The following is a 56,614-nucleotide window of genomic DNA, read 5'->3' on the forward strand; positions in this document are numbered from 1 at the left end:
GCGGCTTGGGGTAGAAATAGTCGAAGCCGTAGCGCCCGGGAATGCGCTTCGAGGCAAAGCCGCCGGTCGCGATGTTGACGCCGGTATAGCGCGGATGCGCCGGTTTGCGCGGCCCTGTCGCGGAGGGGGCGTCGGCGGCGGCATCGAGCGTGATCGGCAGACCGGTTCGCGCGGGCGCAATCATGACCGCAACGCCAGCCGTCGCGACCAGCGCAGCGCCTCCCAGCGCGATGAACAGGCCGTTATGTCGCATCGGCACGCCCATCACCCAAGCCGGTGACCCGTGCAAGCATCACACGACCAACGCCGGGGGAATCGCGACGGCTGGCCCGGGTAGCGGGGTGCGCCGGCGCTGGCGGCACGGGACATGGCGGGGCACTAGGGTATGAAAAAGGGCGCCCCGTTGCCGGAGCGCCCTCTTCTCAGGCCGTGGCCGCAGACGTCAGGCTGTTGCGAAACAGACCTGGCGACGACGAATGCGCAGGGCATCGCATGAAACGAGACATCCCGGCCACCGGAATCCGATCACTGATTCAGAGCCATTTTTCGTTGATGAAGACCGAGTCCTCGGCCTTGAGTTCGCCGTCGAGATCGACCTTCTTCAGCTTCTCGCCGTCGCGGAAGATCGTGACGTTCCGCGTCGATCCGGCGAGCGTCGGACCACCCGCGCGGGCCAGCGCCTGGCGAACCGTCATCCCGGTCTTCAACGGGAAGGATCCGGGCGAATTCACCTGGCCATAGACATAGATGACGGGCGCGACCGGAACGAAGAGCGTGTCCTTCGCCTCGAGCAGCGTCGCCGCGCTCCATTCGCCACTGAGGTCCGACAGGAGGATACGGTGTTCGACCGGATCGCCGACGCGCTTCAGGATCGCATAGTCCGCGCTGGTCCCACGCGTGCCGCCGGCGCGGGCGAGCGTCATGCCAACGGTCAGCTGCAGATCGAGCGGATAGATGCCGGGGGTTCCGACCTCGCCGAACACGGTCACCGAACTGCTGACGAACTGCGTGACCTCGACATTGACGACGGGCTTGACGAAATAGCCGCCGCTCCGCAGCCGGGCGGCGATGTCCGCGGCCAGTTCACGCGCGGTCTGGTTGCGCACCTGGACCGCGCCGAGGAACGGCAGGGTGATTGTGCCGTCGCTCTTGACGCGCGTCTTGACCACCTGGCCCGGGCCCTGGCCGAAAATCGTCACCTCGACCTCGTCATCGGGGGCCAGGCGATAGCCGTCGTTGGGTACGGCACCCGCCGGCGCGGGTGTCGGGCGTGCGGTTGGTACCTGCGCCCCGGCGGCCGCAGCGGCCATGAGCAACGGCAGAACAAGCGAATGCGCCATGCGGATCTTCATCATCATCCCCTTAGAAACGAGCCGTGACACCCGCCGATGCGGATGTGGCCGTATAATCGTAAATCGCATTGTCGGCCGTGCGGCGCTGATGCGTGACGCTCAGGCTGAGCCGCAGCGACCGGTGGAAATCGAATGCATAACTGCCACCGACCAGGTTCAGCCTGTCCTTGCCGCGTGGTGGCTGAAGCGTGAGCGCCAGATCCTCGCCGCGCGGATCGCGTCGCGCGCGCTGAGCGAACAGCGTGGCGGTGCTACGCGCCGAGAGCAGATAGGACACGTTGAGGTTGTAGCTGTCGGCGATGATATAGGTTGCGCCAAACGAGCTCTGATTCTGCACCGCACGGCGGCCGGAGCCGACGATCGTGAACCGGGGCACCGGGCGTATCGTCACCTGCGCGTCGAACGACGGGCCGCTGAAGGACGGCACGGCCGCGCGCTTGGGGTCGGCATGCGTGATGCCGCCGCCAAGCCGGAAGCTGACGCGCGGCGCGACCGAACGTTCGAAGACCAGCTGGACGTCGGTGATCATCGTCGAATCGTCGATCCCGGTCAGATCCTCGATACCCGGGCGCGCGATCTTCGCAACCGAGCCAATAAGCTGCAGCGTCCCGAGGCTGGGCCGCCCATAGCCGATCCCCGCGCGCAGCGCCGACTGGTTCGTGTCCAGAACCTTGCGGCTGCTGTTGGTGAGCGACACGCGGTTGACGCCCACCGCGGGAAAGAAGCCCGCCGCGGCGCGGCAGCTCGCGCCGACGTCATAGACCTGGCGCAGGAAGCTCTCGGTCACCACGGTGTTGGTGTCGCCGAGATCGAACTGCGCGCGTTCGAGCGCCGCGCTGCCGGTCACGCTGCAGGGCGCGCCGACCGGGGTCGTCACGCTCGAAGTCAGGTTGATCCGCTCGCGATCGAGGCCGCTGAACCGGGTGTTGAAATCATAGCCGACCGTGCCGCCGGCGGTGACGCGGGTGCGTCCGAAGATGCGATTCAGGTCGACGGCCAGCGCCGGCGAAACGCGGATATTGTCGCGCGGCCCGCTCCCGCGCGCGTCGTTGAGACGCAGCACGTTGCTGTCATAGACGCTGGTGATCACCGGCACGACACGAAACCGGTCGACATTGCCCGCGACGGGCACGCTGACGGGTGTGTTGACGTTGACCGTCTGTGCCTGCGCACCGCTCACCAAACCGCCGGTCATGGCCGCCGCGAGCGCGACCTTGCCGATCCGTGCAGTTCGCTCGTCTCGAGCCCTTCGCATTGTTTCCCGTCATGTTTTCAATTGCTACCCGCATGATGCGCGGTCGCATTTCGTCCTTCGAGCTATTCCGGCGCTTGTCAAATCTCGACTCGCGGCACCGGGCCCAAGGGCACCGCGTCTCGATAAGTGAAAAGCGCGATCAGGTCGAGTGACGGCGTCGCACGGTGCTGTCCCTTGATCGTACACCGGGTCGCGACGGTTCGGGTGTCAGGCCTCGGCGATCAGGCTGAGAACGTCGCCGATCAGGCGTCGCATCGCGTCGCGCGCACCATCGGCATCGCGCGCGGCGATCGCGACGGCGACCGCGGCATGGTCGGCGATGTTCGCGCTGCGCCCCTTGATCCGGTTGGTGAAGCGGATCGAGGTGCGAAGCGCGGTTTCGACCACCGACTGGAACTGTGCGTAGAAGGGGTTGCGCGACGCGCGCAGGACGGCGACGTGGAACGCGATGTCCGCGTCGAGCGGATCGTCATAGCTGCGCTCCGCAGCGGCCATCCGCGCCAGCCCCGCCTCGATCGCGACCATGTCCTGTTCGGTGTGGTACAGCGCCGCGAGCGCCGCCGCTTCGGGTTCGATCCCGATCCGCAGCTGGTTGAACTGCTGGAGCAGTTCAACCGAGAATTTGCGGTCCAGCAACCAGCGCAGCACATCGGTGTCGAACAGGTTCCAGCTGCTCGATGGCTGGACGATCGTGCCCTGTCGCGGGCGCGCGCTGACCAGTCCCTTGGCGGTCAGCATCTTGACCGCCTCGCGGGTCACCGATCGGCTGACGCCATGCGCCACCGCGATCTCCGCCTCGGTGGGGAAGGGCCGATCCGTATATTGGCCGGTCACGATGGCCTTGCCGAGCAGGTCGAGCATGCCATGCGTAAGGTTCCGTCCCAGATCCCGATTCTCCAGGGCAACGACGTCGGTCAGCACACGCTCCATAAAGCCTGTGTGGCGCAAACCGGTCCGGCTGTCACCCACTGCAAGCGTCTGGGTGGCGTGGATTGTCATATAATTCTGCCGCGCGTGTGCCGGGAAGGCGCTGCGGACGGGCAAACGGGCAATAACGCTATCGCCGGAGGGCCGAACCGCCTAGACGGCGCGCTCCCCGGGGGGCCGCTGACGCGCGGCTGAGAGGTGGGCTGCAGCCCATGACCCGCTGAACCTGATCCGGTTGATACCGGCGTAGGGAGGGCTGGCGGCGCGTCCGTCGTCCCTCCGTGTGGAGTGGACCCAAGACCGTGATGATCCTTCGATTTGACCTGATGGCGGGCCGGCCGCCCCGTATTGCATGCAGTGCGCTGGCAGTGGCACTTGCTGCTGTGGTGGCCTTCGCCCCCGCCGGCGCGCAGACGCAGGCGGATGCGCGAAACGGCGCCGACCCGGTCGATATCCGCGTCGTCGGCCTTCTCGATCCCGAGGGGCTGCTCCCCGACCAGACGGTGCCCAAGTCCGAGAGCGCGATCGCCGCGGCGTTCATCACCAAGCAGGCGCCGACGCTCAACGCGTTCCAGCTGGTCAACCTCCTGCCCGGCGCGACCGTCGCGTCGAGCGATCCCTACGGCCTGTCGACCAGTTCGAGCCTGACGTTGCGCGGGCTGGGGCAGGACGAGATCGGTGTGACGATGGAGGGCGCGCCGCAGAACGACATCGGCTATTATTATGCCTATCCCTCGCAGTTCGCCGATACCGAGAATCTGCAGCGCATCGCGCTGGCGCAGGGCGCGGTCGATATCGCGTCGCCGACGCTGGGCGGTGCGGGCGGGTCGCTGTCGCTCTGGCTCGACGATCCGAGTGCGGCGCCGCGCGGGCTCGTCGACCTGTCGATCGGATCCTATGCGGCGCGGCGCGGCTTCGTCCGGCTCGATAGCGGGCGGATCGGCCAGACGGGGTTGCGGGCCTTCGTCTCCTATTCGAACACGCGCGCGAACAACTGGCGCGGTGCCGGCCATGACACGCGCCAGCATGTCGATGCCAAACTGCTCGGCGAATGGGGCAACGGCAACCGCGCGAGCCTGGCGCTGTCGTTCAACGACGCGAACTCGTCGACCTATCGCAGCCCGACGCTCGCCGAATGGCGCGCACAGGGACGCGATTTCAACTTCGATGCGCGGTACAGCGCGGGCAACACCAATTACTGGCGGCTCTATCGCGCGCCGTTCAGCAACCTCTATGCATCGGCGCCGGTGCATCTGGCGCTGGGCACGGGGGTGACGCTCGACAGCACCAGCTATCTGCAGTTCGGTTACGGCAATTCGCCCTATGGGACGCAGCTTGCCACGACCGGCAATTTCCTCGGCATCGAGCCGCTCGCCGATCCGATCGCGCTGCCGGGCGCGGTCGACGGGGTTGCGACGGTGCTGGGCAATTATACCGGCGACCAGCGCCGCGTGGGCACGGTCAACACGCTGACGATCGAGCGCGGCATCCACCGGCTGACCGCGGGGCTGTGGTTCGATCACGGCACCGACCGCGTCGTCCAGTCCTATACCGCGGTCGGTGCCGATGGCGCGCCGGCCGATCGCTGGGGGTATCGCGCAAAGGCGATCCGGACCGCGGACGGCCGGTTGCTCGCCTATGAGAACCAGCGGACCGTGACCGTCACCAAGGCGGCGTTCCTGGCCGACCATATTACGCTGACCCCGCGTCTTGCGGTCGATATCGGGTTCAAGGGCGTCAATGTGCTGCGCAGCGGGCGCAACTACCTGCCCGGCCCGCAGGACCGCGTCCGCCTCGACAGCTTCGCCGCGCTGCCGCGGGCGGCGGTGCATTACGAGATCGACGACCGGCAGCAGCTGTTCGCCAACATCACGACGAACTTCCGCACGCCGAACGAGTTCACGCTCTACGACAGCTATGCGGGCGGTGCGCTGGTCAGCGCGGGGACGACCGCGCTGAAGAACGAATATGCGGTCTCGCAGGAGCTGGGCTATCGCTATATCGGTACAGCGCTGTCCGCATCGGTGACGGGGTTCCATTATGATTTCCGAAACCGCCAGCTGGCGACGGTCATCAATAGCGGCGGCGCGCTGGTCAATTCGACGCTGAATGCCGGGGGGCAGAGCTCCTACGGGATCGATGCCGAGATCGACTATCGCCCGGCGCGCGGTGTCAGCGTCTATGTCTCGGGCGAATATCTGCGCGCGCGGATCAGCGACGACCTGCCGGTCGGCGACGACTATCTGCCGACCCGCGGCCGGCATGCGGTCTCGAGCCCGACCGTGCAGATCGGTGGCGGCGGGACCTATGACGACAGACGGCTGTTCGGCAGTGTCGCGGTGAAATATGTCGGGCGGCAATATGCGACCTTCGTCAACGACGAGAGCATCAAGGGCTATGCGACGCTCGACCTGTCGGTCGGCGTGCATCTGGCGTCGATGCTCGACGGCAAGCGGACCGACCTGCGGCTGAACGCGATCAACGTGACCGATCCGCGCGTGCTGGCGGGCGTGCAGTCGGTCTCGACCAATGCGCGTGACGTGATCGGGCGCGGCGGGACGCTGATCGCGGGATCTGCGCCGACCTATTATGTCGGGAGTGGTGCGGCCGTCATGGCGACCATCTCGCGCGGCCTGTGACCGGTGCGGGCGCGATGATCGGCGCGGGCTCGCCGGCGGCGCATCTGGTCCACGGGATGGGCACCGACATGGCCGCGCCAAGCTGGCCGGCGATCACCGCCGAGGAAGCCGCGACCGTGGCCGCGCAGTTTCCGGCCGCCGGTCCGTTCGAGCGCGTGCACTGGCATTCGCCGCGTCCTTTCTCCGCGGCGGCGCTGATCGAGACCGGGCAGGGCATGCTCCTGCTCAAGCGGCATCACCGCCGGATGCGGACGCCCGATCAGCTGGGCGCGGAACACCGGTTCATCGCGCACCTGCGCCCGCACATTGCGGTGCCCGAGTTCATGACGCTCGCCGCCAGCGATAGCGGCGCGCTGGCCCGCGGCGACTGGACCTATGAATTGCATCGCAAGGCCGCCGGCGTCGACCTGTATCGCGACCGGCCCTCCTGGACGCCGTTCCTGTCGCTGGCGCAGGCGCGTGCGGCAGGTGTGGCGCTGGCGCAGCTGCACCGCGCGTCGCAGGGGTTCAATGCGCCGGCGCGACCGCCGCAACCGCTGGTCGCCAGCTTCACCATCCTGCCCGATCCCGACCCGATCGCGGCGGCGGAACGCTATGTCGCGGAGCGGCCGGCGCTCGCCGTCTTCCTCGCCGCGCGGCCGTGGCAGCGCGAGCTCGCATCGCTGTTCAGCGCGCTCGGCGACGGGTTGCAGCCACGGCTCGCCGCGCAGCCGCCCTTGTGGACGCATAATGACTGGCATCCCTCCAACCTGCTCTGGGCGGAGGAGGACGTGCGGACCGTCATCGATTTCGGGCTGGCGGACCGGACCTGCGCGCTGCACGACCTGGCGATCGCGATCGAACGCAGCGGTGTCGCCTGGCTGGCGCTCGGGCAGGGCGAGGACGCCGCGATCGGCCAGCCCGAGGCGGCGTGTGCGCTGCTGGCGGGCTATGCGGCGACGACCGCGTTCGGTGCGGAGGACCGGGCGACGCTCGTCCGGCTGCTGCCGCTGGTGCATCTCGAATTCGCCTTGTCGGAGGTCGCGTATTTCGCAGGGGTGCTCGGCGACATGAGCGCGGCGGCATTGGCCTGGGACGGCTATCTGATCGGCCATGCGGCGTGGTTCCTGTCCGAACCGGGGCAGGCGTTCCTCCGCCGGATCGCCGTTGCGGAGAACGGCTCATGACGATGCTCGAGATCGCCGCGGTCGCGGTCAGTTTCCTCGGCATCTGGCTGACCGCGGTGCGGCGGCTGTGGTGCTGGCCGGTCAATTTGCTGGCCTGTGCGCTGTACTTCAAGCTGTTCCTCGACGTGCGGCTCTATGCGGACATGATGCTGCAGGCGGTGTTCGCGGGCGCGCTGGTCTATGGGTGGCGCAATTGGGCGCGCGGGCGGCAGGATGCGGGCGACGTCGCCGTCCTACCGCTACGGCCGATCCACGCGCTGGCGGGGCTTTGCGCCGGTGCGGGTGCCGCGATGGCGATCGGGTTCGTCATGAGCCGCTATACCGACGCGGCGCTGCCCTGGATCGATGCGACGCTGAGCAGCTTCAGCCTGGTCGCGCAATATTGGACCGCGCGGCGGCACAGTGCGAGCTGGCTGCTCTGGATCGTCGTCGACATCGTCTATGTCGGGATGTTCGTCGTGAAGGGCCTGATGCTGACCGCGGGGCTCTATGCGGCGATGATCCTGCTCGCGCTGCTGGGCTATCGACAGTGGCAGGCGGCGCGTCAGAACCAGGCGCGCACACCGAGCGCGAGCGAAACCCTGCCGGTCCTATCGCCATCGCTGCGCGCATAACGGGCAGTGGCGCCGTAGCGCCGTTCCCAGGACAGCCCGACATAGGGCGCGAGTTCGCGGCGGATCTCGTAGCGTAGCCGCAGGCCGAGTTCGGCGGTGGACAGCCCCGCGCCGATCCGGCTGCCGGGCATGTCCTGCGCGGCGAGGTTCAGCTCGACACGCGGCTGGAGGATCGCGCGCTGGGTGATGCGCTGGTCGTACCAGGCCTCCGCACGCGCCAGCACGTCGCCCTTGTCGGACAGGAACAGCGTGCCCTCGACGTCGAACCAATAGGGCGCCAGACCCTCGACCCCGAGCGCGGCATAGGTCCGCTTGTCGCCTGCGCCGAGATCCTGGCGGACGCCGGCTTGCAGGTTCCAGTACGGATCGAGCGCGCGCGAATAGAGCGCCTGCACTTCGGCGGCCTCGACCCGGTCGCCGAAACCGCCTTCGCCTTCGGTCTTGACGACCAGCCGGTCGATATCGCCGCCGAACCAGCCCGCGCCGTCCCAGCGATAGCCGTCGCGACCGCTGCGCACCTGCACCTCGGCGAGGTTGAAGAGGATCTGGCTGAAGCGCATGCCGCCATGCTCGTCGCGCATCATCCGATTGGCCTTCGTCATCGTCGTGGAATCGTAGAAGCGCGCCGCCGCGAGCGTGGTCGGCGGGGCGGGGGGTGGTGCGGTGCCGGCGGGCTGGTCCGTGCCCGCCGGGGCGGCGGGACCGTCTGATGAGGCCGGGGTGCAATGGCCCATCGCGGCGTGTTCGGGCGGGCAGGCCGCGGCGGCTGGCAAGGCTGGGGGTGGCGGGGCCGCGCCAGTGGCGGCGGGTTTGCAATGGCCCATTGCGGCATGCTCGGCCGAACAGGCGGCTGTCGGGGACATGTCCATCGCCGGCATCGCCGATGCAGCGGGCTTCGCGGTGTGCGCGCGCACCGACGCCGCCTTGCGTGCTGCGGGTTTTGCCGGGGCGGTCTTTTTGGGTGCCGGCCTTTTTGGTGCGGGCTTTTTGGGCGCGGGTTTGGCGGGCATCGTCATGCCGGGCATCTTCATTCCGTGCATCTCGTGCATCTGCGCCGCGGCGGGCGTGGCGGTGACGGTCGCGAGGAAGAGAGCGAGCGTCTTCATGCCGCTGCTCCCGCTTCGCTGTCGGGGCGGACGGTGACGACCTGCATCATGCCCGCGTGCATGTGGTAGAGCATGTGGCAATGGAACGCCCAGTCGCCGACCGCATCGGCGGTGAGGTCGAAGGTCGCGGTGCCGCCGGGGGCGACGTTGATCGTGTGCTTGCGCGGCGCATGATCGCCGTGACCCGTCACCAGCTCGAAGAAATGGCCGTGCAGGTGAATCGGGTGCGCCATCATCGTGTCGTTGACCAGAGTGACGCGGACGCGTTCGCCCTGGCGGAACGGGATCGGCGCCTTGACCTCGTTCAGCTTCACGCCGTCGAACGCCCACATATAGCGTTCCATGTTGCCGGTCAGGTGGATCTGCAGCTGTCGCGTCGGCCCGCGCAGGTCGGGATTGCGGTCGAGCGCGACGAGATCGCGGTACACCAGTACGGTGTGACCGGTGTCGCTCAGGCCCTGCGGCGGCTCGCCGGTGCGATCCATCGGCATCGGCGCGACGGTCTGCACGGTCGGCGTCTTCGGCAGGCCCGGCGCGTTGGCAAAGTCGCGCATGCTGTGGCTCATGGCGGGCATCGGTGCATCGCCGGCGGGAGCCTGCGCGGGCTTGTCCATGCCCGGCATCGCGCCGTGGTCCATCCCCGCCATGCCGCCCATCGCGCCATGATCCATCGCGGCCATGTCGCCCATGCCCATGTCCTTCATGGTCGCGAGCGGGCGTCTGCGCAGCGCAGGAACCGCAGCGACCATCCCGATGCGCGGCGTCAGCGTGGCACGCGCCATGCCGGATCGGTCCCAGGCCTCGGCGACCAGCGTGTGGGCGACGGGCGCGGCGGGTTCGAAGATCACGTCATAGGTCTCGGCGACCGCGATCTGGAACTCGTCGACCGCGACCGGGCGCACGTTCTGGCCGTCGGCCTGCACGACCGTCATCTTCAGCCCCGGAATACGGACGTTGAAATTGGTCATCGCCGAGGCGTTGATGATGCGCAGGCGGACGCGCTCGCCGGGCGTGAACAGCGCGGTCCAGTTGTCCGCGGGGCCATGCCCGTTGACGAGATAGGTATAGGTCGCGCCCGTGACGTCGGACACGTCGGTCGGGTCCATCCGCATCCCGCCCCACATCCGCCGTTCGCCCGCCGGCTGGTCCCGGCCCGCGAGCAGGCCGCCGAGCGTCTGCTTCTGATAGTTGAAATAGCCGCCCTGGAGCTTCAGCTTGCGGAAGATGGCATGCGGGTGAAGCGGGCTGTGATCCGACAGGACGATCACATGTTCGCGGTCCGACACGATCGGATCGGGACCTTCGGGGTCGATCACGATCGGGCCGTAATGCCCCATCTGCTCCTGCAGCCCCGAATGGCTGTGATACCAATAGGTCCCTGCCTGCACGACGGGGAAGTCGTAGGTGAAGGTCGATCGCGCCGGGATGCCGGGAAAGCTGATCCCGGGCACGCCGTCCATCTGGAACGGTACGAGCAGCCCGTGCCAGTGGATCGACGTCTCCTCGTCGAGGCTGTTGGTCACCGACAGCCGGACCTGCTGCCCCTGTTTCAGCCGGATCAGCGGCGCGGGGCTGGTGCCGTTGATGCCGATCGCGTGGCTGCGCGTGCCGTCGATCGTCCGCGTCAGATGCGCCACGGTCAGCGCGATATCGGTGCCGGACAGGATCGGCAGCGGGGTCGCGATCCCCGTGGACACGGGCTGGGCCCAGGCGGGGAACCCGGGCAGCGCGAGCGCGCCGCCGCCAAGCGTGGCGTTGCGCAGGAATTGGCGGCGGGTCGGTCGGGTCATGCGGATCCTCGGGCCGGGAGCGGCCACGTCTGTCAGGTCATACGCCGCCGATCGGCTTGCCCCTCATGACGTTAGACAAATCAGGCCGCGGCGGCGAGTGCTGCGCGGGCGCGACGGATCCGGGTCTCGACCGCCTTAACGCTGATCCCCAGCGCCTGCGCGGCCTCTGCCTGGCTGAGCTCGTGGATTGTGCACAGCAGCAGCGGCTCGCGCAGCGTGGCGGGGAGCCGCGCGATATCGGCCAGCGTACGCGCGAGGTCGTCGCGATCGATAGCGTTCGTCTCCGTATCCGCCGCCCCATCCGCGACCCGCTCGCCCGCCTCGATCGGCAACACGCGGGCGAGGACATGGCGGACTCGGCGGCGACGGTGCCAGTCGCGGCATTTGTTGATCGCGATCCGCGCGAGCCATGCGCGCAGCGACCGGTCGCGGTCATAGCGGGACAGCGCGGCGTGCGCCGCGACGAAGCTCTCCTGCAACAAATCGAGCGCCTCGTCGGGATCGCCGATCTGCGCGAGGATCAGGCGGTAGAGCGGCTGTTTGTGCCGTCGCATCAGCGCCGCGAACGCCGCCTGCCGGTCCGCTGTGGGCCCGGCGAGATGCGCGGCGACCAGCGCGGCGTCGTCATAGGCATCGAGATCGATGCTCGTGCGGCGCGCGGTCCTGTCGGGGCGGGGCGGGATCAATGCGCGGGGGTCAGCGCCTGCACGACGACCCGGTCGAACGCCGCGGTCTGGTCGGCGCGCATCACCCCGCGCATCGCAAAGACATGCGCGAGCGTCGCCTTTTGCAGCGCGCCCATCGTCCGGTGCGACCGGTCGACCGCGGCGGCGACCGCGGGGCCATTGGCATGCTCGCGCTCGATCGCGGCGGCGAGACGGACATTGTCGGCGCGCAGCTCCGCTTCCAGGGCCGCGCGGCGGACCGCGAACTCGGCCTCGAGCCGGTCGAGCGCCGCCTCCTGCGGGGCGTCGAGCACCACGTCGCGGTGGAGCAGCGTGTGGAGTTCGGTGCCGTGCGCTGTACCCGGCGTCCGGATCCAGCCGCCGATAAACACCCCGGCGATCGCCGCGAGGAAGGCGAGGACGATCGTCGGTGCCGCACGCCGGACCACGGACGTCACTGCCCGAGCAGCAAGGTCGAGGGAGCAAGCGCGCCGTCGATTCCGATCGGGATCGACGCCTGCGCCGGCGCGCCATGGCCGATTGGTGTCGCCCCGCCGATCAAGCCCAGCACCAGCGCGGTACCGACCGACCACCGCCCGACCAGGAGGCTGGTGTGCCGACTGCGCGCATTCTCCGCGATGCTCTCGAACACCGACGCCTCGACGCCATCGAGCGCGCGCGGCACCGGCATCGCCGCCAGCCGGGTCAGTCCTTCATCGACAGGATCCTGCATCGTCCGCTCCCTCTGCATCCAGACATACGCACCGCCGCGCGCGATCCCGCATGATTTTTGCCCGCTGGCGAGAATGGGTTGCCGCCGCCGTGTCGTCGTTACTGCTTGAAGCAGTGTGCACGGTGCCATTGCAGGAAATGGGGGTGCGGCCGATCGGCGGCGCGGGCCGGCGCGGTGGCATAGCCGCTCGCGTTGACGACCCCGCGGATCGTGTCGGGATCATTGGCCTGGCGCGATACGAGGATGGCGAGATCATCGGCGAGCGACAACAGCCCGCGATCGAACATCCAGTGCGCGGTGCCCGACAGCGCGAGCCCGTTGCTGACGATATCGGGGCCGTTCGCCTCGACCGGGCGGATATGCGCCGCCTCGACCTCGGCGCGGCCGCCGCCGTTGATCAGCTTCAGCCCGGTGATCGCGCAGCGTTCGTCATAGGCGCGCAGGACGGTGCGGCGGAATATCCGGTCGCGGACGATGCGGGAGGTGAGGCTGGCGATGCGCGGACGATCGCCCTCGATCAGGAACGGGCTGCGCTCCTCGTGCCAATGGCCGTCGTCCACCGTGTCGGCCACGGCATCGCCGGTGCGCGGCAGCAGCGGGGCATCGTCGTCGAGGCCGAGCGTGACGATGCGGTTGAAGTCGGCAGCGGAGATCGGGCGCACCGCCGACTGGGCACGGCCGGATATCCGCCCCTGATCGTTGAGAACGCCGCGTTCGACTGGACCGTCAACGCCGGCAAAGGGCACGGGGGTTGCGAAGTCGAGATAGGAGCCGGGCTCGATCAGCGCGAGATACATCGCCGGCGTCGACGGATCGGGGATGATCCGCTCGACCTTGGCGACCGCGAAATAGCCGCGCGTGGCGGCGACCTTGCGCGGTTCGTAATAGAGGATCCAGTCGCCGATACTGGGCTGCGCACGGCTCAGATACTGGGCGGGAAACTGGTATCGTTCGGCCGGGCTGTCGTCGTAGATCGAGTCCGAGCGGTGAATGAATACGCCAAAGGCCATTGCTGACCTTAGCGTATCGCCCCCGATCCACCAGCCGTCACCGTATGTGCCCCGACCGGGGTCTCAGGCGAACATTTCCATCTGGCGTGGCTTCGGCGCGACGATCGGGCGGAGTTCGGCGCGGTCGGACAGTGCGACTGGGCGCCAGTCCTCGGCGATGATGAACGGGCGGATCTTGGCGACCGACACGGTCAGCCGCGCGATATCGGCAAGGTGGAGGCGGCGCCAGCGGCGGCTGGTCAGGATGCCGTTGACCGCCTTCACGCCGAGCCCGGGGACGCGGAGCAGCATCTCGCGTGGGGCACGGTTGACGTCGACCGGGAACGACCCGCGGAACTTCAGCGCCCAGGCCAGTTTCGGATCGATGTCGAGCGGCAGCATGCCGGTCGCGTCGTCGGCCGCGGCGACGACCTCGTGCGGCTGGAATTCGTAGAAGCGCATCAGCCAGTCGGACTGATAGAGCCGGTGTTCGCGCATCAGCGGCGGGCGCTGCAGCGGTAAAACGGCGCTGGCGTCGGGGATCGGGCTGAACGCCGAATAATAGACGCGGCGAAGACCGAACCGGTCGTACAGCGTCGAGGCCTTGCGGACGATGTCGCCATCGGTCGCGGCATCGGCGCCGACGATCATCTGCGTCGACTGGCCCGCGGGGGCGAAGCGGGGCGCGGACTTGTACTTGGCTTTGGCATCCTTGCCGTCGACGATCGAGGCCTTGACCTCGCGCATTGCGGTCTCGATCCGGACGCCGTCCTTTTCGGGGGCAAGCCGCTTGAGCCCGCCTGCGGTCGGCAACTCGACGTTGATCGACAGGCGATCGGCATAGAGCCCCGCCTGGTGGACGAGCTCGGGATCCGCGTCGGGAATCGTCTTGAGGTGGATATAGCCGCGGAAATGATGATCCTCGCGCAAGCTGCGCGCGACCTCGACCATCTGCTCCATCGTGTAATTGGACGAGGCGATGATCCCCGAGGAGAGGAACAGCCCCTCGATATAGTTGCGCTTGTAGAAGGCGATCGTCAGGTCGACGACCTCTTTGGCGGTGAAGCGCGCGCGGCGGACGTTCGAGCTCTTGCGGTTGATGCAGTAATGGCAGTCAAAGATGCAGCTGTTGGTCAGCAGGATCTTGAGCAGCGAGATGCAGCGGCCGTCGGGCGCATAGGCGTGGCAGATGCCCATGCCCTCGGTCGAGCCGAGCCCCTTGCCGTCCTTCGAATTGCGCTTGGCGGTGCCCGACGACGCGCAGGATGCGTCATACTTCGCGGCATCGGCCAGGATCTCGAGTTTCTCACGGGTGTCGAGCTGGGCCATGCGTTCATCTTACGTTCCGCGTAAGGGCCTGTCGATTGATGCGGATCAACTGTCTGGGGGATTATCCAAACAGGCCAGCGACGTAGCGGATGATGTCGACGAAGCTGCCAAGGCTGATCGGGAGGAGCATCAACGCGAGCGCATAGACGAGGAGCATGCGGCTGAGCGCCTTCTCATGGCGGAAGGCGGGTTTGCGCGGCGGAAGATCGTCCTTGCGCGGCCAGATCGTCGAGTCGTCGAGGAACATCCGACCATTATAGCGCGATTGCTCGCGTTTCGCAGCGGGTGACGCCTTTATGCCGCGACGAGGATGGCGGCGGCCTGAAGATCGACCGAGACGAGACGGCTGACCCCCGGTTCGATCATCGTCACGCCGAACAGCCGGTGCATGCGGCTCATCGTGACCGCATTGTGCGTGACGACGAGGTAGCGCGTGGCGGTGTCGCGCGCCATCCGGTCGAGCAGGTCGCAGAAGCGGTCGATATTGGCGTCGTCGAGCGGCGCGTCGACCTCGTCGAGCACGCAGATCGGCGCGGGATTGGTCAGGAACAGCGCGAAGATGAGTGCGACCGCGGTCAGCGCCTGCTCGCCGCCCGACAACAGCGTCAGCGACTGGAGCCGCTTGCCGGGGGGCTGGGCGAGGATCTCGAGCCCCGCCTCGAGCGGATCGTCCGAATCGACGAGCTCGAGATGCGCGCTGCCGCCATTGAACAGCGTTGCGAACAGCCGCTGGAAATGGCCGTTCACCGTCTCGAACGCCGCGAGCAACCGCTGTCGCCCCTCGCGGTTGAGCGTGCCGATCGAGCCGCGCAGCCGGTGGACCGCCTGACCCAGCTCGTCGCGGTCGGCCGCATTGCCGACCGCCTCCGTTTCGAGTGCGGCGAGCTCTTGGTCGGCGACGAGGTTGACCGCGCCGATCCGCTCGCGCTCGGCGGTCAGGCAGTCCTGTGCGCGGCTCTCTTCCGCAGGGGTGCGGACATCGGCGGCCGCGAAGTCGAGGCGTTCGGGCAGGACGGGGGCGGGGCAGGCGAAACGCTCGCCCGACAGCCGCCCTAGTTCGCGGCGCTGCTGCTCCTGTGTGTCGACACGGACGAGCGCGCCGGCGCGGTGCTCGCGTGCCTCGGCGAGCGCTTCGGCCGCGCGGCGATGCGCGTCGTCGGCGGTGCGAAGCGCGGCTTCGGCGGCGCGTTCGGCGGTCTGGAGCGTGTCGGCGTGCGCGCGCGCGGCGGCGTGCTCGGTATCGAGCGTGGCGATCGCGGCATCGAGGGTGGCGGGGCGGTCCGCGAGTGCCTCTGCATCGGCGGCGACGTCGCGGGCGCGGCGGTCCAAGGCGGTGATGCGGGTTGCGGCTTCGCCCGCGCGCGCACGCCAGCTGCGGATATCGGCCTGTGCGGCGGCGAGGCGTTCGCGCGTTTCGGCGCGCAGCCGGTCCTGCGCGGCGCGGTCGCTGCGCGCCTGTGCGACCGCGCCGCGGCGGCCCTCGGCGTCGCGGTGGAGCGTCGCGACCGCGTCGGCGCTGGCGCGGCCGTCGGGCAGTGCCGCGGCCGCGGCCTCGGCGGCGGCGAGCTCCGCGGCGGCATCGGCCTGTTCGGCATGGACGCGGTGCGCGCGCTGGTCGAGATCGGCACGCTGTCCGGCGCGGCGCTCGAGCGCGGCGGCGGCGCGATCCTCGCTGCGCTGCGAGTCACGGATGCGGGTCTCGGCGGCGGAAAGGTGGGCTCGGGCGTCCTGGGCGGCTTGGCGGTGCGTGGCGATCCGCTGGTCGATCGCGGTGCGCGCCGCGTCATGCACGGCGAGCGTGGCGGCGGCGGCGGGGCGCGCGGCCTCCAGCGCGTGCAGGCGATTGCGACGTTCGAGCCGTTCGGCGGCCGCGGCGCCGCTGCCCTGTGCGACGAAGCCGTCCCAGCGGCGCAACACGCCGTCGCGGGTGACGAGGCGCTGGCCGACCGCGAGCGGCTGGCCGTCGTCACGGTCGGTGACGAAGACCTGCGCGAGCCGGCGCGCGAGGGAGGCGGGTGCGTCGACGTCGGCGGCAAGCGCAGTGGTGCCGGGCGGGGGCGCGGGATCGCCGGGCGCGGGCGCCGCGCCTGCCCAGGCGGCGGGGTCGGTATCCAGATCGTCGCCGAGTGCGGCGGCGAGCGCGCGCTCCAGCCCCGGCGTGGCGGTGACATGGTCGAGCAGCCGGTCGCGGCCGCCGCGCTGGGTCGCGCGGGTGAGCGCGGCGGCCTCACTGTCGAGCGCGGCGAGTTCGGCGCGGGCGGTGGCGCGCGCGGTCTCGGCGGCATCGCGCAAACCACTTGCGGCGCGTTCGTCGCTATCGGCCTGCGCGAGCGCGTGGCGGGCGGCGGCGGCGTCCTCCAGCGCGGCGAGACGCGCCTCGGCGGCTGTGGCGCGATCGGCCTCGAGCGGGGCGGAATCGCCAAGTGCGCGGTGCGCCGCCTCGATCTGCGCCGCGTCGCGTGCGGCGCGATCGGCGCGGGCGCGCGCGGCGGCGAGCGCGGCGGCGGCGACGCGCGCCTCTGCGACGTCGCTCGCATGGCGGGTCATCGCCTGCGCCAGCGCGACCTCGACGTCGCGCGCGGCGCGTTCGGCCTCGGCCTGCGCGGCGTCGAGCGCGGGAAGCGCGGCGGTGGCGGCGGCGATCGCGGCATCGAGCGCGGCGATCTCGGTCGCGAGGCGGGCGAGCGCGTCGGCGGCGTCGCTGGCGAGGCTACCCTCGCGCAGCCGGTCCTCGGCGATACGGCGGCGCGAGTCGGCGAGATCGGCGAGGCGGCGGTCGAGCGCGGTGCGTTCGGTCCGCAGGCCGGACAGCCTGTGGCTGTTTTCGGCGGCATGGTCGCGCGCGGCGAGCGCGGCGGCGCGAGCGGTGGCGACCGCAGCGGCGGCGTCGTGCTGCGCTTTCGCGGTAAGGGACTCGGCGGCGGCGGCAGCGGCCACTCGTGCCTCGGCCAGCGCGGCGTCGGCGGTCGCCGACTCGGCGGCGGCGGCGGCGTCCCGCCAGCGCGCGAAGATCGTCCGTGCCTCCGCGACGCGGATCTGGTTCGACAGCAGGCGATAGCGTTCGGCGGCGCGCGCCTGGCGTCTGAGCGCGGCGGCGCGTGCGTCCTGGTCGGCGATGACCGCATCGAGCCGTGCAAGATTGGCCTCGGTCGCACGCAGCCTCGCCTCGGCATCCTTGCGGCGGACGTGGAGTCCGGCGATCCCGGCGGCATCCTCGAGCATCGCGCGGCGGTCGGCGGGCTTGGCGGCGATGACCGCGCCGATCCGGCCCTGGCTGACCAGCGCGGGGCTATGCGCCCCGGTCGCGGCGTCGGCGAAGAGCAGCCCGACATCCTTCGCGCGGACGTCGCGGCCGTCGATCCGGTAGGCGGACCCTGCGCCGCGTTCGATCCGGCGGACGATCTCACGTTCGTCGGCGCCGTCGGGGCCGGCGATCTCGGCGAGGATCGACACTTCGGCGAAATCGCGCGCGGGGCGGGTCGCGGTGCCTGCGAAGATCACGTCGTCCATGCCCGCACCGCGCAGCGACTTGGCGCTGGCCTCGCCCATCGTCCAGCGCAGCGCCTCGAGCAGGTTAGACTTGCCGCAGCCATTGGGGCCGACCACGCCGGTCAGCCCGGGTTCGATCGCCAGGTCGGCGGGTTCGACGAAGCTCTTGAACCCGGTGATGCGGAGGCGTTTGATCTGCATGGCGCGCGCTCTCCCTTCACGATTGGCGAGCGTAGCGCGCTCCTGCTCTCCCGCGAAGGCGGCAGCCCGGACTGGATCCCCGCCTGTGCGAGGAAACAGTCCGGGCTGCCGAATGCCCGCCGGACGGGATGCGGCTTACGCGCCGGCGGCCTTCAGCGCCTTTTCCATCTCGCTCCACGACAGCACGTTTTCCATCTTCTTGCCGTTCAGCAGGAAGGTCGGCGTGCCGGTGACGGTGCCCGACTGCATCGCATTCTCGGTCGGCTTGGCCATGATCTCGAGCTGCTTCTGATCGGCGAGGCAGGCGCGCGCCTTGGCCTCGGGAATGCCGCGCTGTTTGACGAAGTCGATCGCGCCCATGTGCTCGGCGAGCTTAGTCGCGACCGCGGTTGGGGCGAGATTGGCAAGGCTCTGCTGCATCGCCGGGGGCATCGTCTGGAGCTTGTCGAGGAAGGCGTTCTGGTTCTGGTACATCTGCTCGAGGATCGGGAAGAACGGCGCGGTCCCGCCGCACTGGCCGAGCAGCGTCAGCGCGACGTCGGGCGCGCCGTGGACGAGGAAGTCGCGGAATTCGAAGCTGACCTTGCCGGTCGAGACGTAATTGTCGGTCAGCGGCTTGAACGCCTCGCGGCCGAACGCGCCGCAGGTCGGGCAGGAGCGCGCGCCATATTCGACCAGCTTGATCGGGGCATTGGGGTTGCCCATCAGATAGCCCTCGTCGGTCTTGACGACGGTCTCGGTCCAGTTCTGACCGGCGGGGGCGGTCGCCGCGGCGACGGGGGCTGCGGCCTGGGTGGTGTTCGACGAATCGCCCCCCGAACAGGCAGCGAGCGCGAGCGGCAGGACGGCGATGGCAGTGACGAACTTCATGCGGGATACTCCAACGAAATTAGCGGGCGCCGGCAGTGCGCAGCGCGGGTTCGAGCTGGGCCCAGCCGCCATGCGGCATGACCTTGCCGTTGATGAAGAAGGACGGCGTCGAATCGACCTCGGGCGGTGCCGCCGCGGTGATGGCGAGGATCCGGTCGATCTCCGCCGTATCCGCGAAGCACGCGTCGATCGCGGCGGCGGACAGCCCGCGTGCCTTGACCAGATCGGTCAGCCCCGCGCCATCGGCATAGGCCTTGAGCTGCGCCGGTCGCGGATAGAGGTTGATGCGCGCGGCGTTGACCTGCTGGAACTCGATCCCCTTTTCGAGCCAGGCGGGCTGCGCCGCGAAGATCGCCGCCGATGTCGGGAAGAAGCCGCGCGGCCCGGTGCAGCGTGCGAGAACCGCCGCGGCGAGATCGAGCCGGTCGCGGATCATGTGGCGGAATTCGAGGCTGGTCGATCCCGACGCGATCATCTTGCCCTTCAGCACCGCCTGCGACTGGGTCGAGAAATCGGCACAGTGCGAACAGGTGTAGCTGGCATATTCGACGAGCTTGACCCGGGCTGCGGGGCTGCCGAGCACATAGGTGCCGCTTGCCGTGCGGGTGACTGGCACGGGCTTCGGGGCGGGCGCGGCCGCGGTGAGCAGCGCGAAACCGAACAACGCAAAGAACAGACGCATTCAGCTGATCCTGGGAAGGCCGCTCGTCGAGGCGACGCCGGCGGCGAGGGATTCGAGGACCGCACGCAGTTCGGGATCGGCGATGCCCTTCAGGCTGAGACCGAGATCGGCGGGAACGGTGCGGAGCGGGGGCGGCGCCGCCTTGACGCGCGGCTTCGCAACCTCGCCCTGGCGGATGGTGATGCGCGCGACCGCGGCATAGCCGAAGAAGCGGTTCACGCGCTCGGTGATCTCGGGAATGACGTGCTGCATCATCGGCGCATGCGCGCCGCGCACGGTCAGCGTCAGGACGCCATCCTGTTTCTGTCCCATCGGGAAGCGGATCGATTCGGGCGTGCTGACGCCGGAAAACCGCTCGCCGACGATCTCGGGCCAGCGGCTGACGACCGACGACTGGATGAAGCCGAAGCGCCGGAACGCCGCGCCGCCGATCGCGGGGAGCAGTTCGGCGACCGCGCGCGACCGGTTGGCGCGCGGCGCATCGGCGTCGACTTTGGGCTTGCGGGCAGCAGTTTTGCGGACGGCGGTCTTGCGCGCGGGCGGAACGTCCGTCGCGCTGGCCGCGGTCGCGGACTTTTGTTCGGTGGTGATACCGGGCGGGTTGCTCATCGCGCCACCCATGCCATAGGCGGCGCGTGAACGCCAAGCGCTCTTCGGTCCCCGTCGCCCTGCTCGACTGGTATGACGCGCATCGTCGCGTGCTGCCGTGGCGTGCCCGGCCGGGCGAGACGGTTGATCCCTATCGCGTCTGGCTGTCGGAGGTGATGCTGCAGCAGACCACGGTCGCCGCGGTCACCCCGCGCTTCCTCGCCTGGACCGCGCGCTGGCCCGATTTCGAAAGCCTCGCCGCGGCGGACGATGCCGATGTGATGGCCGCCTGGGCGGGGCTCGGCTATTATGCCCGCGCGCGCAACCTGGTGAAGGCGGCGAAGGTCGTGGTCGCGGAGCATGATGGCGTGTTTCCGCGGACCGAGGCCGCGCTGCGGACGCTCCCCGGGCTCGGCGCCTATACCGCGGCGGCGGTCGCGGCGATCGCGTTCGGCGAGCGCGCGGTGGTGGTCGATGCCAATGTCGAGCGCGTCGTCGCGCGGCTGTTCGCGATTGCGACGCCGCTCCCCGCCGCGCGCCCAGCGATCCGGGCCGCCGCGGACACGATCACGCCCGACATGCGAGCCGGCGATTTCGCGCAGGCGATGATGGATCTGGGATCGTCGATCTGCACGACGCGCAGTCCCAAATGCCTGCTGTGCCCGCTCCGCCCCGACTGCGACGGCTTTGTGCAAGGGGAGCCCGAACGGCTGCCGGTCAAGGCAAAGAAAGCCGCCAAGCCGCAGCGTCACGGGACGATCTTCTGGCTCGAGCGCGACGGACAGGTCTTGCTGGTGCGCCGGCCCGACACCGGGCTGCTCGGCGGCATGCGCGCGCTCCCGACCGGGCCCTGGACCGACCAGCCGCCGGGGTTCGAGGCCGCACCGGCACAGGCCGACTGGCAGATGCTCGACGACCGCGTCACGCATGGCTTCACGCATTTCGACCTCGAACTCGGTCTTGCGGTGGCGCGGGTGGAGGCGCATCAACCCGGCGAATGGTGGCCCGTCGAGACCCTGGATACCGCCGGGCTGCCGACTGTTTTCGCCAAGGCCGTCCAGGCTATACGGGCGCGATAGGGAGGCCTGCATGACGCGTGCACACTGGATTTCGACCGGCGTGATTGCCGCACTGGCGGCGACCGCAGCCCTGGGGCAGGCGCAGCGACAGGCCGACCCCGGCCCCATCGCCGTCACCGAACGCGCGGGCGATCCCGCACGCGCCGCCTTGCCGATCCTCGAACGGCTGTTCGACGGCTATGTCCGCGACAACAAGATGCCCGGCATCGTCGGCGCGTTCGGGCTGGGCGACCGGCCGACCCTGTTCCTGGCGAGCGGAAAAATCGGCGACGAGCCGGGGCGGCCGTTCGCCGACGCCGATTCGCTGTGGCGGGTCTATTCGATGACCAAGCCGATCACCGGTATGGCGGCGATGATACTGGTCGAGGACGGTCGGCTGAACCTCGACGATCCGCTGAGCAAATACATCCCCGCGTTCAAGACGATGACGGTCGCGACCAACCCCGACACGTCGCTGGCGACGCGGCCCGCGACGACGCCGATCACGATCCGCATGCTGCTGACGCACACCGCGGGGCTCGGCTACAGCATCAATGTGAAGGGGCCGCTGCTCAAGGAATATGAGCAGCGCGGTGTGCTGCCGATGTCGGTCAATGCGCAGATGGAAACGCAGATGGCCAAGGTGCGCCCGACCTCGCTCGAGGACTTCGCGAACCGCGCAGCGACGCTGCCGCTGGTCGCCGAGCCGGGCACCAAATGGAGCTATTCGATCGGGCTCGACGTGATGGGCCGGGTGATCGAGGTGGCGAGCGGAATGTCGTTCGAGCGGTTCCTGCAGACGCGGATGTTCGCGCCGCTCAAGATGAGTTCGACCTTCTTCATGGTGCCACAGGACCGATTGAAGCGGCTGGCGACCAACTATGCGTTCGTCGGCGACAACCGCGCCCCGCTCGACCCTGCGGCGACGTCGGTGTTCGCCGAGCGGCCGAGCTTTCCCTATGGCGGCGCGGGGCTGGTGATGTCGGCGCGCGATTATGACCGGTTCCTGCACATGCTGCAGGATGGCGGGACGCTGGGCGGCGTGCGGGTGATGAAGCCCGAGACGGTCGCGCTCGGCATGTCGAACCTGATGCCCAAGGGCGTGTCGTTCGGCGGGATCGGCACCGGGACCGGTGCGGCGACCGTGGGTAACGCAATGGGGTTCGGCGCGGGCGGGTCGGTCTATCTGGCCGACGTGCCGGGCGGCGCGTCGAAGGGCACCTATGGCTGGGGCGGCGCGGCGGGGACGTTCGCCTGGGTCGACCCGGTCCGTCATGTCCGGAGCACGGTGATGGTCAATTATTTCCCCGGTGAGAAATGGCCGCTGCGGAAAGAGGTGGTCGGCGCGCTGGTCGCCGATGTCGCGCGAAGCGGATCCGCGGGGGGCGTGCGCCGATGAGCTTGACCGCGGATCTCATGCCCGATGTCGCACCGGGCTTTACCGGGGGGATGCTCGATCGTGCCGATGCTCTGCGCCACGATGCAGACGCTCTGGCGGCGGCGCAGGGCGACTGGCGGGCGCGGCTGCTCGCGCTCGACGGTCTGTTGCCCGCCGTGACGGGCGAGGGGCGGCTCGAATGGACGTCGATGGCGGACCTGCCCGACGATGCCGAGCCGATCCTGCTCGGGCTCGATGAGAGCGGGCGGCCGCATTTCACGGCGCTGCTCGCGGGCATGGGGGTCGACAACGCCCCGGCGATGCGCTCGCCCGCGCTGATGGCGGTGCTGGGCAGCCTCGCGCCGGGCGAGGCGGCGACCTATGCCGCGGCGCGCAGCGTGCTCGACTGGCATGTCCGGCATCGCTTCTGCGCGAAGTGCGGGACCGCGACGGCGATGTTCCGCGCAGGCTGGGCGCGCAAATGCCCCAATTGCGCGACCGAGCATTTCCCGCGCGTCGATCCCGTCGTCATCATGATCGCCGAGCATGACGGGCGCGCGCTGCTCGGCCGCGGCAAGGGCTGGCCGCCGGGGCGCTATTCGGCGCTGGCGGGGTTTCTCGAGCCCGGCGAATCGATCGAGGAGGCGGTCGCGCGCGAGATCGCCGAGGAATCGGGCGTGCGCGTCGGCCGCGTCCGCTATGTCGCTAGCCAACCCTGGCCCTTCCCCTCGTCGCTGATGATCGCGTGCGTCGCGGAGGCCGTGGACGACGCGATCACGCTCGACGTGAACGAGCTGGAGGATGCGATGTGGGTGCCGCGCGAGATGGTGCGCGCGGTGCTGCGCGGCGAGGAGGGACCGTTCCTGCCGCCGCCGCCCTATGCGATCGCGCACACGCTGCTGACCGTCTGGGCGAAGGGGTGACTCAGCCGCGTGTGCGCGCCTGGCGGTAGGTGCCGAGAACGCGAAGCCATTTCGAATGGAAGCCCAGCTCCTCTAGCGCGTGGTCGAGGTTCGCGTCGCCCGGCTTGCCGACCACATCGGCGTAGAATTCGGTCGCGGCAAAGCTGCCGTTGCGCTGGTAGCTTTCCAGCTTGGTCATGTTGACGCCGTTGGTCGCGAAGCCGCCCATCGCCTTGTAGAGCGCGGCGGGGACGTTGCGGACCTCGAAGATCAGCGTCGTCATCCAGTCGCCGCCCGCCGGATCCTGCGCCGCCGGTGGCTTGCCGCCGCGCGCGAGCGTGACGAAGCGGGTTGTGTTGTGATCGGCATCGGCAATGTCGGTCGCTAGCAGATCGAGCCCGTAGAGCGCGGCGGCGGCGGGTGGCGCGAGCGCGGCGATCGTCGGGTTGGCAAGCTCGGCGACCTTGGCCGCGGCGCCCGCGGTATCGGGGTAGCTTACCGGCTCGATACCGTGCGCCTTGAGCCAGTGGCGACACTGGCCGAGCGCCTGCGGATGGCTCATCGCCTGGCGGATACCATCGCGCGGTCCGATCCCCATCAACGCGTGGCGGATCGGCAGGAAATGCTCGCCGGTGATCACCAGCCCCGATTCCGGCAGCAGGAAATGGATATCGGCGACGCGGCCGTGGAGCGAATTCTCGATCGGAATGATCGCGCAGTCGGCGCGGCCGTCCTTCACCGCGTCGATCGCATCGGCGAAGTCGAAACAGGGCAGCGGCAGGCCGTCCGGAAATGCCTCGGTCGCGGCGACATGGCTGTTGGCGCCGGGCGCGCCCTGAAACGCGACCGCGCGCGCGGGCTCCGCCATCGCGGCTTGGGTCATCCGCGCGACGATCGGACGGGCGGGGGCGGCGAAGTTTTCCATCGCCACGGCGCGTAGCCAGCGGGCCGGATGCAATCAAGGGCGCGCGGCGCCCGCGCAAGACGGGGCGCAGCGTTTGCTTGCGGTGTCGGTCAGGCTTTTCTATGGCTGTCCTAAATCAAATAGGGGTGGGTGCGCTTTATGGACGACAGGACCAATACGATCGCCGGCTGGGTGCTCGCAGGTTGTGGTGCGGCGCTTGGGCTGTCGATCGTGGGGGGCATGTTGTTCCACGGCGAGCGCCCCGAGAAGATGGGCTATGCGATCGAGGGCGTCGTCGAGGAGGGTGCCGGCGGTGGCGCTGCCGAGGTGGCGATCGCGTCGCTGCTGCCGACCGCCGACGCCGCCAAGGGTGCCGAGGTCTTCAAGAAGTGCGCCGCGTGCCATACGATCAACCAGGGCGGCGCGAACGGGATCGGTCCGAACCTGTATGCGACGCTGGGCGAAGGGATCGCGCAGGGCAAGGGCGGCTATGCCTTCACCGACGCGCTGAAGGGCGTCGGCGGCAAGTGGGACTTCGACAAGATGAACGCGTGGCTGACCAGCCCGCGCAAGTTCGCGCCGGGCACCAAGATGACCTTTGCCGGATTGGGCAGTGCCGAGGACCGCGCGAACGTGATCCTGTATCTCAACCAGCAGGGGTCGAACCTGCCCTTGCCGGCAGCGCCTGCCGCCGGTGCAGAACCCGCTGCCGCTGGAGATCAGCCTGCGACCGCCAACGCCGCCGAGGCTGCGGTCGAGAACGGCGGCGATACCGCGGATATCGCGAACACCGGCACGGCCGCCTCAGGTGCGCCATCGGTCGATCCGGAAGCTGCACGCAAGGGTGCGCGGACGGAGCAGTAATCGCGGCTCCCTCTCCTCGGTGAGGAGAGGGGCTGTTGCGGGGTATGCGCTGTTTGGCAGCCCCTCACCCGGCCCTCTCCCCCGAGGGGAGAGGGGGCAGAAGGTCAGGCTTCTGCGGCTTCGGCCGCGGCACGCTCGCGATAGAAGGACTGAACCGCGGCCCAGGCTTCGTTAGCGGTTTCGACATAGCGGAAGATCGACAGGTCCTTCTCGCTGACCACGCCTTCCTCGACCAGCGCGTCGAAATTCACCACGCGCTCCCAGAACTGACGACCGAACAGCAGCACGGGGATCGGCTGGATCTTGCCCGTCTGGATCAGCGTCAGCAGCTCGAACAGCTCGTCGAACGTGCCGAACCCGCCCGGGAACGCCGCCAGCGCGCGGGCGTGGAGCAGGAAGTGCATCTTGCGCAGCGCGAAATAGTGGAACTGCACCGATAGCGACGGGGTGACGTACGGGTTGGGGGCCTGCTCATGCGGCAGGACGATGTTCAGCCCGATCGACTCGGCCCCGACATCGTCGGCACCGCGATTGGCGGCTTCCATGATCGACGGACCGCCGCCCGAGCACACCACGAACTGACGCCAGCCGCGCTCGTCACGGGGCAGGACGCTGACCTTGGCGGCGAGCTCGCGCGCGACGTCGTAATATTTCGACTTCTCGACCAGCCGCTCGGCGATCTTCTTCGACTTTTCGTCGCTGGCGAGTTCGAGCAGTGCCTGTGCCTTGGCGGGCTCGGGGATGCGCGCCGAGCCGTAGAAGACGAAGGTCGAGGCGATCTTCGCTTCCTCGAGCACCAGCTCGGTCTTGAGCAGCTCGAGCTGGAACCGCACCGGGCGGAGATCTTCGCGGAGCAGGAAGTCCATGTCCTGGAAGGCGAGCCGGTAATGCGGATGCTGGGTCTGCGGCGTGGAAACGATCTCGCGGGCGGTTTCAGCGTCCTGGCTGGCGTTCGCGAAAACGCGTGAGGGAATGCGGGTATCTGTCATTTCGGCGGATTTAGTCGAAAGCCGGGCGCAGGGCTAGACCGGTGTACTAGCGGCAGAAATTCGCGCGATCGTCCTCCAGATGGAGGTGGTTGCGGTGCGCGGCGTTATAGTAGGGGCTGAGCACCGTCCCGAACCGCTTGCAGGCCGAGGCGCGGATCGTCTGGAGGAATTGGCGAACCTGCGGGTCGGGCGATGACCAGTCGTTCAGGATGCTGATCCGTCGTCCGTCCTTCAGCACGAAACCGCCGATGTCGACCGCGTTGGCGACCGCATGGCCCGAGCGGCGGCTCGCGTTGCGGGCCGAGCCGACGACGTTGCGGCATGCATAGCTGCCCATGCTGTCGATCCGCGCGAGTTCGCTGCCGAGCATCTGATAGGCGGCGGGGGCGACCGCGTTGCGCGTCCAGCCGATCAGCGCGCGCGCCGCGCCGCAGCGGACCGCGGTGAGGTTGGCGACGGGGACGCCGATATCGACCAGCTTGACGGTGCCCGCGAGCCCGCAGCCGGGACCGGTCTCGCGGTCGGGCAGGAGCTGGAACGAGACGTGGAGCTGGCGCAGGTCGGCGAGGCATTGCGCGGTCTCGCGGTTGCTCGGGACCGAGAGGTTGGGGCGGGTCTGTTGCGGCGCGGCGGGGCGATCGGCGCGGCCGCAGGCGGCGAGCGCGAGAATGGGCGCGAGCGCGAGCAGGAGAGGGTAAAGGACGCGGTACATGGGGCCATCATCCCCGCGTGGCACCGGCTTGTCACGCGTTGCGGGGCGGCGTTGCGGCGAGTCGAGGCGTGGGCGTGTGCGGCGCTGCCCTTCGACTTCGCTCGGGGCGAACGGGGAGCGTGGCGACGGAAGCGCATGCGCGGACATGGTTGACTCGCCGCGCCACGTCGTTAGGGCCGGCGACGGGCCACGCGGTCCCAACGCCGCGCGTGCTCTCTGTGAGGAGAGATACATGACTGATACGACCTACGCCACCGCCACAGGTGCGCCTGTGCTGCCTGCAACCAAGCCGGCACGCCCCTTTTTCTCCAGCGGTCCCTGCGCGAAGCCTCCGGGCTGGTCCGCGGACAAGCTCGCCACCGATTCGCTCGGCCGCTCGCACCGCTCGAAGATCGGCAAGACCCGCCTCCAGTACAGCATCGACCTGATGCGTGAGCTGCTGAAGCTTCCCGACACGCACCGCATCGGCATCGTCCCCGGCTCCGACACCGGCGCGTACGAGATGGCGATGTGGACGATGCTGGGCGCCAAGCCCGTCACCGCGCTCGCCTGGGAAAGCTTCGGCGAGGGCTGGGTGACCGATGCGGTCAAGCAGCTCAAGATCGACCCGACCGTGGTGCGCGCCGATTACGGCCACCTGCCCGATCTGGACTCGGTCGACTGGTCGAACGACGTGCTGTTCACCTGGAACGGCACCACCAGCGGCGTGCGCGTGCCGAACGCGGACTGGATCCCCGACGACCGCGAAGGCCTGTCGTTCGCCGACGCGACGTCGGGCGTGTTCGCCTATGACATCGACTGGACCAAGATCGATGTCGCGACCTTCTCATGGCAGAAAGTGCTCGGAGGCGAGGGCGCACACGGCGTGCTGATCCTCGGCCCGCGCGCGGTCGAGCGGCTCGAGAGCTACACGCCTGCGTGGCCGCTCCCAAAGGTGTTCCGCCTCGTGTCGAAGGGCAAGCTCGCCGAGGGCGTGTTCAAGGGCGAGACGATCAACACGCCGTCGATGCTGGCCGTCGAAGACGCGATCTTCAGCCTCGAATGGGCGAAGTCGCTGGGTGAGGACGGGCTGATCGCGCGGTCCGACGCCAATGCCGCGGCTCTGGACAAGATCGTCGCGGAGCGCGACTGGCTCGGCCACCTCGCGGCCGATCCGGCGACGCGCTCGAAGACGAGCGTCTGCCTGACGGTCGAGGGTGCCGACGAGGCGATGATCAAGGCGATGGCCGCCGCGCTCGAAAAGGCCGGCGCGGCGTACGACGTCGCGGGCTACCGCGACGCGCCGCCGGGCCTGCGCATCTGGTGCGGCGCGACCGTCGACACCGCCGATATCGTCGCGCTCGGGCCGTGGCTCGACTGGGCCTACGCGACCGCCAAGGCTGCCTAAAACCCGCTACTGCCGCCCGTTTTTCCCACCGCCCTTTTCCGTCATCCCGGCGAACGCCGGGACCCATGGACACGGAGCATCCGCTCACTAAGCGGACCGCAACCATGGGCCCCGGCGTCCGCCGGGGTGACGGGACAGGGTGAGGACGGACTTTCAAAACCGAGCGCGCACCTCCGTTCCCCCGACATTCCCAGGAGCAATCCCATGCCAAAAGTCCTCATTTCCGACAAAATGGATCCCCGCGCCGCCCAGATCTTCCGCGAGCGCGGCGTCGAGGTCGACGAGATCACCGGCAAGACGCCGCAAGAACTCATGGCGATGATCGGCGACTATGACGGCCTCGCGATCCGCAGCTCGACCAAGGTGACCAAGGAGATCCTCGAGCACGCGACCAACCTGAAGGTCGTCGGCCGCGCGGGTATCGGCGTCGATAACGTCGACATCCCCGCCGCCTCGGCGAAGGGCGTCGTCGTGATGAACACGCCGTTCGGCAACTCGATCACCACCGCCGAGCACGCGATCGCGCTGATGTTCGCGCTCGCCCGCCAGCTGCCCGAGGCCGATGCCTCGACGCAGGCCGGCAAGTGGGAGAAGAACCGCTTCATGGGTGTCGAGCTGACGTCGAAGACGCTCGGCCTGATCGGCGCGGGCAATATCGGCTCGATCGTCGCCGACCGTGCGCGCGGGCTCAAGATGAAGGTCGTCGCGTTCGATCCGTTCCTGACGCCCGAGCGTGCGATCGAGATCGGTGTCGAGAAGGTCACGCTCGACGAGCTGCTCGCACGTGCCGACTTCATCACGCTGCACACGCCGCTGACCGACCAGACGCGCAACATCCTCTCGGCCGAGGCGCTCGCCAAGACCAAGAAGGGCGTGCGGATCATCAACTGCGCGCGTGGCGGGCTGATCGACGAGGTCGCGCTGAAGGCGGCGCTCGATTCGGGCCAGGTCGGCGGTGCCGCGCTCGACGTGTTCGTCGAGGAGCCCGCCAAGGCGTCGCCGCTGTTCAACACGCCGAACTTCATCAGCACGCCGCATCTCGGCGCGTCGACGACCGAGGCGCAGGTCAATGTCGCGATCCAGGTCGCCGAGCAGATGGCCGATTTCCTGATGTCGGGCGGCGTCACCAACGCGCTCAACATGCCGTCGCTGTCGGCGGAGGAAGCGCCCAAGTTGAAGCCGTACATGGCGCTGGCGGAAAAGCTCGGTGCGCTGGTCGGGCAGCTGACGCATGGCGCGGTGACGCGGATCTCGGTGCATACCGAGGGCGCGGCGGCCGAACTGAACCCCAAGCCGATCACCAGCGCGGTGCTGGCGGGCTATCTCCAGACGCAGACCGCCACCGTCAACATGGTCAACGCCCCCGTGCTGGCGCGCGAACGCGGGCTCGAGGTGCGTGAGGTGCGGACCGAGCGCGAGGCGGATTACCACACGCTGCTTCGCGTCTCGGTCAGGACCGAGGATGGCGAGCGCTCGGTCGCGGGCACGCTGTTCGGCGATTCGGCGCCGCGTCTGGTCGAGCTGCTCGGGATCAAGATCGAGGCGGATCTGGCGGGGCCGATGCTCTATGTCGTGAACGAGGATGCGCCGGGGTTCATCGGGCGGCTCGGGACGGCGCTGGGCGAGGCGGGGGTCAATATCGGCACCTTCCATCTCGGCCGCCGCCAGGCGGGCGGCGAGGCCGTGCTGCTGCTGTCGGTCGACGAGGCGGTGACGCCGGAGCTGCTGACCAAGGTGCGCGCGCTGCCGGGGGTTAAGACCGCGATGGGTCTCAACTTCTAAGGCTCGCGAACGGGGGGCGAAGTGGTTAGAGGCACGCGCATGACTGCTTTGCTCCCCGAAGGTTTTCGAGACCGCCTGCCCCCCTTCGCCGATTCGGCAGCCGCGCTCGAAGCGCGTGTGCTCGAGGCTGCACGCCTGCACGGCTATGAGCGCGTCGATCCGCCGCTGGCCGAATTTGCTGATGGGCTCGAGATGCGGTTGAAGGCGGGCGGGCTGCACGATGCGGTGCGGTTCGTCGATCCGGTGTCGCAGCGTACGCTCGCGATCCGTCCCGACATCACCGCGCAGGTCGCGCGGATCGCGGCCACGCGGATGGGGCATCACCCGCGGCCGGTGCGGCTGAGCTATGCCGGCTCGGTGCTCAAGCTGCGCGCGTCGCAGCTCGCGCCCGCGCGCGAGACGCGGCAGATCGGTTGCGAGCTGATCGGGCTTGATTCGGTCGCTGCCGCTCAGGAGGTCGTCGCGGTCGCGGTCGACATGCTCGGCGCGGCCGAGGTCCGCGGTGCGTCGATCGACTTCACGCTGCCCGATCTGGTGTCGACGCTTGCGGCGGGCCCGCTGCCGGTCGCGCCCGATCAGGTCGCGACGCTGCGCGACCGGCTCGATGCCAAGGATGCCGGCGCGGTCGCCGCGCTCGCGCCCGCCTATCTGCCGCTGATCGAGGCGGCGGGGCCGTTCGCGCCGGCGATGGAACGGCTGCGGATGTTCGATACGACAGGTGCCCTCGCGTCGCGGCTCGACGCGCTCACACGGATCGCCGCGGCGCTCGACGGCCGCGTCGCGCTGACGCTCGACCCGACCGAGCGGCACGGGTTCGAATATCAGACCTGGCTCGGCTTCTCGCTGTTCGCGGATGGCAGCGCGCGCGAGGTCGGGCGTGGCGGCACCTATACCGTGGTGCATGAGAGCGGGGCCGAGGAAGCGGCAACGGGCTTCTCGCTGTTCGCCGACCCGCTGGTCGACCGGGTCGTCAGCGTCGATCGTCGCCGCCTGTTCCTGCCGCTGGGTACGCCGGCGGCGGACGGTGCGGCGATGCGGGCTCAGGGCTGGGTCACGGTCGCCGCGCTCGACGCGGGCGATACCCCCGAAGCGCAGGTCTGCACGCATCTTTGGGTGGCGGATGCGCCCCGCGCGCTGTAGGCGCTGCGGGTAATTCTCAGGAGATAGAGTTTGGCCAACGTAGCAGTCATCGGCGCGCAATGGGGCGACGAAGGCAAGGGCAAGATCGTCGACTGGCTCGCCGAGCGTGCCGACATGGTCGTGCGGTTCCAGGGCGGCCACAATGCCGGCCACACACTCGTCGTCGGCGAGAATGTGTACAAGCTGTCGCTGCTGCCGTCGGGCATCGTCCGCGGCACGCCGTCGTTCATCGGCAACGGCGTGGTGCTCGATCCCTGGGCGCTCAAGGACGAGATCGCCCGGCTCGGCGCACAGGGTGTCGTCGCGACGCCCGAGACGCTGCGCATCGCCGATACCTGCGCGCTGATCCTGCCGTTCCACCGCGATCTCGATGGTCTGCGCGAGGATGCGAGCGGCGCGGGCAAGATCGGCACGACGCGCCGCGGCATCGGCCCGGCCTATGAGGACAAGGTCGGTCGCCGTGCGATCCGCGTGTGCGATCTGGCGCATCTCGACGACCTGGGGCCGCAGCTCGATCGTCTGACCGCGCATCACGACGCGCTGCGCGCCGGGTTCGGCGAGCCGCCGATCGACCGTGCGGCGCTGATCGCCGAGCTGCGCGAGATTGCCGGCTTCGTCCTGCCGTTCGCCAAGCCCGTGTGGCGCGACCTGAACGCGGCGCGCTCGGCCGGCAAGCGGATCCTGTTCGAGGGTGCGCAGGGCGTGCTGCTCGACGTCGATCACGGCACCTATCCGTTCGTCACCTCGTCGAACACGATTGCAGGCGCTGCGGCGGGCGGTTCGGGTCTCGGACCAAGTGCAGTCGGGTTCGTGCTCGGGATCGCGAAGGCCTATACGACGCGGGTCGGGTCGGGGCCGTTCCCGACTGAGCTCGAGAACGAGACCGGCGAGCGGCTGGGCGTGCGCGGGCACGAGTTCGGGACGGTGACGGGGCGCAAGCGTCGCTGTGGCTGGTTCGACGCGGTGCTGGTGCGCCAGTCGGCGGCGGTCGGCGGCATCACGGGGATCGCGCTGACCAAGATCGACGTGCTCGACGGGTTCGAGACGGTGTCGATCTGCACCGGCTATCGTCTGCGCGGCGAGACGCTTGATTATTTCCCGGCGCATGCCGCCGACCAGGCGCTGGTCGAGCCGATCTACGAGACGATGGAAGGCTGGCAGGAAACGACCGCCGGTGCGCGCAGCTGGGCGGATCTGCCGGCGCAGGCGATCAAGTATATCCGGCGTATCGAGGAGCTGATCCGCTGCCCGGTGGCGCTGGTCTCGACCAGCCCGGAGCGGGCGGACACGATCCTGGTGCGGGATCCGTTCTCGGACTGATGCGACGATCGCTGACATGAAAAAGGCCGGGCGATTGCCCGGCCTTTTTTTTGGATCAGCCCGTGTGGCTCAGCGTGGCGGCGTGCCGCCGACGGTGCCGCCGGTCGTTGCCGAACCGCCAATGGTGCCGCCCATGGTACCACCTGCGGCCGTGCCGCCCATCGTTCCACCCATGGTGCCCGGGCCGGTGCTGCCAGTCGACATCGAACCCGAGGTCGTGCCGGTCGTGGTGCCGGTGCCGGTCACCGTATCGGGACCCGTGGTCGTACCGGTCGTCGTACCCGTCGTCCCGCGCGTGCGGCTACGGGCGCGGGTGCCGCGCTGCGTGCGGGTCTGGGTCGCGGAATCGGTGGCCGTGGTGCCCGACTGCGCCGTCGAACCCGTGGACATGCCGCCCATCGCGCCGCCGGTGGTGCCGCCACCCATGGTACCGCCCATGGTGCCACCAGTCGTGCCGCCGCCCATCGTACCGCCCATCGTGCCACCTGCGGTACCGCCGGTGGTCTGGGCCATGGCGGCGGCCGGAAGGATCAGGGCTGCCGCTGCAATCGAGGTCAGAATACGCATGTTTCTCTCCTATCGTGTTGGAGACACAGCGTTTCGGTTCGACTTATGTTCCCCGGTCAGCCGCATTGGCCGCGGTGAAGCAGCGCCTGATCGGCAAGGACGAGTGCGACCATCGCCTCGACGACGGGCACGCCGCGGATGCCCACGCAGGGGTCGTGGCGGCCCTTGGTGGCGATCGTCGCGGCCTCGCCGGTCGGGCTGATCGTCTCGACGGGGGTGAGGATCGAGCTGGTCGGTTTGAACGCGACGCGCAGCCGGATCGGCTGGCCGGTGGCGATCCCGCCGGCAATCCCGCCTGCATGGTTGGCCAGGAATTCGGGGCCTTCTGGGCCCGGTCGCATGGGGTCGGCATTGGCCTCACCCGAGAGCGCGGCGGCGGCGAACCCGTCGCCGATCTCGATCCCCTTGACCGCGTTGATGCTCATGCAGGCCGAGGCGAGTTCGGCATCGAGCTTGGCATAGAGCGGCGCGCCCCAGCCCGCGGGGACGCCGGTCGCCTCGCACGCGATGACCGCGCCGAGCGACGATCCCGCCTTGCGCGCGGCGTCGACCAGCGCTTCCCAGCGCAAGGCCGCTTCGGCATCGGGGCAGAAGAACGGGTTCTCGTCGATCTGCGCGTCGTCGAAGTTCGCAGGGTCGATCGCGTCGCCGCCAATCGCCTCGACCCAGGCACGGACGCGGACCTGCGGCACGACGAGCCGGGCGACCGCGCCGGCAGCGACGCGCGCCGCGGTTTCGCGCGCGGATGAGCGGCCGCCGCCGCGATAATCACGAAACCCGTATTTGGCGTCATAGGCATAATCGGCGTGGCCGGGGCGATAGGCCTTGGCGACGTCCGAATAGTCCTTCGAGCGCTGGTCGACATTCTCGATCATCAGGCTGATCGGCGTGCCCGTGGTGCGGCCGTCGAACACGCCCGAGAGGATGCGCACGGCATCGGGCTCGCGCCGCTGCGTGGTGAAGCGCGAGGTGCCGGGACGGCGCTTGTCGAGCCAGGGCTGGATATCCGCTTCAGTGAGGGGGATGCCGGGGGGGCAGCCGTCGACCACCGCGCCGAGCGCGGGACCGTGGGACTCGCCCCAGGTGGTGAAGCGGAACATCCGTCCGAAGCTGTTGACGCTCACTTGGCCCTCTCCCCGACGGGGAGAGGGAGGGGCCCATGCGGAGCATGGGAGGGTGAGGGCACGTCTGTAAGCGCGGACAGGATCGCGGCAAGCACGTCGTCCATCCGCTGCATCACGTCGTTGTTCCAGACACGGATCACACGGTATCCCTTGTTCGCGAGGTAGGCACTTCTGTCGGCATCATAGGCCGCATCGCCGATATGCTGGCTGCCGTCTACCTCGACGACGAGCATGGCGTCCATGCACAGAAAGTCGGCGATGAACGGGCCGATCCGCACCTGGCGGCGGAACTTGAAGTCGGCGAGGCGGCGGCTGCGGAGGTTCTGCCATAAACGGGTTTCCGCCTCGGTGGCGTCGCGACGCAGCTTCCGCGCGCGGTTGAGTGCTTCGGTGCCGTCCTTCTGCCTCACCGTGCCCTCATCCTCCCATGCTGCGCATGGGCCCCTCCCTCTCCCCGCAGGGGAGAGGGTATTTACACCAGCGCGATGTCGGGGGCGTCTTCGGCCTTCATGCCGATCACATTGTAGCCGGCGTCGACATGGTGGGTTTCGCCAGTGACGCCCGATGCCAGGTCGCTGAGCAGGTACAGCCCCGCGCCGCCGACATCGTCGATCGTCACGTTGCGCTTGAGCGGCGAGTTCAGCTCGTTCCACTTCAGGATCAGGCGGAAGTCGCCGATCCCGCTCGCGGCCAGCGTCTTGATCGGGCCGGCCGAGATCGCGTTGACGCGGATATTGTCGCGGCCGAGATCGACTGCGAGATACTGCACGCTCGTCTCGAGCGCGGCCTTGGCGACGCCCATGACGTTGTAGTGCGGGATGACCTTCTCGGCGCCGTAATAGCTGAGCGTCAGCATCGATCCGCCCGGGTTCATCATCTTCGCCGCCCGCTGCGCGACCGCGACGAACGAATAGACGCTGATGTTCATCGTCATCAGGAAATTGTCGAGGCTGGTATCGACGAACCGTCCGCGCAGCTCGTTCTTGTCCGAAAAGCCGATCGCGTGGACGACGAAGTCGATCGTCGGCCATTCCTCGGCCAGCTTGGCGAAGGTCGCGTCGAGCGCACCCATGTCGGAGACGTCGCAGTCGAACAGCCGCGCGACGCCCAGCTGCTCGGCGAGCGGGCGGACCCGCTTCTCCATCGTCTCGCCCTGATAGCTGAACGCGAGTTCGGCGCCCGCCTCGGACAGCTTCTTGGCGATCCCCCAGGCCAGCGACTTGTCGTTCGCCAGACCCATGATCAACCCACGCTTGCCCGCCATCAAACCGTTCACGCCGTTCTCGCCTTCGCCTCTACCTCGTCAGCCGGTTGCTCTAGCGCTGTTTCGAGGGGTTCCGCCAGTGCCGCGTTCAAATGCGCCCCGAATACCAGCCCCAATCCGATGACGTAGAAGAACAGCAGCATGATGACGACGCCCGCCAGGCTGCCATAGGTCAGGTCATAGCCACCCAGGCTCGACAGGACGATCGGCAGCAATGCGGTCGCGCTGATCCACCAGACGGCAGTGAAGAGCGCGCCGGGCCATTTGCGGCATTTCGAATAGCGATAGCGCGACGGCGTCACCGAGTAGAAGAGCAAATACAGCGCGCCGAACATCAGCAGACCGGGGATCAGGCGGGACAGGCCGACCCAGCCCGCGGCGTCCTGCGCGAACGGGACGAGGCGGTAGATGAACTGTTCGGCCGCGGTCAGGATGCCCTGTACCAGGAAGGAGAGCAGCGCCATGATCACCGAGCCGACGATCACCGCGGACGATCCGAGCCGCGATTTCCAGAAGGGTGCGGTCGCCTTGATCCCATAGGCGCGGTGGAAGATGTCGCGGATCGTCTCGACGAAGCTGCCGACGGTCCACAGCCCGACGAGTGCGCCGAGCCACAGCAGCGAGCCCGTGCGTGCGGCGAGCACGTCGGCGATCGGCTTGCGCAACAGGTCGGCGACGTTGGGGGGTAGAACATGGAGGAAGGATTCGACCGCACGGATCGTCTCGGTGCTCTGCCCGAACAGCGACAGGATCGCCGCGGCCACGATGAAGAACGGGAACACCGTCATCAGCGCGAGATAGGCGAGGTTGCCCGCGTGGATGAAGCCGTCGTTGAACACGCCGACCGCGGCACGCTTGACGACCTCGAACGCATGGCTGCCCGGCTTGACCTTCGCCATGCCGCGATTGAGGCGCCTGCGCGTGCCGCCATGATCATGGGCGCGCGCCTCGGGCGTAAGATTGCTGTCGTTCACAAGGCGTTCAGACGCCCATGGCCCCCCGCGGGTTCCCGGTATTGCTCTTCGCCCAGCCCTCGACGAAGTCGGCAAGAGCCTTGTTGTCGGCCGGAATGTCGATCATCAGCGTGACGAGCTGATCGCCGCGGCCACCGGTTTTCTTGTGGAAGCCCTTGCCCTTGAGGCGCAGCGTCTTGCCCGAGGTCGTGCCCTTGGGGATCGTCAGCATGACCGGCTTTTCGACGGTCGGCGCCTTGATCGATCCGCCGAGCACCGCCTCGGCAAGGCTGATCGGCAGGTCGATGCGGACGTCATCGCCGTCGCGCGTGAAGAAGCGGTGGGGCTGGACATCGATGGTCAGGATCGCATCGCCCGCGCCGCCCGGGCCCTGCTCGCCCTTGCCGCTGAGCTTCATCTGCGTGCCACTCTCGACGCCTGCGGGCAGTTTCAGATCGAGCGTCTTGCCATCGGAGAGCGTGACGCGCTGGGGCTCGAGCGTCGCCGCGTCGACGAACGGGACCTGCAGGCGATAGGCGACGTTTTCGCCCTTGGGCTGCGGACGCCGACCGAAGCCGCTCGCGAACCCACCGCCACCGCCGCGCTGGGCGCCACCGAACAGCCCCTCGAAGATGTCGCTCATGTCGGGGCCGCCGCTCTCATAGCCTTCGCTGCGAAAGCCGCCGCCGGGCTGAGGGCGCCCACCGCCACCGCCACCGAAGCCGAACGGCGCGGCGGGGTTGCCGTCGCCATCGATCTCGCCGCGATCGAACCGCGCGCGCTTGTCCTTGTCGTTCAGCAGGTCGTACGCGTTGGTGACCTGGCTGAACTTCTCCGATGCCTTCGGATTGTCCTTGTTGCGATCGGGATGAAGCTCCTTGGCGAGCTTGCGATACGCCTTCTTGATGTCGGCTTCGTTCGCGTCGCGGGCAACGCCCAGGGTCTTGTACGGATCGGCCACTTAGGTCCCCACTCTGTCTTGCGCGTCTATGTGGGGCCGCCGCGGGCGCAACGCAATTCCCGTGCCGTGCGTTTGGCGGGCGAGAGGAGACGATGATGGCTGACAAGCAACCGATGCAGGGCGTGCCCGAGGGCGATGATGGTGCCAAGCAGAAGGACGGGGTGAACGATGCGCCGGCCAAGGACAAGGGCGGCGAGAGTGGCGGCGGGTCCTATCCGAACCCGCATGAGGGGAAGGACTGACGCGCGTCTCGTCATTCCCGCGAAGGCGGGAACCCATACCGGCAGTCCTGCGAGACTATCGCAACCGTACGAGTATATGGGTCCCCGCCTCCGCGGGGATGAATACCGTGAAACAGGTTACCCGGCGACCCGTACCGGTGCCTCATCCAGCGGCGCGACGTCGACGCTGACGTCCATGCTCTGTGCGCCCGAGCCCAGCACCACGCCGTCGACCGGTGCGATCTCGGCATAATCGCGGCCGACCGCCATGACGATATGGTCGCTCGCCATCCAGATGCCGTTGGTCGGATCCATCCCGACCCAGCCGTGTACCGGCCCGCACCACAGCAGAACCCAGGCATGCGTCGCATCCGCGCCGACCAGCCGCGGCTGGCCTGCGGGCGGGATGGTGCGGATATAGCCGGACGCATAGGCGGCGGGCAGGCCGGCGGCGCGCAGGCCGGTGATCATGATCTGCGCGAAATCCTGGCACACGCCCTTGCGGTGGAGGAACGCCTCGTGCGGCGGGGTGTCGACCAGCGTCGCATCCGCATCGAACACGAATTCGCGCTGGATCCGGCGGGCGAGCGCGATCCCCGCCTCCAGCGCGCCGCGCGCGGGGTCGAGATCGGCCGCGCAATAATCGGCGATCGCATGGTCGAGCGGGATCAGCGGCGAGGGATAGAGATAGGTGGCGGGGCTCGCCGCGGAGAGGTCGGTGCTCGCGCGCGCCAACGCCGCGATCTCGGCGAGCGTCGGGTCGCCGGCGGCGGGGACGGGGACGAGCCGGTCGACCGTGATCCGCGACCGGCTCTCGATCGTCAGGTGGCGGACCGGGCTGTCGACCACCAGCCGCGTGACGTTGGCGAGCCCGGCCTCGGCCCGCGCGGGGCTGATCCGGCCCGCGGGGTGGACCGAGAGCGTGTAGTCGTCGAGCCGCTGGCCGGGCCAGTCGATGGGCTTCAGCCGGAGGTTGCAGCGCGCGAACTTGACGCTCGCGCCATAGTCAAAGGTGGTGACGTGGCGGATGTCGTAGATCATGCGAGCGTCAGTTCGCTGGTGCGGAGCGGTTCTGCGCCCTGCAGGAAATAGCGTCTCGCCAGCGCGTCCGACACGCCCGCCAGCCGGCGTTCGACATCGCCCAGCGTATCCGCGTCCAGCTCGGCGGCGGTCGCGGTCATAACGATCGCCATGAGTGCGGTCGCCTGGGCCTGTTGCGGTTCGGCCATCTCGTCGTCGCTCAGCACCGGCAGCTCGGCGAGCCGCGCGGCGATGCGGTCGGCAGAGAAGGCGAGGCTGCGCGGGTTGCCGGGGTCGAGCGCGACGAGATCCATGACCGGCACGCGCGCGATTCCCGTCGGATAGCGCTGGCGATAGGTGATCTGGCTGTCGGCGAGGTCGAGCAGCACCGACAGGTCGTCGGGCGAGGCGCCGGGCATGCCGAACAGCCGGATCGCGCGCGCCATGGCCATCGCGCGCTCGATCCGGCGGCCGAGATCGTGGAACCGCCACGCCGCGGTCCGTCCCATATGCTCGGCGGACAGCCCGGCGATCGCGGCATAGCGGCGCTGGAGCGAACCGGCGCGTTCGAGCATCCCGCGATGCGTGGGGAAGGGGGCCTCGAGCAGCCGTACCATGTCCGCGGACAGCCGGTCGCGCGACCCCTCGCCGATCGCGCGCGCATGGCGGTTGATCGTCGCAACCGACTGCCAGCCCTCGTCCTCCATCGCGGTGCGCGCGAACGCAGTCAGGTCGGCGCGGCGCAGCGCGGGGGGATGCGGTGCGGCACCGCCGCCGACGATCAGCCCGACGAGCTTGCCGACGGTCTGCGCCGACAGCACCGCGCCGCCGTCCGCGTCGATCGAATTGCCGAGCATCACGCGGATCGCCGCGAGCAACGCCTCGCCGCGCTCGAGATAGCGGCCGAGCCAGTAGAAATTGTCTGCGACGCGGCTGGGCAGCGTGCCGGGATTGCGGCGGACGTGGAGCGAATCGGGCGCGGTAAGTAGCGAGACGGGTGCGACCGGCTCCGGCCCATAGACGCAGACATCGGCGGACCAGATGCCCTCGCCCATCACCGCGGCGCGCGCGTCGGGATGCTCGCCGATCCGCGCGAACCCGCCAGGCAGCACGGTCCATTCGCCGTCGCCGCCGCGTGCTGCAAAGACGCGCAGCGTGAACGGGCGCGGCTCGAGCGTGTCGCCAACGACGACGGGCATCGTCGACAGGCGAACGATCTCCTGCCCGACATAATCCTGCGGCCGGCGGGCCATGTCGGCGAGCAGCGCGGCACGGTCGGCGCCGGTGATGTCGGCACCCGCGGTCGCACCGTTCGGCAGGCCGAGCGGGCGGGTGTGATAGGCGGGGGCGATCAGCAGCCGGTCGAGATCTGCCTCGACCGCGGTGCGCGCCGCGTCCTGCCCGCACCACCAGGTCGCGATGTTGGGGAGCAGCAGGTCTTCGCCGAGGATCGTGCGCGCGAGTTGCGGCAGGAAGGCCGAGAAGGCGGGGGCCTCGAGCACCGCGGAGCCGGGCGCATTCGACAGCACGACATTGCCCGCAGCATAGGCGTCGATGAGGCCGGGCACGCCGATCTGCGAATGCGTGTCGAACGCCAGCGGATCGAGCAGCCGCGGATCGAGCCGCCGCCACAGCGCGTCGATCCGCTTCAACCCGCCGATCGTGCGGACATAGAGTTTGTCCTCGAGCGCGGCGAGATCCGCGCCCTCGACGAGCAGCAGCCCCAGATAGCGCGCGAGATGCGCCTGTTCGGGATAGCTCGGGTTGAACCGGCCGGGGGTGAGCAGCCCGATGCGGGGATCGGTGCGCTTGCACATCGCCGCCAGCCCGGCGCGGAACGCGGCGAAGAAGGGCGCGTGGCGCTGGACGTTCAACCGCGCCTGCAACCCGCCGAGCGTGCGGCCGACCGCGAGCCGGTTCTCGAGCGCATAGCCCGCACCCGCGGGAGCACGCAGGTGATCGGCGAGCACGCGCCATTCGCCGCTCGGACCGCGGCCGAGATCGATCGCGATGAAATCGAGGTGGCGGCCGCCTGGCGGGTCGAGCCCGACCATCGGCCGCAGGAAGAACGGGCTGCCGGTGACGAGCGTGGCGGGGATATGGCCGTCCGCGACCAGCTTTCCCTCGCCGTACAGATCGGCGATCACCGATTCCATCAACGTCGCACGCTGGACCACGCCCGCGGCGATCCGCGCCCAGGCGTCCGCCTCGATCAGCAGCGGGACGGGGGAGACGGGCCAGGGGCGCTCGTCGGGTTCGTCGGCGATGCGGAAGCCGGTGCCGATATCGACCGCGTGACGCTGGACGCGTTCGCGGACATGGCCGAGATCGTCCGAGGCGACCATCGCGAGCTCGGCGAAGGTCGCGGTCCAGGCGGGGTCGATACTGCCGTCGGCGGCGGGGCAGAGCATGTCGGCGGCGGTGCTGCGCGCGCAATAGTCGGCGATCCAGCGCTCGGCATGGCGTGTCGCGTCATAGGCGCTCGATTGCGCCGTATCGGTCGGGGGCGTGGATTGCGTCGCCATCTCCATGCCTTGATGCCTTCGAATAGTGGCGGCGGGTGTTTCACCTTTCGCCGCCGCGGTGCAACCTAAAAGCGTGTCTGCGGGGCGGGTTTCGCCTACGCCTTCCACCCCGGCGGAGGCCGGGGCCCAATTGGGTGGAGGCGCGTTACGGCTAGCCACCCTTTATCACGGGCGTCCCCCAATTGGGCCCCGGCCTTCGCCGGGGACCGAGCCATATAGAGGCGCGCGACCCTCAGAAATCCGGCAGGACCTGGTCCGCCACACCCCAGCCCTTCAACCCGCGCGACCCGGCGCGTGCGATCAGGTCTTCGGCGTCGCGCACACCCCAGCGGGCGGCGGTGTCGATATCGCGCAATTCGCTCCATGATACGGGGGCGGCGACAGGTGCGCCGGCGCGGGCGCGGGCGGAATAGGGCATCACCGCGGTGCTGCCGCGCTGGTTGCGCAGCCAGTCGATGAAGATCCGGCCCTTGCGCTTGGCCTTGGCCATCGATGCCACGAACCGGTCGGGCTTGGCACTTGCCAGCGCCCGCGCGAAACGGTCGGCGAAATCCTTGACCGCGGGCCATTCCGCCCTGGGGGTGAGCGGGACGACGACATGGACGCCCTTGCCGCCTGACAGCATTGCGAAGCTGACGAGGCCGAGTTCGGCGAGCTGCGTCTTCAGATACTCTGCGGCCTTCTTGGTATCGTCGAAGTCGAGCCCCTCGTCGGGGTCGAGATCGAAGACGAGGCGGTCGGGCTTTTCGAGCGTCTGATTGGAGGATCCCCAGCCGTGGAATTCGATCGTCCCCATCTGGACGCAGGCGACCAGCCCGTCGGCATCGTCGACATAGAGATAGTTCTCGGTCGATCCGTCCTTCTCGCGGATCGGTACCTGATGGACCGCGTCGCCGAAGCTGCCGGCATCGTGTTTCTGGAAGAAGCAGGCGCGCGACCGGCCTTGCGGACAGCGGACGAGGCTGATCGGGCGGTTGCCCGCGAAGGGGAGGATGAGGCCCGACAGTGCAGCATAATAGTCGGCGAGATCGCCCTTGGTGACGTCGGATTCGTCGAAGATCACGCGGTCGCGGTTGGTGATATTTATCGTGGTCTCAGGCGCAGCATCGGGGAGCGGGGCGGGCGTCTCGGCGACGACGTCCTTCGCCGCCTTGTCCTCGCGCAGGCCGATGAAGCTCGAATGGCGCAGCACGCCGTCGGGGGTGGTTTCAGCAAAGGCGATCTCCGCGACGAGATTCGGCGTCACCCATTTCGCGCCGCGGACCGCGGCCTTCGGGGCCTCGACCGTCGGCGTCTTGCGGTCGAGCGCGTCGAGTTTCTCGCGGAGGTCGTCCATCAGCGCCTGGTCGAAGCCGGTGCCGACCTTGCCTGCATAGCGATAGGTCTTGCCCTCGCGGACGCCGAGCAGCAGCGACTTGAAGCCGCGCTTCTTGTCGGACGGGAGCCAGCCGACGATGACGAATTCCTGGCGGTGCGTGCATTTGACCTTGAGCCACGCCTTGGTCCGCTTGCCCTGATAGGGCGCGTCGGCGCGTTTCGAGACGATGCCTTCGAGGCCCTCGCGGCACATCGTCTCGAACAGTTTCTCGCCCGCGCCGATGACGTGGTCCGAATAACGCAGGCGGTCGTCATCGGCCGGGATCAGCGGTTCGAGGCGGGCCTTGCGGTCGAGATTGGACAGGCCGGTCAGATCCTCGCTGTCGACTTCGAGCAGGTCGAACGCGAACAAGGTCATGTCACCGCCGCTGGAGATCGCGTCTTTCAGCGTCGAGAAATCGGGGTGGCCGTTCTTGAAGGCGACGATCTCGCCGTCGAGCAGCGCCGATTTTACGGGGAGCTTCGCGGCGGCGGCAGCGATTCCGGCGAACTTGTCGGTCCAGTCGAGGCCGGTGCGGGTGAACACGTTGGCCTTGCCGTTCGCGACGGCGACGAGCGCGCGGTAGCCGTCATATTTGACCTCGTGCAGCCAGGCGGTGCCGGTGGGGACGGCATCGACGAGCGTGCAGAGTTGGGGGTCGCGGAATTCGGGAAGCGTGCCGTCATGCTGGCGAAGGCGAGGATCCAGAGTATCCGCCGCGACGCTTTTCGCTCTGGGTCCCGGCTTTCGCCGGGATGACGGGGGAGGGGCGGGTTTGCTTGCGCGTGCCGGCTTCTTGCCTTCCGCGATCTCCGCCATCGTACGCCCTGTCGAGACGCTGGTGAGCGCTTCGTCGACCAGCGTGTCGGTGCCGCCCGCCGCGGCGTCGTCGATCTTGCGGAGCAGCCAGTTCTCGCGCTTTTCCTTCGCGCGGGGTTTCAGGCGGATCAGCAGCCATTCGCCCTTCATCCGCTCGCCATCGAGGACGAAGTGGAGATGGCCTTTGTCGAGGTCCTTGGCCGATTTGCCCTTGATCGGCGCCCAGGTGCCGCGGTCCCACAGCATCACCGTGCCGCCGCCATATTCGCCCGCGGGGATCGCGCCTTCGAACGTGGCGTAGCTCAAGGGATGGTCCTCGGTGCGGACCGCGAGGCGCTTTTCGTTGGGGTCGAGGCTGGGGCCGCGGGTGACCGCCCAGCTTTTGAGGACGCCGTCGATCTCCAGGCGCAGGTCCCAGTGGAGGCGGGTGGCGTCGTGCTTCTGCACCATGAAGCTGTTGCCGTTGCCGGGGGTCAGCGTGCCGGCGGGTTCGGCGGTCTTCGCGAAGTCCCGCTTGGCATTGTAGAGCGCGAGGGGGTCTGGGGTGTCAGCCACCATCGGTCTCCCGCGAAGGCGGGAGCCCAGGCTGGGTCCTCGCCTTCGCGGGGACACAACAGGGGGCGTTACGCACGTTTCTTCGCCGGAGACTTGGTCGCGGTCTTTGGCGCGGTCTTGGCCGGGGCTTTCTTGGCGGGCGCCTTCTTCGCAGCCGCGGCCGTGCCGCCCGATTTCTCCATCGACTTCTTCAGCGCCGCCATCAGGTCGACCACGTTCGACCCCTTGGTCTCGCCGCTGCCCTTGTCGTCGATGATCGTCTTGCCGTTCGCCTTGCGTTTGCGTTCGATCAGGTCCTTCAGCGCGTCGACATACCGATCGTGGAAGTCCTGCGGGTGGAAGTCGCCGCTGCGCTTCTCGATCAGCGCCTCGGCGAGTTCGAGCAGCTCCTCGGAGGGCTTGTCGTCGGAGATGTCGCGGAAATAGCCCTGCGCCTTGTGCACCTCGTCCGCGTAGCGCAGCGTCTCGAGCACCAAGCCGCGCCCGCAGGGCTTGAGGCTGACGACATATTCGCGGCCGCGCATCGCGAGCTGGCCGAGCCCGACTTTCTTGGTCCGCCGGAGCGCCTCGCGCAGGACGATGAACGCCTCCTCCGCCAGATCGTCCGCAGGGACGACGAAATAGGGCTTTTCATAATAGAGCACGTCGATGTCGCTCGCATCGACGAACTGGGTGAGTTCGAGCGTCTTCTTCGATTCGAGCTTCACCGCGTCGATCTCGTCCTGGTCGAGCAGGACATATTCACCCTTTTCGACCTCATAGCCCTTCATGATCTCGTCGGCATCGACGGGGCCGACGCCGGTGACGACCTTGTCGTAATGGATCGGCTGGCCCGAGGGTTCGTGGATCTGCTTGAACGAGACCGCCGCACCCGATTTGGTGGCGGAGTAGATCTCGACCGGGATCGAGACCAGCGCTAGCCGGATCTGTCCCTGCCAATAGGCGCGCGCTGCCACGGTGCGGTTTCCTTCGTTGCGAAACCGATTCAATCGTCGGCGTCGCGAGTCGTTCCGTAACCCCACGTGCCGTGTGCTGTTTCGCGGCCCGCCAAGTTTCGCTATGGCGCTGCCATGTCCGATAACCCGATCACGCTGTTCGAGGCCTGGTACGCCGAGGCCAGGCAGACAGAAATCAACGACTCCAACGCTGTAGCCCTCGCCACTGCGGATGCGCAGGGGCGGCCGTCGGTGCGGATGGTGCTGCTGAAGGGGCATGGCCCCGATGGTTTCGTCATCTACACCAACCGCGAGAGCCGCAAGGCGGGCGAGCTGACCGCGAACGCGCATGCGGCGTTGCTCTTCCACTGGAAGTCGCTGCGCCGGCAGGTCCGGATCGAGGGGCGCGTCGACCTGGTGAGCGATGCGGAATCGGACGCCTATTTCGCGACGCGCGGCCGTGATTCGCAGCTCGGGGCATGGGCGTCGGAGCAATCGCGCCCGCTCGACACGCGCGACACGTTGGAACGCCGTTTTGCCGAGGCGCAGGCGCGGTTCGAGGGTGGCGACGTGCCGCGGCCGCCGCACTGGGGCGGGTACCGGATCGCGCCCGATCGCATCGAGCTGTGGCAGGACCGCGAACACCGCCTACATGAGCGGCGACTGTTCGTGCGCGACGGTGAAGGCTGGACCGAAGGATTGCTGTTCCCATGACCCAGGACGAACGCCGCAGGGTGATCCCGCTGGCGACGCGCGCGGCGCTCGCCAGCGTCGCGATGGCGTGTTTCCTGCTGCTGCTGAAGGGCTTTGCGGCGTGGACGACCGGATCGGTGGCGATGCTCGGCTCGCTGGCCGATACCGCGCTCGACCTGCTCGCGAGCCTCGTCACGCTGTACGGCGTGCGGCTCGCGGCGACGCCCGCCGATCACGACCACCGCTTCGGCCACGGCAAGGCGGAGGCGCTCGCCGCGCTGTTCCAGGTGATGCTGATCACCGCGTCGGCCGCCGGCATCGCTTGGCGCGCGATCCTCGCGTTCAACGATCCTCAGCCGACCACGGGCGCCGATTTCGGCATCGGCGTGTCGGTCGTCGCGATCGTTGCGACGGTGTTCCTGCTCGCCTATCAGCGCCGGATCATCCGCCAGACCGGTTCGGTCGCGATCCTTGCGGACAATGTCCATTACCAGTCGGACGTGCTGCTCAACGGTTCCGTGATCGTCGCATTGGTGCTCGACCAGTATATGGGGTGGAGCGGGGCGGATCCGATCTTCGGCATCGTCATCGCGCTGTGGCTCGCCTGGGGTGCGTTCTCGGCATCGTCGAATGCGATCGACCAGCTGATGGACAAGGAATGGCCCGAGGATCTGCGTGCGCAGTTCCTCGACGTGGCGGCGCGTCAGCCCGGCATCCGCGGCATCCATGACTTCCGCACCCGCCGGTCGGGCAGCCATGATTTTGCGCAGTTCCACATGGAGGTCGCGCGCGACCTGACCGTCGCGCATGCCCACGACATCGTCGAGGCGGTCGAGCGCAACCTGCGCACCGCCTTTCCCAAGGTCGAAGTGCTGATCCACCTCGATCCCGAAGGGCATGTCGATACCGACAATCCGCTGGTCGAGGCGGACGTGACGCCGCATTGGTTTGGCAAGCGGGTTTAACCCGCTCGGCGCCCGACAAACGGGCAGAGGGGCAGCAGCATGAGAATACCGTTCGCGCAGATCGATGCGTTCGCCGACACGGCCTTTGCGGGCAATCCGGCGGCGGTGATGCCGTTGTCCGCGTGGCTCGACGATGCAGTGCTGCTGGATATCGCGCAGGAGAACAACCTGAGCGAGACCGCGTTCATCGTCCCCTCGGCCGAAGAGGGCGTCGATTTCGACCTGCGCTGGTTCACGCCGGGCGCAGAGGTCGCGCTGTGCGGGCATGCGACGCTGGCGAGCGGGCATTTCGTGCTGTCGTCGGATAGTGCGCGCGACCGGGTCCGGTTCGCAACGCGGCAGGCCGGGATCCTCGAGGTCGCCTGCGCGGATGGCGGATACACGCTCGAGCTGCCGGCCTGGGCGCCCGCGCCAAAGGCAATGCCGGAGATCGTCGCGGCACTGACGATCGATTCGCCGGTCGAGACCTTGTGGCACGACAAGGGCTATGCGCTGGTGATCGTCGAGGACGAGGCGATCGTCCGCAACCTGAAGCCCGATTTCGTCGCGCTGGCGAAGTTTCCGATCGTCGCGATCGTCGCGGCGAAGGGGTCCGCGACCGCGATCGTCAGCCGCGTCTTCACGCCTTATTATGCAATCAACGAGGACCCGGTGACGGGGTCGGCGCATGCGGTGATGGTGCCGTACTGGGCGCAGACGCTGGGCGACAGCTTCACCGCGTTCCAGGCGAGCGCGCGCGGGGGGCGGCTGTCGTGCCGGCTCGAAGGCGACCGGGTGGTGCTTGGCGGTGCGTGCGTGACGGTGATCGAGGGCACGTTCCTGCTGCCGTGAGTGCGGTCTAACTCTTTGTCACCCTGACGAAAGTCAGGATCCAGAGCCAGGATCGTCTTGCTTCGTTATCCTGGATCCTGACTTTTGTCAGGATGACCGGTTTTGGGGGAGCCAGGGCGTTACCGCTTGCGGCCCTTGGTCATCGGATCGGGTTTTTTCGGCTTCACCCAGCCGGGCGGCGGCGTCAGGCGTTGCTGGCTGGTGCCGAGACCCATCGCTCCGGGTTGCTGGCGGGTGAGTCCCGCGGTGTCGGCGACGGTGCCGCCGCCGCGGAGCAGGCTGATCTGGTCGCGCAGCCGCCCCGCGGTCTCGAAGTCCATCGCCGCAGCGGCGGCTTCCATCTGGCGGCGCAGGTCGTCGATATCCATGCCACGCCCAACGCGTCAGGCGGCGGCGAGTGCCGCCTCGGTCGACGCGATCCAGCCGCCGCCGAGCACGCGGTCGCCGGCATAGAGGACGGTCGCCTGTCCCGGTGCGACACCATATTCGGGTGAGTCGAACACGACGCGGTCGCCGATCAGGCGCGCCGGGACGGGCTTGGCCATCGAGCGCACCTTGGCGGTGAGCGGCCCGGTGAAATCGTCGCCGAGCCAGTTGATGTCGCTCAGCTGCGCCGCCGAAACCGCGAGCGCACGGCGCGGACCGACCACGACGCGCTTCGTGTCGGGCTCGACGCGAACGACGTAGAGCGGCTCGGGGCTGCCGCCGATCTCCAGTCCGCGACGCTGGCCGACGGTGAAGTGGATCAGCCCGCGATGCTCGCCGAGCTTCATGCCGCCGATATCGACGATATCGCCTGCGGTATCTGCCTCCGGGCGCAGCTTCTTGACCAGTCCGGCGTAATCGCCGTCGGGGACGAAGCAGATATCCTGGCTGTCAGGCTTGGCCGCGACGCCGAGGCCGAGTTCGGCCGCGATCTCGCGCACGCGCGCCTTGGGCAGGCCGCCGAGCGGGAAGCGCAGATAGTCGAGCTGCGCCTGCGTCGTCGCGAACAGGAAATAGCTCTGGTCGCGGGCCGGATCCGCGCCGCGATGGAGTTCGGCGCCGTGCGTCCCCTCGACGCGGCGGACATAATGGCCGGTCGCCAGGCAGTCTGCGCCGAGATCGCGCGCGAGCTTCAGCAGATCGGTGAACTTGGGCCCCATGTTGCACTGGACGCACGGAATCGGCGTGCGCCCCGCGAGATAAGCGTCGGCAAAGGTGTCGACGACCTGTTCGCGAAAGCTCGATTCATGATCGAAGACGTAATGCGCGATGCCCAGCCGGTCGCAGACCGCGCGCGCGTCGCGAATGTCGCGGCCCGCGCAGCACGAGCCCGCGCGGCCGACCGCCTCGCCGTGGTCGTAGAGCTGCAACGTCACGCCGATCGTCTCCGCGCCGGTCGCATGCGCGAGCGCCGCGACGACCGAGCTGTCGACCCCGCCCGACATCGCGACGACGATCCGTCGACCGGCCAGCGACCCCGACCCTGGTGTCGCGCCGCCGAGCTGAAAATCCGCCTGTTCCATCGGTACACCATAGGCTCTGCGACGAGGCGTTGCAAAAAAAGCGACAGGCGCGACAACTCTTTGTCCCGAACTTTACCTCGTTTTCATTCCCCGGCGTTTAGACGGGACCTCTAGTTGGTGTTTTGCGAGTGTCGCGTTGGATCTGAGCTTCCCCCGTTTCGATCGAGAGGCCGAGCTGACCGTTCTGCCCGGCGACCTGGCGGTGTTGATCGTCGGGATCGCCGCGCGTCAGGCGGCGAGCCCGACCGCGGCGGTTCAGGCCGGGTTTTCGCGGGGTACGATCGATCCCAAGCTGTTCGCCCCCGTCCACGGGGCGTTCAACGGGCCAATGGCGGATGCCTTGACGCGATGGAAACAGGAATGACCGCGGCGTTTACCGCGGCGTTTCAGCCATTCTTCAACTCCCTTGGCTACGGGTCGTAGCCACGTATCGAGAGGGGGCCCCCGCCCCGATCAGAGGTTGTAAATGATCGAGAACCAGAAGTTCCGCCCTGCCAAGGTCATCGGACCGCTTGGCGAGCAATTGACGCTGGATTCGCTGCCGCCGCCGAGCACGACGCGGTGGGTCGTACGCCGCAAGGCCGAGGTCGTCGCCGCGGTCAATGGCGGTCTGTTGTCGGTCGACGAGGTCTGCGACCGCTATGGACTGACGGTCGAGGAATTTGCCGGATGGCAGCGCGCGATCGACCGGTCGGGGATGCCGGGCCTGCGCGTGACGCGGATCCAGCACTATAAGTCGCTGTACGAAAGGCAGCAGAAATACTGACCCGAATCAGCCTACATAATCAAAACGCGGGCGGAACAAACGTCCGTGCTCGCACGTCTTTCCGCCATCGCCCGGCTACGGGAACAACGGAGGGAAAGTAAAATGGGTATCATTCTTTGGCTGATCATCGGCGGCGTCATCGGCTGGATTGCCAGCATGATCATGCGCACCGACGCGCAGCAGGGCATCTTCCTGAACATCATCGTCGGCATCGTCGGCGCCTTCATCGGCGGCCTGATCCTGTCGGGTGGCTCGATCAACAGCGCACCGCTGACGCTGACCTCCTTCATCGTGTCGCTGCTTGGCGCGATCGTGCTGCTCGCGATCGTCAACCTCGTGCGCCGCGGCAGCGTCCGCTAAGAGCGGTCGCTACACAGCGTTGATAAAAGGGCCGTCCGGGCAACCGGGCGGCCCTTTTTCTGTGCGCTCAGTTCAGCAGGAAGCGGACCGAGACCGAAACGGTGACGTCCTTCTCGCCCGCGACGATCTGCGTACTGTCCTTGGCCATCGAGGCGCGCGCCATGAAGACCGGCGGGTTCGGGTTGCCGGCATTCTCGCCATTCTCGGTGATCGAGACGATTCGCGAGACGCGCATGCCAGCGGACCGCGCATAGATCTCGGCGCGTGCACGCGCGCACTTGACCGCGTCGGCCCGCGCCTCGTCCAGCGCCGCATCGGGCTGGTCGATCGACAGATTGGGACCGTCGATCTGGTTCGCGCCCTCGGCGACCAGCGCATCGAGGATCGCGCCCGACTTCGCCACGTCGCGGAAGCGGATCGAGACGCTGTTGGTCGCCTGATAGCCGGTGACCGCCGGCGGCTGGTTGTCGGCATAGCGATATTGCGGCGCGAGCCCCACCGTCGCGGTGGCGATGTCGCGCGGCGCGACCCCGGCCTTCTTCAATGCCGCGAGGACGCGGTTCATCCGCTGCGCATTGTCCGCCAGCGCGGCCGCGGCGGTCGTCGCCTGCGAGACGACACCCGCACGGATCGTCGCGACATCGGGCACGCGCGTGGTGCGGCCCTCGGCGCTGACGTCGAGCACGGTCCCGGTCGCGGGGACCATCGGTTCGACCGTCGACGCCTGCGCCTGTGCCGAAGCGGCGGCGGGGATCGCGGCGGCAAGCGGAACCGCCGCCAGCGTCGCGATCATGGTGAACCTGGTCATATCGTGTCTCCCTGTAAGTCAGCCTGCTTTCGCGATTGATCGAAGCCGGGTCAACGCAGGCTGAACGTCGCGTGCAGCTTGCAGACAGGTGCGATCCTGGTCATGTCTGACATTTGGCTGCGCGGCGTGCCGGGGGGCTTGAGCACGGTGATCTATTTATATAATACAGCTGGCGAGTGGTCCGGCGGATTCGGGTCGGGACGGGGATAGCGCGCGCATGAACTACGAAGCCAGGACGATCGGCGGCGAGCCGCAGCAGGTGCTGACGGATCAGACGCCGCCGTCGCATACCCGTCGCAACATCATCATCGCGGTGGTCGTCATCCTCGCGGCGCTGGCCATCGCCTGGTTCGCGTTTGGATCGGGCAAGAAGGATGCGGCGGCGCCCGGCGCGCCGACCGAGCAGATTCCGAGCGTCACCGTCATCGTGCCCGGTCGCCAGACCGTCGACCGCGTGATCGCCGCGACCGGTACGCTGGCCGCGCGGCGCGAAATGCCCGTCGGCGTCGCGGGCGAGGGCGGCATGATCACGCGCGTGCTGGTCGAGCCGGGCCAGTGGGTCGCGGCGGGGCAGGTGCTCGCGACGGTCGACCGCTCGGTCCAGACCGAGACCGCGGCATCGCTGTCGGCATCCGTAACCGTGGCGCGGTCGGACGAGACGATCGCGCAGGCGGAGCTCGACCGCGCGCAGCAGTTGGTCGATCGCGGGTTCATCTCGAAGGCGGATCTCCAGCGCAAGGCGGCGACGCGTGATGCGGCGGCGGCGCGCGTGAAGGTGGCGCAGGCGTCGCTCGGCGAGGCCCGCGCGCGCAACGGGCGACTCGACATCCGTGCACCGGCCGCCGGCCTCGTGCTGACCCGCGGTGTCGAGCCCGGGCAGATCGTCAGTTCGGGGTCCGGCGTGCTGTTCCGCATGGCGATGGGCGGACAGATGGAAATGCGCGCGGCGCTGGCCGAAAGCGATCTGCTCGGCCTTCCGGTCGGTGCGCGGGCGACGGTGACCCCGGTCGGTTCGGCCAAGGGGTATAAGGGTGAGGTCTGGCAGGTGTCGCCGGTGATCGACCCCCAGACCCGCCAGGGCGTCGCGCGAATCGCGCTCGCCTATGATCCCGCGCTGCGCCCGGGCGGGTTCGCCGCGGCGTCGATCGTCGGTGGCGCGACGGTCGCGCCGCAGTTGCCCGACTCGGCGTTGCAGAGCGACGACAAGGGCAGTTTCGTGTATGTTGTCGGTCCCGACGACAAGGTGGTGCGCCGCGACGTGAAGATCGGTCAGGTTTCCGACAGTGCGGTGACGATCGCAGGCGGGCTGCAGGGCAACGAACGCGTCGTCCAGTCGGCCGGCGGGTTCCTCGCACCGGGGCAGAAGGTCAAGCCCGTGACCAAGGCGACGACCAGCGCGACGACGACACCCACCAGTATCAAACGGGGCTGACGCACCATGGGTTTCCGCAACATCTCGGCTTGGGCGATCCGCAACCCGGTACCGCCGATCGTGCTGTTCCTCGCACTGACGCTGGCGGGAATCGTCAGCTTCATGCGGATGGACGTGAACAACGATCCGGATATCGACTTCCCGATCGCGATCGTCGTCATCAGCCAGCCGGGCGCGGCGCCCACCGAACTGGAAACCCAGGTCACGCAGCGGGTCGAGGCGGCGGTGCGGACGCTGCAGGGCATCGACCAGATCAGCTCGACGGTCACCGAAGGCACGTCGCAGACGGTCATCCAGCTCAATATCGGCACGCCGATCGACCGCGCGGTCAACGACGTTCGCGACGCGATCGCGCAGATCCGCGGCGACCTGCCCGAGGGGATCCTCGAGCCGCAGGTGTTCCGCGCCAACACCACCGACGAGGATATTGCGAGCTACTCCGCGATCGCCAGCGACATGACCGTCGAACAGCTGAGCTGGTACATCGACAATACCGTGGCGAAGGAGCTGCTATCGGTATCGGGGCTTGCCGCGGTCAACCGCAATGGCGGGGTGAGCCGCGAGATTCGCGTGATCCTCGATCCCGTCAAGCTGCAGAGCCAGGGGCTGACCGCGAGCCAGGTCAACGCGCAGCTGCGTCAGGTCAATCTGAACGCGGCGGGCGGCCGCGCGGAGATCGCCGGATCCGAACAGTCAGTCCGCGTGCTCGGTAATGCCAAGAACGCCTATGACCTTGGCCAGACGCAGATCTCGGTCGGCGGGCGGACCGTGCGGCTGGCGGACATCGCGCAGGTCCGCGACCTTTATGCAGAGCAGCGGACCGCGGCGGCAATCAACGGTCGCCAGGTCATCAGCTTCGACTTCCAGCGTGCCAAGGGCGCGTCCGACGTCACCGTGTTCAACGACGCGGTCAAGAAGCTGGAGGCGCTGGAGAAGCGCAACCCGGCAGTGCATTTCGTACTGCGCTCGAACAGCGTGAAATATACCGAGGAGCAATATCACAGCGCGATCGACGCGATGATCGAGGGCGCGGTGCTCGCGGTGATCGTGGTGTTCCTGTTCCTGCGCGACTGGCGCGCGACGATCATTTCCGCGCTCGCCATTCCGCTGTCGGCGATTCCCGCCTTCTGGTTCATGGATCTGCTCGGCTTCACGCTGAACCAGATGACGCTGCTCGCGCTCAGCCTCGTCGCGGGCGTGCTGGTCGACGACGCGATCGTCGAGATCGAGAATATCGTCCGGCACATGCGGATGGGCAAATCCGCCTATCAGGCGTCGATCGACGCCGCGGACGAGATCGGGCTGGCAGTGCTGGCGACGACGATGTCGATCGTCGCGGTGTTCCTGCCGGTCGGACTGATGCCGGGCATCTCGGGTCAGTTCTTCAAGAATTTCGGTCTGACCGTGGTCGCCTCGGTGCTGATGAGCCTCGCGGTCGCGCGTCTCATCACGCCGATGATCGCGGCCTATTTCCTGAAGGCGCACGGCACCGCCAGCCACGGCGAAGGCAAGCTGATGGACTGGTACATGGCGTCGCTGCGCTTCACGCTGCGGCACCGCTGGCTGCCGGTCGTGGCGGGTGCGGCCGCGACCGCGATAACGATCGCGATGTTCTTCGTCCTGCCCTCGACCTTCCAGCCGCCGCGCGACAGCGACACGAGCACCGCAACGATCGACATGGTGCCCGGCACGACGCTGGCGCAGACCCAGGCGGTCGTGACCCGGGTCGCGAGCATCCTCCAGGCGCAACCCGATGTCGCATCGGTCTATGCCCGCACCGCGGTCGGCAATGGCCGCGTCACCGCGACGCTCAAGGACGATCGCTCGATGAAGAGCACCGCGTTCGAGCGGAGCCTCGCGCCGCAGCTCGCGGCGATCCCCGATGCGCGTGTGTCGTTCCGGTCGCAGTTCGGCTGGGGCGGCAGCAATCGCGACGTGACGATCACGCTGGGCGGCGACGACCCGGTCAAGCTCGACGCGACCGCGCAGAAGATCGTGACCGAGATGGCTAAACTGCCGTCGCTGGTCGCGCCGCGCGTCGCGGGCAATCTGCAACGGCCTGAAATCGTCATCCGCCCGCGGCTCGATCTCGCCGCCAATCTCGGCGTGACGACGCAGGGCCTGTCGAGTGCGATCCGCATCGCGACTCTGGGCGATATCGACCAGAACAGCGCACGCTTCTCGCTCAGCGATCGCCAGATCCCGATCCGCGTCGCGCTCGACCAGAATGCGCGGACGAGCCTCGCGACGATCCAGAACCTGCCGGTCGCCACCGCGACGGGTGGATCGGTGCCGCTCAGTCTCGTCGCCGATATCGGACTGGGCTCGGGGCCGACCAAGATCGACCGCGTCAACCAGCAGCGCCAGCTGTCGATCGGTGCGGATCTCGCGCCCGGCGTGATCAGCGGCGATGCACAGAAGCAGATCCATGCGCTGCCGACGATGAACGCGCTGCCGATCGGGGTGAGCGAACTCGTGCTCGGCCAGGCCAAGTGGCAGGCCGAGATGATCAGCAACTTCATCGTCGCGGTGGTGGCGGGCGTGCTGCTCGTCTTCGCGGTGCTCGTGCTGCTCTATCGCCGTCTGTTGCCGCCGTTCGTCAACATGGGGTCGCTGATCCTCGCGCCGCTCGGCGGGCTGCTCGCCTTGTGGGTGACGGGGCATCCGATCTCGATGCCGGTCTATATCGGGCTGCTGATGCTGCTCGGGATCGTCGCGAAGAACTCGATCCTGCTGATCGACTTCGCGCTCGAGGAGATGGGCAAGGGCGTTGATATCTGGACCGCGATCGTCGATGCCGGGCACAAGCGCGCGCAGCCGATCGTGATGACCACGGTCGCGATGGTCGCGGGCATGGTGCCGACCGCGCTGTCGATCGGCGGCGACGGATCGTTCCGCGCGCCGATGGGCATCACCGTGATCGGCGGTCTGGTGATGTCGACCGTGCTGACACTGCTGATCGTGCCGGCGACGTTCAGCATCGCGGTCGGGATCGAGCGCTGGGCCGGGCCGCGACTGGGTCGTCGCCTGCTCACCTTCCGGCCCGGTGACGACGGCGCGGAGGTGGTCGGGATCGCCGGCCCCAACGCGCCGGCGCTCGGGCCGGCATCGCCCAAGATCGGCTTTCGCGACGGCGATGGCGGGACACAGCCGGCGGAATGATCGCCGGCGTGACACCTCACGGGTGAACTATCCCTGCGCTCGGGGATTGTTTCGGGCATGACATCGAATTCCCGCGTGCGCCTGGCCAAGGAAGCGACGAACCCGGCCCTCATTCGCATGCGGATCGTCGCGACCGGGCTGCTGGTGCTGATGGCGGTCGTGTTCCTGGTCAGCCGCGCGCTGGTCGACCGGCACCCTGCGATCGGCTTCGTCCGGGCCTTTGCCGAGGCGGCGATGGTCGGCGGACTCGCGGACTGGTTTGCGGTCACCGCGCTGTTCCGCCATCCGCTCGGGTTGCCGATCCCGCACACCGCGATCATCCCGCGGAACAAGGACCGGATCGGCGACACGCTCGCAATATTCCTGCGCGACAACTTCCTGCTACCCTCGGTCATCTCGCGCCGGATGCGGCGGCTCGACGTCGCGGGCGCGATCGCACACTGGCTGACCGATCCGCCCGAAGGGGCAGGGGGGCGGTTCCGGTCTGGTGCGTCAAAGCTGGTCGCGCAGATTCTCGAAGGCCTCGACCCCGCGCGGCTCGGCGGCATGGTGAAGGCCGGCATCCGCGCAAGGCTGCGCCAGACCGAGATATCGCCGATCCTCGGCCAGTTGCTCAAGGCCGCGATCGCCGAGCGTCGTCACGCTCCGCTGCTCGAGGCGGCGATCCGCTGGGCATCGGTCACGCTCGCCGCGAACGACCATCTCGTCCGCGCGATGGTGCACGAGAAGTCGGGTTCGATCCTGCGCTGGACGGGGCTCGACACTACGGTCGCGGACAAGCTGATCAACGGGTTCGACCGCCTGCTCGCGGAGATGGCAGAGGATCCGCAGCACCCGTTGCGGCTGAAGGCGGAGGAAGCGCTCGAGCGGCTGGCCTGGGACCTGCAATATGACCGCCGCATGCGCGAGCGGGTCGAGGCGATGAAGAACGACCTGCTCGACAACCCAGCGATGCAG

General features: G+C 68.4%; 53 protein-coding genes and 1 riboswitch (2 of these 54 only partly in view). Of the genes, 21 read left to right on the forward strand and 32 right to left on the reverse strand.

Going from position 1 to position 56,614, the window contains the following annotated elements; translation table 11 throughout:
• The 4 genes from FHY04_RS14695 to FHY04_RS14710 all read right to left on the reverse strand — a co-directional run.
• A protein-coding gene (locus tag FHY04_RS14695) for a glycoside hydrolase family 5 protein (protein WP_260171531.1) crosses the window boundary here: on the reverse strand, positions 1-253 show its start. Its footprint begins 830 nt before the window's first position; the window shows 253 of its 1,083 coding nt (coding positions 1-253); its start codon is at positions 251-253; its stop codon lies beyond the left edge, outside the window.
• Positions 254-533: 280 nt separating this feature from the next.
• On the reverse strand, positions 534-1,352 hold the full coding sequence (locus FHY04_RS14700) for a polysaccharide biosynthesis/export family protein (RefSeq protein WP_183936973.1): 819 nt from the start codon (positions 1,350-1,352) through the stop codon (positions 534-536).
• A 10-nt stretch (positions 1,353-1,362) separates the two neighbouring features.
• Positions 1,363-2,547 (reverse strand): outer membrane beta-barrel protein, encoded by a 1,185-nt coding sequence (locus tag FHY04_RS14705; protein ID WP_183936974.1) that lies wholly within the window; start codon positions 2,545-2,547, stop codon positions 1,363-1,365.
• A gap of 267 nt (positions 2,548-2,814) precedes the next feature.
• A complete protein-coding gene (locus tag FHY04_RS14710; protein WP_056673965.1) occupies positions 2,815-3,537 on the reverse strand; it encodes a FadR/GntR family transcriptional regulator in 723 nt (240 codons plus the stop codon).
• A 164-nt stretch (positions 3,538-3,701) separates the two neighbouring features.
• A riboswitch (TPP riboswitch) is annotated at positions 3,702-3,790 on the forward strand.
• 70 nt (positions 3,791-3,860) lie between these two features.
• Between FHY04_RS14710 and FHY04_RS14715 the strand changes: the two genes are divergently transcribed.
• From FHY04_RS14715 to pnuC, 3 genes are read left to right on the forward strand one after another with little or no spacing between them, the layout of a single operon-like run.
• On the forward strand, positions 3,861-6,173 hold the full coding sequence (locus FHY04_RS14715) for a TonB-dependent receptor (protein WP_183937019.1): 2,313 nt from the start codon (positions 3,861-3,863) through the stop codon (positions 6,171-6,173).
• A gap of 14 nt (positions 6,174-6,187) precedes the next feature.
• Positions 6,188-7,339 carry a phosphotransferase enzyme family protein gene (locus FHY04_RS14720; protein WP_409349171.1) on the forward strand — a complete coding sequence of 384 codons (1,152 nt, stop codon included), beginning with the start codon at positions 6,188-6,190 and terminating at the stop codon, positions 7,337-7,339.
• Positions 7,336-7,953: a nicotinamide riboside transporter PnuC gene (pnuC, locus tag FHY04_RS14725; RefSeq protein WP_183936975.1), complete on the forward strand. Its 618-nt coding sequence runs from the start codon at positions 7,336-7,338 to the stop codon at positions 7,951-7,953. The genes FHY04_RS14720 and pnuC overlap by 4 nt, the downstream gene beginning before the upstream one ends.
• Here pnuC and FHY04_RS14730 read toward each other — a convergent pair.
• The 12 genes from FHY04_RS14730 to FHY04_RS14785 form a co-directional block, all read right to left on the reverse strand.
• On the reverse strand, positions 7,884-9,059 hold the full coding sequence (locus FHY04_RS14730; RefSeq protein ID WP_183936976.1) for a copper resistance protein B: 1,176 nt from the start codon (positions 9,057-9,059) through the stop codon (positions 7,884-7,886). The two genes, pnuC and FHY04_RS14730, sit on opposite strands and share 70 nt — an antisense overlap.
• Positions 9,056-10,849, reverse strand: a complete 1,794-nt coding sequence (locus tag FHY04_RS14735) for a copper resistance system multicopper oxidase (protein WP_183936977.1) — start codon at positions 10,847-10,849, stop codon at positions 9,056-9,058. Before FHY04_RS14735 ends, FHY04_RS14730 begins: the two co-directional genes overlap by 4 nt.
• A gap of 80 nt (positions 10,850-10,929) precedes the next feature.
• Positions 10,930-11,535, reverse strand: a complete 606-nt coding sequence (locus FHY04_RS14740; protein ID WP_409349169.1) for an RNA polymerase sigma factor — start codon at positions 11,533-11,535, stop codon at positions 10,930-10,932.
• Positions 11,532-11,972, reverse strand: coding sequence for a periplasmic heavy metal sensor (locus FHY04_RS14745; protein ID WP_306286500.1), 441 nt, complete (start codon positions 11,970-11,972; stop codon positions 11,532-11,534). The genes FHY04_RS14740 and FHY04_RS14745 overlap by 4 nt, the downstream gene beginning before the upstream one ends.
• Complete coding sequence (locus tag FHY04_RS14750) at positions 11,969-12,247, reverse strand: hypothetical protein (RefSeq protein ID WP_183936978.1); 279 nt, start codon at positions 12,245-12,247, stop codon at positions 11,969-11,971. Before FHY04_RS14750 ends, FHY04_RS14745 begins: the two co-directional genes overlap by 4 nt.
• 98 nt (positions 12,248-12,345) lie before the next feature.
• Complete coding sequence (locus FHY04_RS14755) at positions 12,346-13,257, reverse strand: HNH endonuclease (RefSeq protein WP_183936979.1); 912 nt, start codon at positions 13,255-13,257, stop codon at positions 12,346-12,348.
• A 63-nt stretch (positions 13,258-13,320) separates the two neighbouring features.
• A complete protein-coding gene (locus FHY04_RS14760) occupies positions 13,321-14,565 on the reverse strand; it encodes a putative DNA modification/repair radical SAM protein (RefSeq protein WP_056673981.1) in 1,245 nt (414 codons plus the stop codon).
• 61 nt (positions 14,566-14,626) lie between these two features.
• Positions 14,627-14,812: a hypothetical protein gene (locus FHY04_RS14765; RefSeq protein WP_031394247.1), complete on the reverse strand. Its 186-nt coding sequence runs from the start codon at positions 14,810-14,812 to the stop codon at positions 14,627-14,629.
• A 47-nt stretch (positions 14,813-14,859) separates the two neighbouring features.
• On the reverse strand, positions 14,860-18,255 hold the full coding sequence (locus FHY04_RS14770; protein ID WP_183936980.1) for a chromosome segregation SMC family protein: 3,396 nt from the start codon (positions 18,253-18,255) through the stop codon (positions 14,860-14,862).
• 135 nt (positions 18,256-18,390) lie between these two features.
• Complete coding sequence (locus FHY04_RS14775) at positions 18,391-19,125, reverse strand: thioredoxin domain-containing protein (RefSeq protein ID WP_031439788.1); 735 nt, start codon at positions 19,123-19,125, stop codon at positions 18,391-18,393.
• A gap of 19 nt (positions 19,126-19,144) precedes the next feature.
• Entirely contained in the window at positions 19,145-19,807 is a 663-nt protein-coding gene (locus FHY04_RS14780) for a thioredoxin domain-containing protein (RefSeq protein WP_183936981.1), read from the reverse strand.
• The gene (locus FHY04_RS14785) at positions 19,808-20,416 is read right to left on the reverse strand and encodes a DUF721 domain-containing protein (RefSeq protein WP_081877807.1); all 609 of its coding nucleotides are present in this window, start codon (positions 20,414-20,416) and stop codon (positions 19,808-19,810) included.
• A 26-nt stretch (positions 20,417-20,442) separates the two neighbouring features.
• On the opposite strand from FHY04_RS14785, the gene FHY04_RS14790 reads away from it, so the two are divergent.
• The 3 genes from FHY04_RS14790 to nudC are packed head-to-tail and all read left to right on the forward strand — an operon-like array spanning position 20,443 to position 23,754.
• Positions 20,443-21,474: an A/G-specific adenine glycosylase gene (locus tag FHY04_RS14790; RefSeq protein ID WP_409349170.1), complete on the forward strand. Its 1,032-nt coding sequence runs from the start codon at positions 20,443-20,445 to the stop codon at positions 21,472-21,474.
• A 10-nt stretch (positions 21,475-21,484) separates the two neighbouring features.
• Positions 21,485-22,852: a serine hydrolase gene (locus FHY04_RS14795; RefSeq protein ID WP_183936982.1), complete on the forward strand. Its 1,368-nt coding sequence runs from the start codon at positions 21,485-21,487 to the stop codon at positions 22,850-22,852.
• Positions 22,849-23,754, forward strand: coding sequence for an NAD(+) diphosphatase (gene nudC / locus FHY04_RS14800; RefSeq protein WP_037529880.1), 906 nt, complete (start codon positions 22,849-22,851; stop codon positions 23,752-23,754). The genes FHY04_RS14795 and nudC overlap by 4 nt, the downstream gene beginning before the upstream one ends.
• Before the next feature lies 1 nt (position 23,755).
• On the opposite strand, the gene FHY04_RS14805 is transcribed toward nudC, so the two are convergent.
• Entirely contained in the window at positions 23,756-24,658 is a 903-nt protein-coding gene (locus tag FHY04_RS14805) for a prephenate dehydratase (protein ID WP_183937023.1), read from the reverse strand.
• Between the two features lie 138 nt (positions 24,659-24,796).
• Between FHY04_RS14805 and FHY04_RS14810 the strand changes: the two genes are divergently transcribed.
• Positions 24,797-25,501, forward strand: coding sequence for a cytochrome c family protein (locus FHY04_RS14810; protein ID WP_031396507.1), 705 nt, complete (start codon positions 24,797-24,799; stop codon positions 25,499-25,501).
• Positions 25,502-25,605: 104 nt separating this feature from the next.
• Here FHY04_RS14810 and FHY04_RS14815 read toward each other — a convergent pair whose 3' ends face one another.
• Both FHY04_RS14815 and FHY04_RS14820 read right to left on the reverse strand, forming a co-directional pair.
• Positions 25,606-26,490 (reverse strand): TIGR00730 family Rossman fold protein, encoded by an 885-nt coding sequence (locus FHY04_RS14815; RefSeq protein ID WP_183936983.1) that lies wholly within the window; start codon positions 26,488-26,490, stop codon positions 25,606-25,608.
• 46 nt (positions 26,491-26,536) lie between these two features.
• The gene (locus FHY04_RS14820) at positions 26,537-27,202 is read right to left on the reverse strand and encodes an extensin family protein (protein WP_183936984.1); all 666 of its coding nucleotides are present in this window, start codon (positions 27,200-27,202) and stop codon (positions 26,537-26,539) included.
• Between the two features lie 232 nt (positions 27,203-27,434).
• Between FHY04_RS14820 and FHY04_RS14825 the strand changes: the two genes are divergently transcribed.
• The 4 genes from FHY04_RS14825 to FHY04_RS14840 all read left to right on the forward strand — a co-directional run bounded on the left by FHY04_RS14825 (position 27,435) and on the right by FHY04_RS14840 (position 32,831).
• Complete coding sequence (locus FHY04_RS14825; RefSeq protein WP_183936985.1) at positions 27,435-28,589, forward strand: phosphoserine transaminase; 1,155 nt, start codon at positions 27,435-27,437, stop codon at positions 28,587-28,589.
• Positions 28,590-28,793: 204 nt separating this feature from the next.
• Positions 28,794-30,371, forward strand: a complete 1,578-nt coding sequence (gene serA / locus FHY04_RS14830) for a phosphoglycerate dehydrogenase (RefSeq protein ID WP_183936986.1) — start codon at positions 28,794-28,796, stop codon at positions 30,369-30,371.
• Between the two features lie 39 nt (positions 30,372-30,410).
• Positions 30,411-31,511 (forward strand): ATP phosphoribosyltransferase regulatory subunit, encoded by a 1,101-nt coding sequence (locus FHY04_RS14835; RefSeq protein WP_056674010.1) that lies wholly within the window; start codon positions 30,411-30,413, stop codon positions 31,509-31,511.
• A gap of 30 nt (positions 31,512-31,541) precedes the next feature.
• Entirely contained in the window at positions 31,542-32,831 is a 1,290-nt protein-coding gene (locus FHY04_RS14840) for an adenylosuccinate synthase (protein WP_031440105.1), read from the forward strand.
• 69 nt (positions 32,832-32,900) lie between these two features.
• On the opposite strand, the gene FHY04_RS14845 is transcribed toward FHY04_RS14840, so the two are convergent.
• The 6 genes from FHY04_RS14845 to FHY04_RS14870 form a co-directional block, all read right to left on the reverse strand.
• Positions 32,901-33,398 carry a hypothetical protein gene (locus FHY04_RS14845; RefSeq protein ID WP_183936987.1) on the reverse strand — a complete coding sequence of 166 codons (498 nt, stop codon included), beginning with the start codon at positions 33,396-33,398 and terminating at the stop codon, positions 32,901-32,903.
• 56 nt (positions 33,399-33,454) lie between these two features.
• Positions 33,455-34,522, reverse strand: a complete 1,068-nt coding sequence (gene aroC / locus FHY04_RS14850) for a chorismate synthase (protein ID WP_183936988.1) — start codon at positions 34,520-34,522, stop codon at positions 33,455-33,457.
• Positions 34,519-34,932 carry an endonuclease domain-containing protein gene (locus FHY04_RS14855; protein WP_183936989.1) on the reverse strand — a complete coding sequence of 138 codons (414 nt, stop codon included), beginning with the start codon at positions 34,930-34,932 and terminating at the stop codon, positions 34,519-34,521. Before FHY04_RS14855 ends, aroC begins: the two co-directional genes overlap by 4 nt.
• 62 nt (positions 34,933-34,994) lie before the next feature.
• On the reverse strand, positions 34,995-35,798 hold the full coding sequence (gene fabI / locus FHY04_RS14860) for an enoyl-ACP reductase FabI (RefSeq protein ID WP_107930438.1): 804 nt from the start codon (positions 35,796-35,798) through the stop codon (positions 34,995-34,997).
• Positions 35,795-36,760 (reverse strand): YihY/virulence factor BrkB family protein, encoded by a 966-nt coding sequence (locus FHY04_RS14865; protein WP_183936990.1) that lies wholly within the window; start codon positions 36,758-36,760, stop codon positions 35,795-35,797. The genes fabI and FHY04_RS14865 overlap by 4 nt, the downstream gene beginning before the upstream one ends.
• 7 nt (positions 36,761-36,767) lie before the next feature.
• Positions 36,768-37,700, reverse strand: coding sequence for a DnaJ C-terminal domain-containing protein (locus FHY04_RS14870; RefSeq protein ID WP_082451212.1), 933 nt, complete (start codon positions 37,698-37,700; stop codon positions 36,768-36,770).
• A gap of 95 nt (positions 37,701-37,795) precedes the next feature.
• Between FHY04_RS14870 and FHY04_RS14875 the strand changes: the two genes are divergently transcribed.
• A complete protein-coding gene (locus FHY04_RS14875) occupies positions 37,796-37,942 on the forward strand; it encodes a hypothetical protein (protein ID WP_156360378.1) in 147 nt (48 codons plus the stop codon).
• Positions 37,943-38,059: 117 nt separating this feature from the next.
• On the opposite strand, the gene FHY04_RS14880 is transcribed toward FHY04_RS14875, so the two are convergent.
• The 4 genes from FHY04_RS14880 to FHY04_RS14895 all read right to left on the reverse strand — a co-directional run bounded on the left by FHY04_RS14880 (position 38,060) and on the right by FHY04_RS14895 (position 45,153).
• Complete coding sequence (locus FHY04_RS14880; RefSeq protein WP_183936991.1) at positions 38,060-38,962, reverse strand: transglutaminase family protein; 903 nt, start codon at positions 38,960-38,962, stop codon at positions 38,060-38,062.
• Positions 38,959-41,466, reverse strand: a complete 2,508-nt coding sequence (locus tag FHY04_RS14885; RefSeq protein ID WP_183936992.1) for a circularly permuted type 2 ATP-grasp protein — start codon at positions 41,464-41,466, stop codon at positions 38,959-38,961. The genes FHY04_RS14880 and FHY04_RS14885 overlap by 4 nt, the downstream gene beginning before the upstream one ends.
• 232 nt (positions 41,467-41,698) lie before the next feature.
• Positions 41,699-44,200: a DNA ligase D gene (ligD, locus tag FHY04_RS14890; protein WP_183936993.1), complete on the reverse strand. Its 2,502-nt coding sequence runs from the start codon at positions 44,198-44,200 to the stop codon at positions 41,699-41,701.
• A 65-nt stretch (positions 44,201-44,265) separates the two neighbouring features.
• Positions 44,266-45,153 carry a Ku protein gene (locus FHY04_RS14895; protein ID WP_183936994.1) on the reverse strand — a complete coding sequence of 296 codons (888 nt, stop codon included), beginning with the start codon at positions 45,151-45,153 and terminating at the stop codon, positions 44,266-44,268.
• Positions 45,154-45,267: 114 nt separating this feature from the next.
• On the opposite strand from FHY04_RS14895, the gene pdxH reads away from it, so the two are divergent.
• From pdxH to FHY04_RS14910, 3 genes are read left to right on the forward strand one after another with little or no spacing between them, the layout of a single operon-like run.
• Positions 45,268-45,846 carry a pyridoxamine 5'-phosphate oxidase gene (pdxH, locus tag FHY04_RS14900; RefSeq protein ID WP_183936995.1) on the forward strand — a complete coding sequence of 193 codons (579 nt, stop codon included), beginning with the start codon at positions 45,268-45,270 and terminating at the stop codon, positions 45,844-45,846.
• Positions 45,843-46,790, forward strand: a complete 948-nt coding sequence (locus FHY04_RS14905; protein WP_031440565.1) for a cation diffusion facilitator family transporter — start codon at positions 45,843-45,845, stop codon at positions 46,788-46,790. Before pdxH ends, FHY04_RS14905 begins: the two co-directional genes overlap by 4 nt.
• Positions 46,791-46,829: 39 nt before the next feature.
• Positions 46,830-47,621: a PhzF family phenazine biosynthesis protein gene (locus FHY04_RS14910; protein WP_183936996.1), complete on the forward strand. Its 792-nt coding sequence runs from the start codon at positions 46,830-46,832 to the stop codon at positions 47,619-47,621.
• A 119-nt stretch (positions 47,622-47,740) separates the two neighbouring features.
• Here the strand turns inward: FHY04_RS14910 and FHY04_RS14915 are convergent, their stop codons facing one another.
• Complete coding sequence (locus tag FHY04_RS14915; RefSeq protein ID WP_031440563.1) at positions 47,741-47,989, reverse strand: UvrB/UvrC motif-containing protein; 249 nt, start codon at positions 47,987-47,989, stop codon at positions 47,741-47,743.
• A gap of 15 nt (positions 47,990-48,004) precedes the next feature.
• A complete protein-coding gene (gene mnmA, locus FHY04_RS14920; RefSeq protein WP_056407215.1) occupies positions 48,005-49,129 on the reverse strand; it encodes a tRNA 2-thiouridine(34) synthase MnmA in 1,125 nt (374 codons plus the stop codon).
• 136 nt (positions 49,130-49,265) lie between these two features.
• Between mnmA and FHY04_RS14925 the strand changes: the two genes are divergently transcribed.
• The 3 genes from FHY04_RS14925 to FHY04_RS14935 all read left to right on the forward strand — a co-directional run bounded on the left by FHY04_RS14925 (position 49,266) and on the right by FHY04_RS14935 (position 50,255).
• A complete protein-coding gene (locus FHY04_RS14925) occupies positions 49,266-49,493 on the forward strand; it encodes a hypothetical protein (RefSeq protein ID WP_183936997.1) in 228 nt (75 codons plus the stop codon).
• 102 nt (positions 49,494-49,595) lie between these two features.
• Positions 49,596-49,895 (forward strand): DUF1153 domain-containing protein, encoded by a 300-nt coding sequence (locus FHY04_RS14930; RefSeq protein ID WP_031393004.1) that lies wholly within the window; start codon positions 49,596-49,598, stop codon positions 49,893-49,895.
• 102 nt (positions 49,896-49,997) lie between these two features.
• Positions 49,998-50,255 (forward strand): GlsB/YeaQ/YmgE family stress response membrane protein, encoded by a 258-nt coding sequence (locus FHY04_RS14935; protein ID WP_031393003.1) that lies wholly within the window; start codon positions 49,998-50,000, stop codon positions 50,253-50,255.
• A 67-nt stretch (positions 50,256-50,322) separates the two neighbouring features.
• On the opposite strand, the gene FHY04_RS14940 is transcribed toward FHY04_RS14935, so the two are convergent.
• Entirely contained in the window at positions 50,323-51,063 is a 741-nt protein-coding gene (locus FHY04_RS14940) for an SIMPL domain-containing protein (protein WP_183936998.1), read from the reverse strand.
• Positions 51,064-51,280: 217 nt separating this feature from the next.
• Between FHY04_RS14940 and FHY04_RS14945 the strand changes: the two genes are divergently transcribed.
• The 3 genes in view from FHY04_RS14945 to FHY04_RS14955 are tightly spaced (at most 57 nt apart) and all read left to right on the forward strand, a layout consistent with a single transcriptional unit that may run on beyond the window.
• Entirely contained in the window at positions 51,281-52,495 is a 1,215-nt protein-coding gene (locus tag FHY04_RS14945; protein ID WP_183936999.1) for an efflux RND transporter periplasmic adaptor subunit, read from the forward strand.
• A 6-nt stretch (positions 52,496-52,501) separates the two neighbouring features.
• Complete coding sequence (locus tag FHY04_RS14950) at positions 52,502-55,657, forward strand: efflux RND transporter permease subunit (RefSeq protein ID WP_031440559.1); 3,156 nt, start codon at positions 52,502-52,504, stop codon at positions 55,655-55,657.
• Between the two features lie 57 nt (positions 55,658-55,714).
• Positions 55,715-56,614, forward strand: the 5' portion of a protein-coding gene (locus FHY04_RS14955) for a DUF445 domain-containing protein (RefSeq protein WP_031440558.1). The gene runs 369 nt beyond the window's last position; only the first 900 of its 1,269 coding nucleotides appear in the window; it begins with the start codon at positions 55,715-55,717; its stop codon lies beyond the right edge, outside the window.

The sequence above is a fragment of the Sphingomonas sp. BK481 genome, from assembly GCF_014194875.1.
GTDB classification, from domain to species: Bacteria; Pseudomonadota; Alphaproteobacteria; order Sphingomonadales; family Sphingomonadaceae; genus Sphingomonas; species Sphingomonas aerolata.

Bases quoted from the DNA above. Each gene is read 5' to 3' on its own strand.
- FHY04_RS14820 (WP_183936984.1), bottom strand. From the start codon at position 27,202: ATGTACCGCGTCCTTTACCCTCTCCTGCTCGCGCTCGCGCCCATTCTC.
- FHY04_RS14770 (WP_183936980.1), bottom strand. From the start codon at position 18,255: ATGCAGATCAAACGCCTCCGCATCACCGGGTTCAAGAGCTTCGTCGAA.
- FHY04_RS14710 (WP_056673965.1), bottom strand. From the start codon at position 3,537: ATGGAGCGTGTGCTGACCGACGTCGTTGCCCTGGAGAATCGGGATCTG.
- pnuC (WP_183936975.1), top strand. From the start codon at position 7,336: ATGACGATGCTCGAGATCGCCGCGGTCGCGGTCAGTTTCCTCGGCATC.
- FHY04_RS14805 (WP_183937023.1), bottom strand. From the start codon at position 24,658: ATGGAAAACTTCGCCGCCCCCGCCCGTCCGATCGTCGCGCGGATGACC.
- FHY04_RS14825 (WP_183936985.1), top strand. From the start codon at position 27,435: ATGACTGATACGACCTACGCCACCGCCACAGGTGCGCCTGTGCTGCCT.
- FHY04_RS14950 (WP_031440559.1), top strand. From the start codon at position 52,502: ATGGGTTTCCGCAACATCTCGGCTTGGGCGATCCGCAACCCGGTACCG.
- pdxH (WP_183936995.1), top strand. From the start codon at position 45,268: ATGTCCGATAACCCGATCACGCTGTTCGAGGCCTGGTACGCCGAGGCC.
- FHY04_RS14910 (WP_183936996.1), top strand. From the start codon at position 46,830: ATGAGAATACCGTTCGCGCAGATCGATGCGTTCGCCGACACGGCCTTT.
- FHY04_RS14705 (WP_183936974.1), bottom strand. From the start codon at position 2,547: ATGACCGGCGGTTTGGTGAGCGGTGCGCAGGCACAGACGGTCAACGTC.
- FHY04_RS14815 (WP_183936983.1), bottom strand. From the start codon at position 26,490: ATGACAGATACCCGCATTCCCTCACGCGTTTTCGCGAACGCCAGCCAG.
- FHY04_RS14905 (WP_031440565.1), top strand. From the start codon at position 45,843: ATGACCCAGGACGAACGCCGCAGGGTGATCCCGCTGGCGACGCGCGCG.
- FHY04_RS14880 (WP_183936991.1), bottom strand. From the start codon at position 38,962: ATGATCTACGACATCCGCCACGTCACCACCTTTGACTATGGCGCGAGC.
- FHY04_RS14810 (WP_031396507.1), top strand. From the start codon at position 24,797: ATGGACGACAGGACCAATACGATCGCCGGCTGGGTGCTCGCAGGTTGT.
- FHY04_RS14845 (WP_183936987.1), bottom strand. From the start codon at position 33,398: ATGCGTATTCTGACCTCGATTGCAGCGGCAGCCCTGATCCTTCCGGCC.
- serA (WP_183936986.1), top strand. From the start codon at position 28,794: ATGCCAAAAGTCCTCATTTCCGACAAAATGGATCCCCGCGCCGCCCAG.
- FHY04_RS14785 (WP_081877807.1), bottom strand. From the start codon at position 20,416: ATGAGCAACCCGCCCGGTATCACCACCGAACAAAAGTCCGCGACCGCG.
- FHY04_RS14940 (WP_183936998.1), bottom strand. From the start codon at position 51,063: ATGACCAGGTTCACCATGATCGCGACGCTGGCGGCGGTTCCGCTTGCC.
- FHY04_RS14760 (WP_056673981.1), bottom strand. From the start codon at position 14,565: ATGGCCCAGCTCGACACCCGTGAGAAACTCGAGATCCTGGCCGATGCC.
- FHY04_RS14835 (WP_056674010.1), top strand. From the start codon at position 30,411: ATGACTGCTTTGCTCCCCGAAGGTTTTCGAGACCGCCTGCCCCCCTTC.
- FHY04_RS14755 (WP_183936979.1), bottom strand. From the start codon at position 13,257: ATGGCCTTTGGCGTATTCATTCACCGCTCGGACTCGATCTACGACGAC.
- FHY04_RS14795 (WP_183936982.1), top strand. From the start codon at position 21,485: ATGACGCGTGCACACTGGATTTCGACCGGCGTGATTGCCGCACTGGCG.
- nudC (WP_037529880.1), top strand. From the start codon at position 22,849: ATGAGCTTGACCGCGGATCTCATGCCCGATGTCGCACCGGGCTTTACC.
- FHY04_RS14945 (WP_183936999.1), top strand. From the start codon at position 51,281: ATGAACTACGAAGCCAGGACGATCGGCGGCGAGCCGCAGCAGGTGCTG.
- FHY04_RS14715 (WP_183937019.1), top strand. From the start codon at position 3,861: ATGGCGGGCCGGCCGCCCCGTATTGCATGCAGTGCGCTGGCAGTGGCA.
- FHY04_RS14935 (WP_031393003.1), top strand. From the start codon at position 49,998: ATGGGTATCATTCTTTGGCTGATCATCGGCGGCGTCATCGGCTGGATT.
- FHY04_RS14780 (WP_183936981.1), bottom strand. From the start codon at position 19,807: ATGCGTCTGTTCTTTGCGTTGTTCGGTTTCGCGCTGCTCACCGCGGCC.
- FHY04_RS14875 (WP_156360378.1), top strand. From the start codon at position 37,796: ATGGCTGACAAGCAACCGATGCAGGGCGTGCCCGAGGGCGATGATGGT.
- FHY04_RS14750 (WP_183936978.1), bottom strand. From the start codon at position 12,247: ATGCAGGATCCTGTCGATGAAGGACTGACCCGGCTGGCGGCGATGCCG.
- mnmA (WP_056407215.1), bottom strand. From the start codon at position 49,129: ATGGAACAGGCGGATTTTCAGCTCGGCGGCGCGACACCAGGGTCGGGG.
- FHY04_RS14765 (WP_031394247.1), bottom strand. From the start codon at position 14,812: ATGTTCCTCGACGACTCGACGATCTGGCCGCGCAAGGACGATCTTCCG.
- FHY04_RS14700 (WP_183936973.1), bottom strand. From the start codon at position 1,352: ATGAAGATCCGCATGGCGCATTCGCTTGTTCTGCCGTTGCTCATGGCC.
- FHY04_RS14735 (WP_183936977.1), bottom strand. From the start codon at position 10,849: ATGACCCGACCGACCCGCCGCCAATTCCTGCGCAACGCCACGCTTGGC.
- FHY04_RS14775 (WP_031439788.1), bottom strand. From the start codon at position 19,125: ATGAAGTTCGTCACTGCCATCGCCGTCCTGCCGCTCGCGCTCGCTGCC.
- FHY04_RS14720 (WP_409349171.1), top strand. From the start codon at position 6,188: ATGATCGGCGCGGGCTCGCCGGCGGCGCATCTGGTCCACGGGATGGGC.
- FHY04_RS14915 (WP_031440563.1), bottom strand. From the start codon at position 47,989: ATGGATATCGACGACCTGCGCCGCCAGATGGAAGCCGCCGCTGCGGCG.
- FHY04_RS14885 (WP_183936992.1), bottom strand. From the start codon at position 41,466: ATGGCGACGCAATCCACGCCCCCGACCGATACGGCGCAATCGAGCGCC.
- ligD (WP_183936993.1), bottom strand. From the start codon at position 44,200: ATGGTGGCTGACACCCCAGACCCCCTCGCGCTCTACAATGCCAAGCGG.
- FHY04_RS14730 (WP_183936976.1), bottom strand. From the start codon at position 9,059: ATGAAGACGCTCGCTCTCTTCCTCGCGACCGTCACCGCCACGCCCGCC.
- FHY04_RS14930 (WP_031393004.1), top strand. From the start codon at position 49,596: ATGATCGAGAACCAGAAGTTCCGCCCTGCCAAGGTCATCGGACCGCTT.